Below are 57,671 nucleotides of genomic sequence, written 5' to 3'. Positions count from 1 at the left end.
CCTTGATCGACAGCGCCAGCTCTTCCAGCGCCTGCGGATCCATGTCCCGGCGCGGCTGATACTTGCCACGCTGCAGCAGATCAAGCGGCAGGTGTTGCAACTCACGGGTGTCAGCTTGCGCGGCTTGTTCTTCCAGCGCGCTGACGGTCGGACCACTCAGCAGTGCATCCAGTCCACGTCCGAGACCTCGTTTCTTGACGGCCATGGGGATTCCTTAAGTTGCCTGAGCGGCGGCGATGCGTGAATTTTTGCGCTGACGGCGAACCATCTCGCCAGCCAGGGCCAGATAAGCCAGGGCGCCACGCGATTGCTTGTCGTACGCCAGCGCCGGCATGCCGTAGCTCGGCGCTTCGGCCAGGCGGATGTTGCGCGGGATCACCGTGTCGTACAGCTGCTCGCCGAAGTGTTCCTTGAGCTGCGCCGAAACGTCGTTCATCAGGCTCAGGCGCGGGTCATACATGGTCCGCAGCAGGCCTTCGACTTTCAGATTCGGATTGAGCAATTCAGCGATGCGCTTGATGTTATCCACAAGGTCGCTCAAGCCTTCGAGCGCGAAGTACTCGCACTGCATGGGGATAATCACCCCGTCAGCGGCGACCAGCGCGTTCAGCGTGAGCATCGACAGCGACGGCGGGCAGTCGATCAGAATGTAATCGTAGTTTTCACGGATCGGCGCCAGCGCGCTGCGCAGACGGCTTTCCTTCATCTGCATTTCCAGCAGCACCACTTCGGCCGCCGTCAAATCGCGGTTGGCCGGCAGCAGTTGGTAACCGCCGTGCTCGGAATAGTGCATGGCCTGGGCCAGATCGCATTCACCGATCAGCAGGTCGTAGACCGAGTTTTCCAGGCCGTGTTTATCCACACCGCTACCCATGGTGGCGTTGCCCTGTGGATCGAGATCGATCAACAACACCCGGCGCTTGGTCGCGACCAGGGATGCTGCGAGGTTGATGCAGGTGGTGGTCTTGCCCACACCACCCTTTTGGTTCGCTATCGCGAATACCTTAGCCATTCTTGCTTGTGTTCCCAATCATGCCGTGCGGCGCAGTATCAGCAGATGGCGTTGGCCTTGGCAACCGGGTACGGCCAGGGCGTGTTCGCTATCGAGTTTGAAGTCTGCCGGCAATGCTACCAGCTCATCGGCCGGATGAACGCCCTTCATTGCCAGCCAGCGTGTATCGGCATCGCCGAGGTGGCGAGTCCAGTTGGTGAAGTTTTCCATGCTGCTGAACGCCCGGGAAATGATCCCGTTGAACGGCTGTGCAGGCTGGAAGGCTTCGACACGACTGTGGATAACTTGCAGGTTATCCAGTTTGAGTTCGAGTTTGACCTGAGTCAGGAAGCGGGTTTTCTTGCCGTTGCTGTCCAGACAAGTCACTTGCGAATCCGGATACAGGATCGCCAACGGGATTCCCGGCATGCCGCCGCCGCTACCGACGTCGAGCCAGCGACCGTTTTCGATGAACGACATGACGCTGAGACTATCGAGCAAATGCCGCGAAACCATTTCGTCCGGATCGCGCACGGCAGTCAGGTTGTAGGCCTGGTTCCATTTGATCAACAGGGCCAGATAACCCAGCAGCAATTCGTGCTGGGTTTCAGTGAGATGGACACCGAGCTCGCGGGCTCCTGTGGATAACTCTTCGGCGTGTTGCGAAGTGACCTTAGAACTCAAGCGCTTTGCTCCAACTGACGGCCCGCGCCGCGTTTTTTCAAATGAATCATCAACAGCGAAATCGCTGCCGGGGTCACGCCCGGGATCCGCGAAGCCTGGCCCAGCGTCTCTGGTCGAGTCGCGCCGAGCTTGCTCTGGATCTCCTTGGAGAGACCGGAAATGTTGGTGTAATCGATATCCACAGGCAATTTCGTGTCTTCACTGGCGCGCAGACGGGCGATTTCGTCCTGTTGACGGTCGATATAACCGGCGTATTTGGTCTTGATTTCAACCTGCTCGGCGACCTGTGGATCTTCGGCGCCGTTGCCGGTTACTTCGACCAGACCAGCGTAGTCGATTTCCGGACGGCTCAAGAGGTTGAGCAAGTTGTATTCGTGGGTCAGCGGCGTGCCGAACTTTTCGGCAATCGCATCGCCCTGCTGAGTATTCGGGCGAACCCAGGTGCTTTTCAGGCGCTGTTCTTCGAGTTCGATGCTTTCGCGTTTCTTGCAGAAGGCCGCCCAACGCGCGTCATCGACCAAGCCGAGTTCGCGACCTTTTTCGGTCAGACGCAGGTCGGCGTTGTCCTCGCGCAGAATCAGGCGGTACTCGGCACGGGAAGTGAACATGCGGTACGGCTCTTGGGTGCCGAGGGTGATCAGGTCGTCGACCAACACACCGATATACGCTTCATCGCGACGCGGGCACCAGGCTTCTTTGCCCTTGGCGCGCAGTGCGGCGTTGGCACCAGCAAGCAAACCTTGCGCACCCGCTTCTTCGTAACCGGTGGTGCCGTTGATTTGCCCGGCGAAAAACAGACCGCCGATGACTTTGGTTTCCAGGCTGTACTTCAGGTCGCGCGGATCGAAGTAGTCGTACTCGATCGCATAACCCGGACGCACGATGTGCGCGTTTTCCATGCCGCGGATCGATTGCACGATCTGCAATTGCACGTCGAACGGCAAGCTTGTGGATATCCCGTTCGGGTACAGCTCATGGGTGGTCAAACCTTCCGGTTCGATGAACACCTGATGGCTTTCCTTGTCGGCAAAGCGGTGGATCTTGTCTTCAATCGACGGGCAATAACGCGGGCCGATGCCCTCGATTTCACCGGCAGCGGAATACATCGGCGAACGGTCGAGGTTCGCCGCGATGATTTCGTGGGTGCGGGCGTTCGTGTGAGTAATCCAGCAGCTGACCTGGCGTGGATGTTGTTCTTTGTTGCCCATGAACGACATCACCGGAATCGGCGTATCGCCCGGTTGCTCGGTCATCACCGAGAAATCCACAGACTTGCCATCGATACGCGGCGGTGTCCCGGTTTTCAAACGACCGACACGCAATGGCAGTTCACGCAAACGGTGAGCCAGGGCGATTGACGGCGGATCACCGGCACGACCGCCAGAAAAATTCTGCAAACCAATGTGGATAAGTCCGCCGAGGAACGTACCGGTGGTCAACACCACGGAATCAGCGAAGAAACGCAGACCCATTTGCGTGACAACACCACGGACTTGTTCCTGCTCGACGATCAGGTCGTCAGCGGCTTGTTGAAATATCCACAGGTTCGGCTGGTTTTCGAGGATTTCGCGGACAGCGGCTTTGTACAGAATCCGGTCGGCCTGAGCGCGGGTTGCACGCACCGCCGGGCCTTTGCGGCTGTTCAACACGCGAAACTGGATGCCACCCAAATCGGTAGCCGTGGCCATCGCGCCGCCGAGGGCATCGATTTCCTTGACCAGATGGCTTTTGCCAATGCCACCGATGGCCGGGTTGCAACTCATGGCACCGAGGGTTTCCACGTTATGCGTCAGCAACAGGGTTTTTGCCCCCATACGTGCTGAGGCCAGTGCTGCCTCGGTACCGGCATGACCGCCGCCGATGACGATCACTTCAAAACGGGAAGGGAAATCCACCACGCACCTCGTGCCTGCTTAAGTAGGTAATTCAGGAATAGTTTGAGATCAGGTTTCTGGACCTGGTCGACAAGTATAGGGACTTCGCCCTTCCTAAAGAACCCTTTGCACAAAATTTAACCAGCTGTGGAGAACTCGAGGTTAAAAGAATAAAAAAGAGAGAAATTTATAAAACCTTTGTTTTTATGTTTATTTCTACTGAGCATCATTTCTGTGGATAGATCGCTACAGGCCTTGATATTCAATATGTACAGAGTTTCAAAACCCTGTGATCATGTGCCAATGAGGGCCTTGGATAACCGGTTTAAGCCTGTGGATGAAAGGGATGGTTATCCACAGAGGGGGTTATATCCAGTTTTCAGGCCCTGTTATCAACTGCCCTTAGTGGCAGTTATTCACAGGGCTTAATCTACAGAAAGTCGATAAAACAGCGTATTCGGGACGCAAAAAAATCGCCAACGAGGGTTCGCTGGCGATGAAGAAGCCGATGGAGGGAAGTGCGAGGGCTATTGTGAGAGAACGTAACAGGGGCTAATAATAGGCATTATCATTAACTCATCAGTTCTTCCCCATGTCCTTACCCGCCCATAACGCTGCGATCGAGCAAATCTACGAGCAACACCATTCGTGGCTATATGGCTGGCTCAAGGGCAAATTGCATGACGCCTGCGATGCCGCCGATGTCGCGCATGACACGTTTGTGCGGATTCTGGCGGCGCGTAATGCCGCGCAGATCCGCGAGCCACGAGATTATCTGGCGACCATCGCGCGCGGTCTGGTCATTGATCGTTATAGAAGGCAGGCTATCGAAGTCGCTTATTTGCAGACCCTCGCGGCTCGACCGCAAGCCACTGCCATCAGCGAGGAAGACAAGGCGCTGATCATCGAAACCCTGGTCGCTGTGGATAAAGCCTTGGCCGGGCTCGGCGCCAGAAGCCAGCAGATCTTCATGCTCTCGCAGATTGATGGTCTGACTTATCAACAGATCGCTCTGCAGTTAAAGGTTTCACTGACCACCGTAAAGAAGCACATGATCCGCGCTCTGACGGAATGTGCCCTGATCATGGCGCAACGTTGATGGCCATCGCCCCCAATCGCCAGATCTTCGAAGCGGCTGCCAGCTGGTATGTGCAGTTTCAGGCGGATCCGCCAACGCTCGCCGAACAGAAGGCGTGGCAGCTGTGGATAGATAGCGACCCTGCGCATCTGGCGGCGTGGAACCAGATGGAACAATTGCAGCGCCACCTCGGCACCCTGCCGCAGGATCTGAAACGTCGCGCACTGAATAACGGTCAGCAACGCCGCCAGGTGCTGAAATTGTTGCTGCTCGCAGCGGGGACGGGGTTCGTTGGCTGGAATGTTCAGCAACACCCATCTCTGAGGAATGTCTGGGCCGACTATAAGACCGGGGTTGGTCAGCGCCGCAACATCGCGTTGGCCGACGGCAGCCAGATTCAACTCAACACCGACACTGCCATTGATGTGTCTTTCGATGCGGCACATCGACTGATTCGTTTGCGCTCGGGTGAAATCCTCATTCAAACCGGCAAACTTGGCGATCAACGGCCCTTTTTCGTCGAAACCCGGGATGGCCGGATTCAAGCACTCGGCACCCGTTTCTCCGTTCACCAGCTGTCGGGCTCTACCCGAGTTGGAGTGCTGGAAGACCGGGTCAGTGTTCAGCCCGCGGATGCATCAACGGCCGCAAGAATTCTGCAGGCAGGCGAAGGCGCGGATTTCGATCGTCAGCACATCGGCTTCATTCATCCCTTCAAGTCCTCTGAAGTGGCATGGATCAACGGCCAGTTGATCGTGCTTGATGCACGTTTGGGCCATGTCATCGACGAATTGGGCCGCTATCGCAGCGGTGTTTTACATTGCGATGCGCGAGCCCGGGAGCTGCGTGTCTCCGGGACATTTCGCCTCAACTCCACCGATGCAGTCCTGGCCAACCTTCAGGCGTCACTACCGATTAACGTGCGCTATTTCACTCGTTACTGGATCTCGATCAGCCACAACACTTGATTGAAATTTCACCTGGGGAAAATAAATCGACAACAGGGTTATCTTTTTTTGCCCTGACCCGGCCCTTCAGGTAATCGCGATAAACGCGGCTCTTTGCCACCTTCAGGGCTTATCCACACATGCGTCTTCCCACGTTTCGTCAGCGTTTTTCCTACCATTGCATTGCCTACAGCTTACTGATGACCAGCGCCGCATCCTGTCTGGTGATTAGCCATAACGCCGTCGCTGCATCGACCACCCAGCGTTATGCGATTGCAGCGGGCCCGCTGGACAATGCACTGAGCCAGTTCGCCTCGGCCGCCAACGTGATTCTGTCGTTCTCGCCGCAACAGACCAGCCGCTTGCGCAGCGTCGGGTTGAACGGCAACTTCACCGTCGACCAGGGTTTCGCCCAACTGCTGCAAGGCTCGGGTTTGCAATCCGTACCGCAGGCGCCGGGCAGTTACATTCTGCAGGCGCTTCCGAACGGTGATTCATTGGAGCTGGCCCCGACCAACATCAACGGTCAGTTGGCCAATCCGATGAATCTGGATTACGCCGCCGACGTCGGTTACAAGGCGCAGAACAGCCGGATTGGTACGAAAACCAGTACGCCGTTGTCGGAAACGCCGCGCTCGGTATCCGTTGTAACCGCCCAGCGCATGAAGGATCAGAAATCTCAGACACTCACCGAGGTACTCGGCTACGTGCCGGGGATCTTTGCCCCACCGTTCGCCGCCGGCGATAGCCTTGCCGGGGATCTGTTCTACATTCGTGGTTTCAACGCCACCGATTACGGCTACGGTCTGTTGCGCGATGGACTACGCGTACAGGGCAATCGCTACGACACCAGCACCGAGCCTTACGGACTTGAGCGCGTCGAGATTTTCCGTGGCCCGTCTTCTCTACTGTATGGAGAAAACGCACCGGGCGGTCTGGTCAATCTGGTGAGCAAACGCCCAACTGCCGCACCGCAAGGCGAAGTGCAATTGGGTTATGGCTCGAATAATCGCCGGCAGATCGGCGTCGATGTCTCCGGCCCGCTCAATGACAGCGGCAACGTGCTCGGGCGCGTAGTGATGCTTGGGCGCAAGTCCGACACCCAGACCGATCATGTTCCGGACGACCGCATCTACATCGCACCCTCCCTGACTCTGAATTTCGACGATTACAACACGCTGACCCTGCTGGCCAACTACCAGAAGGATCACACCAATATGGAACTTGGCCTACCGGCCGCCGGGACTTTACTGACAAACCCCAACGGCAAGTTATCCAAAGGCACCATGCTCGGCGACCCGGACTGGAACACCTTCGAACGGGAAACCTGGAGCACCGGTTACGAGTTCAGCCACTCCTTCGATGATGATTGGCAGTTCCGGCAGAACTCGCGCTACATGCAGTCGCGTATTACCCGTCATGAAACCTGGCCGGGCAACCTCAACAATGCCGGTTTCGGCACACGCCTGAACATGACGGCCTACGATCGCTACAACAGATCGATGGTGTATTCGCTGGATAACCAACTGGAAGGCAAATTCCAGGTCGGCGGTCTGGAGAACACCGTGCTGTTCGGCGCCAGCTACGATCGCACCTCGTTCAATCAGGACTGGAACGCCGGCATCGTCGGGCCGATCGATGTGTATAACCCGGTGTACCTGCGCGCCCCGACCACACCGATTGCGGTGCAAAACACCTTGCTTGAACAACAGATGAAAGGGGTTTATGCACAGATCCAGAGCAAATATGACCACTGGCTGTTCCTGCTCGGTGGCCGTCAGGATTGGGTCGACAGTGATTTTCGCGACAAGGTGGCCCAGTCGAGCGACATCAGCTCCGAGGATAAGAAATTCACCTATCAGGGCGGCGTGATGTACCAGTTCGACAACGGCATGACGCCGTATGTCAGCTATTCCACCTCGTTCGTGCCGGTGCAGCAGATTTCCAATGCGGGCGCGCCACTCGACCCAATCACCAGCAGCCAATACGAAGTGGGCCTGAAGTACGAACCGATCGGCTGGGACACTGCCTTCACTGCGTCGGTGTATGACCTGCGCAAAAAAGACGACACCTACTTCGACGCCACCACGTCGAGCTACCGCCAAGTGGGCGAAAGCCGTTCCAAGGGTGTGGAACTGGAGCTCAACAGCAACCTGACGCAGAACCTCAACGTAACCGCGGCCTACACCTACACCGACGCCCGAATCACCAAGGATGCCGCGACGTCATTGGTCAAAGGCCATCAAATGACCGGCGTGCCGCGTAATCAGGCTTCGGTCTGGGCGAAATACCGTTTCCTCGATGGCGACTTGAAAGGTCTGTACGTGGGCGGTGGTGTGCGTTACTTCGACAGTGCCTTCGCCTACACCTCGCCTTCTCTCTACGGAAAGCTCGATGCCGGCGATGTCACGTTGGTAGACGCGGCGATCGGCTATCAGATCGACACGCACTGGAGCGTCGACCTGAACGCGAAGAACCTGTTCGACAAGGAATATGTGTCAGGTTGCAACGACGCTGGCCGTTGCTACTGGGGTGAAGATCGCACCCTGCTCGGTACTGTTTCCTACAACTGGTAATACGAAAAAGGGGCTGTGGATAAATTCTCCACAGCCCCTTTTTTCATTTGCCAATGCAGAAGCTGGAAAAGATTCTTCCGAGCAGATCATCAGAGCTGAAAGCCCCGGTGATTTCACCGAGAGAATGCTGGGCCTGGCGCAGATCTTCGGCCAGTAACTCGCCAGCGCCAGCCAGGGTCAACTGAGCGCGGCCGTGTTCCAGCGCAGCGCTGGCATGGCGCAAGGCTTCCAGATGCCGACGACGTGCACTGAAGCTGCTTTCCGACGTTTGTTCGTAACCCATGCACGCCTTGAGATGATCGCGTAGAAGATCCAATCCTTCACCAGCCGACTTGGCGCTGAGGCTGATCGTCACGTGCCCGTCTTCGCTGGTTTCCAGGACAATCGCTTCGCCGGTCAGGTCGGCTTTGTTACGGATCAGGGTAACTTTCGCCGGATCAGGTCGGGTTTCGAGAAACTCCGGCCACAACGCAAACGGGTCCAGCGCTTCCGGGGCGGTCGCGTCGACCACCAACAACACTCGATCGGCCTCACCGATAGCCTTCAATGCCCGCTCAACCCCGATCTTTTCCACATGATCATCGGTGTCACGCAGTCCTGCGGTATCGACAACATGCAGCGGCATGCCATCGATGTGGATATGTTCGCGCAGAATATCGCGGGTGGTGCCGGCTATCTCGGTGACGATCGCCGCTTCGCGACCGGCTAACGCATTCAACAGGCTGGACTTGCCAGCATTCGGACGACCGGCAATCACCACGGTCATGCCATCGCGCAACAACGCACCCTGCCCGGCTTCACGCAGTACTGTGGATAACTCATCACGGACTTTGTCGAGCATGCTCAACACGTGGCCATCGGCGAGAAAGTCGATTTCTTCTTCCGGGAAGTCGATGGCGGCTTCGACGTAGATGCGCAGGCCGATCAGTTGTTCGGTCAGGTTATGCACACGCTGGGAAAACGCACCTTGCAAGGAACGCAGAGCATTACGCGCAGCCTGTGCGGAACTGGCTTCGATCAAATCGGCGATGGCCTCGGCCTGGGCCAGATCGAGCTTGTCGTTGAGGAAGGCACGTTCACTGAACTCACCCGGACGGGCCAAGCGGCAACCCAATTCCAGGCAACGCTTGAGCAACATATCCAGAACGATCGGGCCACCGTGGCCCTGCAATTCCAGAACGTCTTCGCCGGTGAACGAGTTCGGTCCCGGGAAATACAGCGCCAGGCCTTCGTCCAGCACCTGCTGGTCGTCGCTGAAAAACGGGCCGTAATGGGCGTAACGTGGTTTCAGTTCACGGCCGCTGATGGCTTTTGCCGCCACGCTGGCCAACGGCCCGGAAATACGGACGATGCCCACACCACCACGACCTTGAGCGGTGGCGACGGCGGCGATGGTTTCACGAGGTACGCTCATTAACCGGAATCCAGACAAAAATGACAGATAGCAAAACGCCCCACTAGGGGGCGTTTTGAGTGGTTATCCACAGTGTAAATCAAGCGGCTGCTTTGGTAGCCCGTTCGATCTTACGCGTGATGTACCACTGTTGGGTGATGGACAGGCAGTTGTTCACAACCCAGTACAGCACCAGACCTGCAGGGAACCACAGGAAGAAGAAGGTGAAGATGATTGGCATCATTTTCATGACCTTCGCCTGCATCGGATCCGGCGGAGTCGGGTTCAGCTGCTGCTGGATGAACATGGTTGCGCCCATGATGATCGGCAGAATGAAGAACGGATCCTTGATCGACAGGTCAGTGATCCACAGCATGAACGGCGCCTGGCGCATTTCCACGCTTTCCAGCAGAACCCAGTACAGCGAAAGGAAAACCGGCATCTGCACGAGGATCGGCAAGCAGCCGCCCAGCGGATTGATCTTCTCTTTCTTGTACAGCTCCATCATGGCTTGCGACATTTTCTGCCGGTCATCGCCATGTTGTTCTTTCAGTGCAGCCAGTTTCGGTGCAACGGCACGCATGCGCGCCATCGATTTGTAGCTGGCAGCCGACAGAGGGAAGAAAAGCCCCTTGATCAGCATGGTCAGGAAAATGATCGACCAGCCCCAGTTACCGACAATGGCGTGGATGTGTTGCAGCAGCCAGAAGATTGGCTGGGCAATGAACCACAGAATGCCGTAGTCGACGGTCAGTTCCAGACCTGGGGACAACTCTTTCAGCACAGCCTGGCTTTTCGGACCGGCATACAGCACAGCGCTGGTTTCAACTTTGCCACCCGGTGCAGCGGTCAATGTAGGACCGGTGTAACCGATGATGTAGTTGCCTTTGCTGTCTTTACGGGTCTGGACGACGTTGTTTTCGCCCTTGGCCGGAATCCACGCAGTCACAAAGTAGTGTTGCAGCCAGGCTACCCAACCACCGGTGACGGTTTCTTTCAGCTGTGCCTTGTCCATGTCCTTCATGGACACTTTCTTGTACGGCTCGGAACTTGTCCACAGGGCGGCGCCCAGGTAGGTCGCGGTGCCAGTAGCAGTGGTGGACGAAGGATCAGCGCTGTTATCACGCTTCAACTGAGCAAACATTGCGCCGTTCCAGGGCTGAGCGCTCTGGTTATCCACAATGTAGGAAACGGCTACGTCATACAGGCCGCGTTTCAGGGTGAAACGCTTGATGTAATTGACGCCGTCCTTGCTGAACTTCAGGTCTACGACCAGTTGGTCCTGACCGTCAGCCAGTTGATAAGTCTTCTTCTCCGAGGAGTAGACCGGACGACCGGCCGGATTTGCGTCCGGGCCGTTGGTGCCGATCAGACCGCTTTGGGCCAGATAAACACGTTCGCCGCCGTTATCGAACAGCTGGAACGGAACATCAGGACGATCCTGACGACGTGGATACAGAGGCAAGGTCAGTTGAGCGACATCGCCACCTTGTGGATCGATTGCAAGATCGAGCACGTCGGTTTTGATCTGGATCAGATCCTTGCTGGCAGCTACCGGTGTTTCGGCAGGTGCGCTGGTATCGCTTGCGGCGCGCGGAATATCGTCACTGGCGGCAGCATTATTGCCTGTGGCGGTGTCCGGCAAACCGGATGTAGTCGTACTGGAAGCAACATTCTGAGTCGGCAGGGCAGCCTGACCATAGTCCTGGTTCCATTTAAGGACCATAACGTAGGCCACGATTGCCAGGGCGACGATCAGGATCGTGCGTTTGATATCCATGATTACTCGGCCATCGAAGAAGAACGGGAGGTAGGGATAGGTGGAACCGGGTCATAACCACCGGGATTCCACGGATGACAGCGACCTAAACGACGAAAGGCCAGCCAGCCACCGCGCAGAAGGCCATGATTTTCGATGGCTTCTAACGCGTAGCAGGAACAACTGGGGTAGAAACGACAGTGGTTGGCCATTAAAGGACTAATGGCATAGCGATAAAACTGGATCGGAACGAGGGCCAGTTTACGCATCTGGACTGTCTACCCCTACAGTTTCGGTTTTGACTTCTGGAACTGGCTTGCTGCGTGCCAGACGCTTCCAGAGCTTGCCGAAATGCTGAATCAATTCGGGGTTTTCTACATCGCCCAGACCTTTGCGCGCGACGATAACGATGTCCCAGCCGACCAGTGAATCCTGGTGCAGACGGAACGATTCGCGCATCAAACGTTTGAGGCGATTGCGCTCAACGGAGAGCTTTACGCTCTTTTTCCCGATAACCAGCCCGAGACGGGGGTGATCAAGATCGTTGTTGCGTGCAAGGAGCAGGAGATTTTTCCCCGGAACCTTGCCGGTAGGGGAGTCAAAGACTGCCTTGAAATGCCGGGGGGTAAGCAGACGCTTTTCCCGACTGAAGTCCTGACTCACCTCCAGTACCGGATTATCAAACTGCCAGACGCGCACGACCTTTGGCGCGACGACGCGACAGGACTGCGCGGCCGTTCTTGGTAGCCATGCGAGCACGGAAACCGTGGGTACGGGCGCGTTTGATAGTGCTTGGTTGGAAAGTACGTTTCATGTCGTGTTACCTGGTTCGTCCACAACGGGCCGGAATGGCCCCCGTTTTAAGAGACCGGGGATTCTAGAGAAAGCAAGCCTTCAGGTCAATTTCCAACCAGCGTTTCCTTATAAATAGATCTTCAGGTGTTCTTTGCCTGATCACCTGCTTGCCATACATAAAAATAAAGAAGGGAACTATTTAAAGCTTTTCTGTAAAGCTTATAAAAGCTAGGTACGCCTTCTTCTGTGGATAAGTGACAACAGGCCTTGGTTTACCTGATGTACAGAGAATGACAACTACAGTGGAAAACCGTGTTCAGCCTGTGCTGCGCTGTCGGATAACCTGTGTGTGGAATGGCCTGTTATCCACAGGCAGGTTATCCACCGAGTTCGACCCCTAGTTGTCCAGTGCCCTTAGAGGGGGTTATCCACAGAGCTTATTCACACACCGTTGGTCGCCTTTTTTCGATTTAACGCATTGATAAATCATGGTCACCGGGCAACCTGCATGTGGATAAGTGGACGGCTCGCCGCTACAATGGCCGCTTGTTTTTGCCTCACCGGCTTTCAACTTAGGGGATATCCGTGTCAGTGGAACTTTGGCAGCAGTGCGTGGAGCTTTTGCGCGAGGAGCTGCCTGCCCAACAATTCAACACCTGGATCCGTCCACTACAGGTCGAAGCCGAAGGCGACGAGTTGCGCGTCTACGCACCGAACCGTTTTGTGCTGGACTGGGTCAACGAAAAGTACCTGGGTCGTGTCCTTGAACTGCTGGATGAGCATGGCAACGGCATGGCGCCGGCGCTTTCCTTATTAATAGGCAGCAAACGCAGTTCCGCTCCGCGTGCCGCACCGAATGCGCCGCTTGCAGCCGCGCAGGTTTCCCAGCAGGCTCAGGTAAATGCCACGCCTGTGAGTACGCCGGCCCCCATCCAGACGGCAGCGCCGGCAGCCAAGCGTTCGACGCAGAAAAGCCCCGAAGTCAGCGATGAACCGTCTCGCGACAGTTTCGATCCAATGTCCGGTGCCGCGTCGCAACAAGCTCCGGTCCGCGCTGAACAGCGCACCGTGCAGGTCGAAGGTGCGCTAAAGCACACCAGTTACCTGAACCGCACCTTCACCTTCGAAAACTTCGTCGAAGGTAAATCCAACCAGCTCGCCCGCGCGGCGGCCTGGCAGGTGGCGGATAACCCAAAGCACGGCTACAACCCTCTGTTCCTTTATGGCGGCGTTGGTCTGGGTAAAACCCACTTGATGCACGCGGTGGGTAACCATCTATTAAAGAAGAACCCGAATGCCAAGGTCGTTTACCTGCATTCCGAGCGTTTCGTCGCTGACATGGTCAAGGCGCTGCAACTGAACGCGATCAACGAGTTCAAGCGTTTCTACCGTTCGGTGGACGCCTTGCTGATCGACGACATTCAGTTCTTCGCCCGCAAAGAGCGTTCGCAGGAAGAGTTTTTCCACACCTTCAACGCCCTGCTTGAAGGTGGCCAGCAGGTTATTCTCACCAGTGACCGCTACCCGAAAGAAATCGAAGGTCTTGAAGAGCGCCTCAAATCCCGCTTCGGCTGGGGCCTGACGGTGGCTGTCGAGCCGCCGGAACTGGAAACCCGGGTGGCGATCTTGATGAAAAAGGCCGACCAGGCCAAAGTCGACTTGCCGCACGATGCCGCGTTCTTCATTGCCCAGCGTATTCGCTCCAACGTCCGTGAGCTGGAAGGCGCGCTGAAACGCGTGATCGCCCACTCGCACTTCATGGGCCGCGACATCACCATCGAGCTGATTCGCGAATCCCTGAAAGACCTGTTGGCGTTGCAGGACAAACTGGTCTCTGTGGATAACATTCAGCGCACCGTCGCCGAGTATTACAAGATCAAGATCTCGGACCTGCTGTCCAAGCGCCGTTCGCGCTCGGTAGCGCGTCCGCGTCAGGTGGCCATGGCGTTGTCCAAGGAACTGACCAACCACAGCCTGCCGGAAATCGGCGATGTGTTTGGCGGTCGCGACCACACCACCGTGCTGCACGCCTGCCGCAAGATCAACGAACTTAAGGAATCCGACGCGGACATCCGCGAGGACTACAAGAACCTGCTGCGTACACTGACCACTTGATGAACACCAGCGCAGCTTATTAAGGCAAGGGACTAGACCATGCATTTCACCATTCAACGCGAAGCCCTGTTGAAACCCCTGCAACTGGTCGCAGGCGTCGTCGAGCGTCGACAGACCTTGCCGGTACTGTCCAACGTGCTGTTGGTAGTCGAAGGCCAGCAACTGTCGCTGACCGGTACCGACCTGGAAGTCGAACTGGTCGGTCGTGTGCAACTCGAGGAGCCGGCTGAAACAGGCTCCATCACCGTGCCTGCGCGCAAGCTGATGGACATCTGCAAAAGCCTGCCCAACGATGCGCTGATCGACATCAAGGTCGACGAGCAGAAGCTGGTGGTGAAGGCTGGTCGCAGCCGTTTCACCCTGTCGACTCTGCCGGCCAACGATTTCCCGACCGTTGAAGAAGGTCCGGGCTCGCTGACCTGCAGCCTGGAGCAAAGCAAACTGCGTCGTTTGATCGAACGCACCAGCTTCGCCATGGCTCAGCAGGACGTGCGTTATTACCTCAACGGTATGCTGCTGGAAGTGTCCGAAGGCATCATCCGCGCCGTGGCCACCGACGGTCACCGTCTGGCCATGTGCTCGATGAAAGCCGATATCGGCCAGCCGGACCGCCACCAGGTAATTGTGCCGCGCAAAGGTATTCTGGAACTGGCGCGTCTGCTCACCGAGCCGGACGGCAATGTCAGCATCGTCTTGGGTCAGCATCACATCCGCGCCACCACTGGTGAATTCACCTTCACCTCGAAACTGGTCGACGGCAAGTTCCCGGACTACGAGCGCGTGCTGCCGAAGGGCGGCGACAAGCTGGTACTCGGCGATCGCCAGGCGTTGCGTGAAGCGTTCAGCCGTACCGCGATTCTGTCCAACGAGAAGTACCGCGGTATCCGTCTGCAACTAGCCAGCGGTCAGCTGAAAATCCAGGCCAACAACCCGGAGCAGGAAGAAGCGGAAGAAGAAGTGGGCGTTGAATACAACGGCGGCTCGCTGGAAATCGGCTTCAACGTGAGCTATTTGCTCGACGTGCTGGGCGTGATGACCACCGAGCAGGTTCGTCTGATCCTGTCCGACTCCAACAGCAGTGCGCTGGTGCAGGAGTCCGACAACGACGATTCGGCTTACGTTGTCATGCCGATGCGTCTGTAATCAGCTGATCCTGGATGTCCTTAAGTCGTGTTTCGGTCACCGCGGTGCGCAATCTGCACCCGGTGACCTTCTCCCCCTCCCCCCGCATCAACATTCTTTACGGCGCCAACGGCAGCGGCAAAACCAGTGTTCTGGAAGCCATTCATCTGCTGGGGCTTGCCCGTTCGTTTCGCAGCACGCGTCTGTTGCCGGTCATCCAGTATGAGCAACTCGCCTGTACCGTATTCGGTCAGGTTGAATTAGCCGAGGGTGGCCACAGCGCATTGGGCATCTCGCGCGATCGTCAGGGCGAGTTCCAGATTCGCATCGACGGCCAGAACGCTCGCAGCGCTGCGCAACTGGCGGAGATCCTGCCGCTGCAGTTGATCAACCCCGACAGCTTCCGTCTGCTCGAAGGCGCGCCGAAGATTCGCCGGCAGTTTCTCGACTGGGGCGTGTTCCACGTCGAACCACGGTTCATGGCCACTTGGCAGCGTTTGCAGAAGGCCCTGCGCCAGAGAAACTCTTGGCTGCGGCATGGTACACTTGACGCCGTTTCACAAGCGGTTTGGGACAGAGAACTGTGTCAGGCCAGCGCTGAAATCGATGAATACCGCCGCGCTTACATCAAAGCCTTGAAACCAGTCTTTGAACAAACCTTGAGCGAACTGGTTGAGCTCGAAGGTTTGACGCTCAGCTATTACCGAGGCTGGGACAAAGACCGGGAATTGAGCGCCGTACTGGCCGGTTCCGTGCAACGGGATCAGCAAATGGGTCATACCCAGGCGGGACCGCAACGGGCTGATTTGCGTCTTAGATTGGGCGCACACAATGCCGCGGACATCTTGTCCCGGGGTCAGCAGAAGTTGGTGGTCTGTGCACTGCGGATTGCCCAAGGGCACCTGGTTAGCCAGGCCCGCCGCGGGCAGTGTATTTATCTGGTGGATGACCTGCCGTCCGAACTGGACGAGAACCACCGCCGCGCGCTGTGCCGCTTGCTGGAAGACTTACGCTGCCAGGTGTTCATCACCTGTGTAGATCACGAATTATTGAGGGAAGGCTGGCAGACGGAAACGCCAGTCGCTCTGTTCCACGTGGAACAGGGCCGTATCACCCAGACCCACGACCATCGGGAGTGAAGGCATTGAGCGAAGAAAATACGTACGACTCAACGAGCATTAAAGTGCTGAAAGGCCTGGATGCCGTACGCAAACGTCCCGGTATGTACATTGGTGACACCGACGATGGCAGCGGTCTGCACCACATGGTGTTCGAGGTGGTCGACAACTCGATCGACGAAGCCCTCGCCGGCCACTGCGACGACATCAGCATCATCATCCACCCGGATGAGTCCATCACCGTTAAAGACAACGGCCGTGGCATCCCGGTAGACGTGCACAAAGAGGAAGGCGTTTCCGCCGCCGAGGTCATCATGACCGTCCTCCACGCTGGCGGTAAGTTCGACGACAACTCCTACAAAGTATCCGGCGGTCTGCACGGTGTAGGTGTGTCGGTAGTGAACGCACTGTCCGAAGAGCTGGTACTGACCGTACGCCGCAGCGGCAAGATCTGGGAACAGACCTATGTCCACGGCGTGCCTCAGGCACCGATGGCGATCGTTGGCGACAGCGAAACCACCGGCACCCAGATCCACTTCAAGCCTTCGGCTGACACCTTCAAGAATATTCACTTCAGCTGGGACATCCTCGCAAAACGTATTCGTGAACTGTCCTTCCTCAACTCCGGTGTCGGCATCGTCCTCAAGGATGAGCGCAGCGGCAAGGAAGAGCTGTTCAAGTACGAAGGCGGCCTGCGTGCGTTCGTTGAATACCTAAACACCAACAAGACTGCGGTCAACCAGGTGTTCCACTTCAACATCCAGCGTGAAGACGGCATCGGCGTGGAAATCGCCCTGCAGTGGAACGACAGCTTCAACGAGAACCTGTTGTGCTTCACCAACAACATTCCGCAGCGCGATGGCGGCACTCACTTGGTGGGCTTCCGTTCGGCACTGACGCGTAACCTGAACAACTACATCGAGCAGGAAGGTCTGGCGAAGAAGCACAAAGTCGCAACCACCGGTGACGATGCCCGTGAAGGCCTGACCGCGATCATTTCGGTGAAAGTGCCGGATCCGAAGTTCAGCTCGCAGACCAAAGACAAACTGGTGTCTTCCGAAGTGAAGACCGCGGTCGAGCAGGAGATGGGCAAGTACTTCTCCGACTTCCTCCTGGAAAACCCGAACGAAGCCAAGCTGGTCGTCGGCAAGATGATCGACGCTGCCCGTGCCCGTGAAGCGGCGCGCAAGGCCCGTGAGATGACCCGCCGCAAAGGCGCGCTGGACATCGCCGGCCTGCCAGGCAAGCTCGCTGACTGCCAGGAAAAGGACCCGGCACTGTCCGAACTGTATCTGGTGGAAGGTGACTCCGCGGGCGGCTCTGCCAAGCAGGGACGTAACCGCAAGACCCAGGCGATCCTGCCGTTGAAGGGCAAGATCCTCAACGTCGAGAAAGCGCGTTTCGACAAGATGATCTCTTCCCAGGAAGTGGGCACCTTGATCACCGCGCTGGGCTGCGGTATCGGTCGCGACGAGTACAACATCGACAAGCTGCGTTATCACAACATCATCATCATGACCGATGCTGACGTCGACGGTTCGCACATCCGTACGCTGTTGCTGACCTTCTTCTTCCGTCAGTTGCCGGAGCTGATCGAGCGTGGCTACATCTACATCGCCCAGCCGCCGCTGTACAAGGTCAAGAAAGGCAAGCAAGAGCAATACATCAAAGACGACGACGCCATGGAAGAGTACATGACGCAGTCGGCCCTGGAAGATGCGAGCCTGCACCTGAACGAAGAGGCCCCGGGCATTTCCGGTGAAGCGCTTGAGCGTCTGGTGAACGACTTCCGCATGGTGATGAAGACCCTCAAGCGTCTGTCGCGCCTGTACCCGCAGGAACTGACCGAGCACTTCATCTACCTGCCGGCCGTGAGCCTGGAAAAGCTCGGCGACCACGCAGCGATGCAAGAGTGGCTGGCCCAGTACGAAGCACGTCTGCGTACCGTCGAGAAATCCGGTCTGGTCTACAAGGCCAGCCTGCGCGAAGACCGTGAACGTGGCGTGTGGCTGCCAGAGGTCGAACTGATCTCCCACGGCCTGTCGAACTACGTCACCTTCAACCGCGACTTCTTCGGCAGCAACGACTACAAGACCGTCGTTACCCTCGGCGCTCAGCTGAGCACCCTGCTCGACGAAGGCGCGTACATCCAGCGTGGCGAGCGCAAGAAAGCGGTCACCGAGTTCAAGGAAGCACTGGACTGGCTGATGGCTGAAAGCACCAAGCGCCACACCATTCAGCGATACAAAGGTCTGGGCGAAATGAACCCGGATCAGCTGTGGGAAACCACCATGGACCCAAGCGTGCGCCGCATGCTGAAAGTCACCATCGAGGACGCCATTGGCGCAGACCAGATCTTCAACACCCTGATGGGTGATGCGGTCGAACCTCGCCGTGACTTCATCGAGAGCAATGCGTTGGCGGTTTCCAACCTGGATTTCTAACGAATTCTGTTCGGGCTTGAAGTAAAAAATAAACCCCGGTGAGTTTTGGCTCATCGGGGTTTTTACGTTTTCATGCATCCCTACATACATACAAGTCTGCGTCATGATTTGTATGTACATGTTTTCCGGATTGATAACTCCTCGCGTCAGTGCAACGCTCTGTCTGGCTACTTTCGACTTATTCATCCAGTAGAGGATTTACCGTTGAGCGAACAGCATCAGACGTTTGAAGGCCTCAAGTACCGAACCGACGATGGAGTGGAGTACTGGTCTGCCCGAGACCTTGCTCCGCTGCTGGAATACAGAACGTGGCGTAACTTCGAGAACGTTATCGCCAAGGCTATACAAGCTTGTGAACACGGTGATCATTCGGTATCCGACCATTTTGTTGAAACCAGCAAAATGGTCTCCTTGGGGTCTGGTTCTCTGCGAGAACTGAAGGATTTTCACCTCTCCCGCTATGCCTGCTATTTAGTTGTCCAGAACGGAGATCCATCCAAACCCGTCATCGCCGCAGGGCAAACCTACTTTGCGATTCAGACCCGACGTCAGGAGCTGACAGACGATGCCGGATTTCAAAGTCTAAGGGACGATCAGAAGCGTTTGCTGCTGCGCAATGAGTTGCGCGAGCACAACAAGCTTCTGGTTGAAACGGCACAGCAGGCAGGCGTTGAGACAGAATTGGATTTCGCCGTTTTCCAGAATCATGGATATCAAGGGCTCTACGGAGGACTTGATCAGAAAGCGATCCACCAGCGCAAAGGCCTCAAAAAAAGCCAAAAAATTCTTGATCACATGGGCTCGACTGAACTGGCCGCTAATTTATTTCGAGCGACTCAGGCTGAAGATAAATTGCGTCGCGACAATGTTCAGGGCAAGCAACAAGCTAACGAAGTTCACTTGCAGGTTGGTCGAAAAGTCAGAGAAACCATTTCCGAACTTGGCGGCACCATGCCAGAGGATCTTCCAATGCCGGCTACCAGCATCAAGCAGTTGGAATCTGCGATCAAAAAATTGAAGGGTCGCGCCGAAGAAGAGTGAAACGGCCAGAACCATTACTGCGAGTTCGACGCCACACTCTCCAACCGGTACCCATACCCGTAAATCGTCAGCAACTGCCAACCCCGATCCGCCGTCAGCCCGAGCTTGTTGCGCAGACGATAGATATGCGTATCCAACGGTCGCGATGACGCCATCTCCTCATGCGGCCAGAATCGCTCATACAGATAATCCCGCGACAACGGCCGGCCCAGATTGCTGAACAGGCACCGAGCCAGTCGATATTCACGCTCGGTCATGACGATCGGCTTTCCCTCCCGAGTAACGGTCAGTTCAGCGTCATCAAAAGTAAGATCATTAAAGCTCAGCACTTCCGTTGCCGCCGCACGTTGCTGGCTATGCCGACGCAGCACCGCAGCCACCCGCGCCTTCAACTCATTTGGCCGAAACGGCTTGCTCACGTAATCATCAGCCCCGGCATTCAACGCTTGGACGATATCGCTTTCGCCATCGCGACTGGTCAGCATGATCGCGGCCGGAGGCGCTTCCATGTGTTCGCGGGTCCAGCGCAACAACGCCAGGCCGGTGAGGTCGGGAAGTTGCCAGTCGAGGATCAGCAGGTCGAAGGTCTCCCGGCGTAGCTGTCGCAACAGGTCTTCACCACGCTCGAAGCTGTGCAGCGACCACGGCTGTTCGCCGGCATCAGCCATTTGCTGCAGGGTTTGCTCGACCCGGCGCAGTTCGGCGGGTTCGTCGTCCAGAATCGCAACGCGCATTCGCGGTTATTCCTTGTTGCTGGGGCAGTTGGCGGACAACCATAGTCGCTCCGCCATTGCAGGGAAAGTAAGCGGCCCGCCGTTGGTCGACGTCCGCTATGATTCTTCGGGTCTACGTCTCAGACCTGTGGCCCATGAAACCATTCACCCTGCCCTGCCCTTTTTCCCCATGAACAATCAGCGTCGGCGTGAAAGCCGTGAACCGAGCCAGGTGCAGCGATTGTTTCGACAGTTGGTGCGCGAATGGTTGTGGATAAGTCTAGTGCTGTTGCCGCTGACTGCGTTGTTGTCTTATCGCGCGCAGGTCAATTTGCACGATGCATCTCCCGCCATGGGCGCCTTGTTGTCGGTCGCCTTGGTGGCCGGCAGTCTTGGCCTGCTGTTGTGGCGTCCGCGCTGGGCGCTCTGGGTCACATTGATCGGCATGGCGTGCGCGCTGCTGGCCAGTGCAGGCTTAGCGGAAATGCGCCGTTGGTGGTCGCCGACGCCAGCAGTGCTGGGGATGTTGTTCGGTTATCTGATCTGGAACTGGCGGCGCCTGAGTGTGGTGCTGACCTATTTCGGTTGGGAGTTGGCACGGCTGGACAGTGAACCGAAAGTTTTCCCCGAGCGCCGTCGCTCGCAATTCACCGGGGCTGACCGCCTGCAGGGTCAGATCATGGCGCTCGAACAAGCCATGAGCCGTACCCGCGATACACGGCGTTTTATCGCCGACGGTCTGGAGTACCTACCGGTTGCCACACTGATCAGTGACCCCAAGGGGCAGATTCTGTTGGGCAATCGCAAGGCTCGCCAGCTCTTCGATAACAACCTGGTGGGGGACGACGTCCTCAATCAGCTGGCGCGCCTTGGTTACCCGGAGTTGTCCACAGAACAACGTCCGTTACTGTCCGCCCTGCCGTTGCTGGAATTCCGTGATCATAAGGAACGCAGCCTGCGTCTAGAGCGTGCCGCCCTGCTGCCCGTGGACGGTGACACGCCGATCGGTTGGCTGCTGAGCCTCACCGACCTCAGTGCCGAACGCGCCGCCGAAGAACAGCGCAGTGTGTTGCTGCGCTTTCTTTCCCACGACTTGCGCGCGCCGCATTCGGCCATCCTCGCCTTGCTCGATGTGCACCGTCATCAAGTCGGGGCCGATGCGCCGTTGTTCGAACAAATCGAACGCCAGGTGCGTCGCGCGCTGGATCTGACTGACGGGTTTGTGCTGCTGGCGCGGGCCGAATCCGAGGCTTACCAGTTTCAGCCGACGCTGTTCGCGATGCTGGTATTGGATGTGCTGGATCAAGCGTTGCCCATCGCCCAGCAGAAACGTATCGAGCTGCTGCATGACATGGATGAAGAGTCGCAGGAACGTCTGATCAATGCTGATCAGGGCTTGCTGACCCGCGCGCTGTTCAACCTTTTGGAGAACGCGATCAAGTACAGCCCGGCAGATACCACTATCACCCTGCGCGTCAGTTGCCGCGAGGAATGGTTGCACTGTGAATTGATCGATCAAGGCAAGGGCATCGCCGCCGATGAATTGCCCGACCTTTTCAGCCAATACCGACGTTTTTCTTCCGCGCAGGGCATCGACGGCGTGGGCCTCGGCTTGTCGATGGTCAAAGCGGTAGTCGATCACCACGGCGGCAAAATCGAATGTCGCAGCGTGGTTGATCAAGGCACCACCTTCCTGCTTGAGTTACCGCTTGTCCCCGACTGATCAGGCACAAAAAAACCGGCTATATCAGCCGGTTTTTTTACATCCGAAAAAAACTTATGCACCTTTTACGGTCTTTTATGAGCTTGAGAAATATATAAGTAAATCAATAAGTTAATTTCAATATTCAAGCCTTTTCAACAAAACCGTACACAGGTTATCCACAAAATCTCAGACAGCGATCTGATCATTTGCCGCCGGTGCCTGCGGGGCTGGTGGCAGCGAGCCCATCTCGCGTTGAGTCTTCTCGTTCCAGGCTTGTACCCGGTCGTTCAACTCGGCGATGGCGCGCGGGCCTGTGCCTTCGGCATACATCGGTTCGCCGATGACCACAGTGATCACGCCAGACTTTTTGCCCCAACCGATTTTCGGCCAGAACTTGCCGGCATTGTGTGCAATCGGCAGCACCGGAAGCGCCGCATTCACCGCCAAAGCGCTACCACTGCGGGAGAACTTGCCGACAGTGCCAAAGGGAACACGCGTACCTTCCGGGAAGATCAGCACCCAAACGTTATCCTTCAGCAGCTCATCACCTTTTGCCGCGACCTGTTTCAAAGCAGCTTTCGGGTTGTCGCGATCAATCGCGATCGGCCGCAACATGGCCATGGCCCAGCCGAAGAACGGTACATAAAGCAGTTCGCGTTTGAGCACCTGGCTCAACGGCGAGAAATAGGCGGAGAGAAAGAACGTCTCCCAAGTGCTCTGGTGGTTCGATTGAATCACGCAGGGCCGGTCAGGCACGTTTTCCGCGCCTTTGATTTCGTAACGGATACCGAGGAACACCTTGGTCAACCACAAGGCGCAGCGGCACCAGTACACGTTGATAAAACGATAGCGCGCCTTGAACGGCAAAAACGGCGCGATAAAAAAACTCAAGCTGCACCACAGCAGGGAGGTGGTGCCCAGCAACAGGTAAAAGAGAAAAATCCTGATGGCCCGCAGTATCGACATAGTGACGTTTACCGTGACGGGGCAATGCCCGAATGTTCAAGCGCACTCCCGATCAATCCCTGGTCAGGAACTTCAGAAGTACTCTAGTTGTGGATAAGTTCTGCGGCAATCGCCGCCAGATCGTCAAAAATCAGAGTGCCAACCGGCAGGGTTTTGCCCTGAGTCTTTGCGCCTTTTCCGGTCTTTACCAAAACTGGCTGTGAATCGACGGCTTTGGCGGCCTCCAGGTCACCAAGGCTGTCACCGACGAACCAGACATTGGCAAGCGTGACGTTGTAATGCGCCGCGATGGTTTTCAACATCCCCGGTTTCGGCTTGCGGCAATCGCAACCTTCATCCGGCCCATGCGGGCAATACACGATCAGCCCGACTTCACCGCCCTGCTCCGCCACCAGTTCGCGCAAGCGCGCATGCATGGCATCAAGGGTAGCGAGGTCGTAGTAACCGCGAGCAATGCCCGACTGGTTGGTGGCCACCGCCACCGTCCAGCCGGCCTTGCTCAACTGCGCAATCGCTTCGATCGAGCCGGGCAACGGAATCCACTCCGCCACTGACTTGATGTAAGCGTCGGAGTCGTAATTGATCACTCCGTCCCGATCGAGAATCAGCAGTTTCAACAGCAATCCCTCAACCCAGCAGCGAAATGTCGGCAACGCCGAGGAACAGGCCACGCAGACGCGCCAGCAGCGCGTAACGGTTGGCCCGCACATTGGCGTCGTCGGCATTGACCATCACCGCGTCGAAGAACGCATCCACAGGCTCACGCAATGCCGCCAGGCGTGCCAGCGATTCGTTGTACTGACGCGCCGCAGCCATTGGCTGTACCGCCTGATCCGCTTGCTGGATCGCCGAGTACAGCGAGAACTCGTTGGCGTTGTCGAAGTACTTGGCTTGCACCTCGGTCGGCACCGCGCCTTCGAGTTTGCTCAACAAGTTCGATACACGCTTGTTCACCGCCGCCAGCGCTGCCGCTTCCGGCAGTTTGCGGAAGGCTTGCACCGCTTGCACTCGCTGATCGAAGTCCAGCGCCGAACCCGGCTTCAGGGCACGCACCGACAGGTAAGTGGCGACTTCAACGCCTTCATCTTCGTAACGCGCACGCAGACGGTCGAAGATGAATTCCAGCACGGACTCGTTGAGGCCGGCAGCCTTGACCTTGGCACCGAACGCGGCCACGGCGAACGCCACGGCGTCGTTCAGGTCGAGATCAAGTTTCTTCTCGATCAGGATACGCAGCACGCCGAGTGCCGCACGGCGCAGGGCATACGGGTCTTTGCTGCCGGTTGGCAGCATGCCGATACCGAAAATACCGACCAGGGTGTCGAGCTTGTCAGCGATCGCAACGGCGGCACCGGTCAGGGTGGCTGGCAGTTCAGCACCGGCACCGCGCGGCATGTATTGCTCGTTGAGTGCCAGCGCGACGTCTTCCGGCTCGCCGTCATTGAGGGCGTAGTAGTAACCGGCGACACCTTGCATCTCCGGGAACTCGCCGACCATTTCGGTGGCCAGGTCGCACTTCGACAGCAGGCCAGCGCGAGCAGCCCACGAAGCGTTGCCGCCGATGCGTGCGGCGATGTACGCAGCGAGCTTGGAAACACGCTCGGCCTTGTCATAGACGCTGCCGAGTTTTTCCTGGAACACCACGTTTTTCAGGCGATCGTTAAAGGCTTCGAGCTTCTGCTTCTTGTCTTGCTTGAAGAAGAACTCGGCGTCGGTCAGGCGTGGGCGAACCACTTTCTCGTTACCGGCGATGATCTGCTGCGGGTCTTTGCTTTCGATGTTGGCCACAGTGATGAAACGTGGCAGCAACTTGCCGTCGGCATCCAGCAGGCAGAAGTACTTCTGGTTGTCCTGCATGGTGGTGATCAGCGCTTCTTGCGGCACGTCGAGGAAACGTTCCTCGAACGAGCACACCAGCGGCACCGGCCATTCAACCAGCGCGGTCACTTCGTCGAGCAGTGCCGGCGGAACGATTGCCGTGCCTTCCTGACGGGTGGCCAGCTCTTCGGTGCGCTTGCTGATGATCTCGCGACGCTCGTTGGCGTCGGCCAGTACGTAAGCGGCACGCAGGTCGGCGAGGTAACTCGATGGCGAACCGATGTGCACGCTTTCCGGGTGATGGAAGCGGTGACCACGGGAGTCACGGCCAGCCTTCTGCGCGAGGATGGTGCAGTCGATGACCTGGTCACCGAGCAGCATCACCAGCCATTGGGTCGGACGCACGAACTCTTCCTTGCGCGCACCCCAACGCATGCGTTTCGGGATCGGCAGGTCGTTCAGCGAATCTTCGACGATGGTCGGTAGCAGGCTCGCGGTCGGCTTGCCGGCGATGCTCTGGCTGTAACGCAGTTTCGGGCCGCTCTGGTCGATTTCGCTCAGATCAACGCCGCATTTCTTGGCGAAACCCAAGGCTGCCTGAGTCGGATTGCCTTCAGCGTCGAACGCCGCCTGACGTGGCGGGCCGTCGAGGTTGATGCTGCGATCCGGTTGCTGGGTGGCCAGCGCGGTGATCAGCACAGCCAGACGACGCGGCGCGGCATAGACGGTTTTAGTCTCGTAGCTCAGGCCAGCGGCTTGCAGGCCTTTGTCGATACCGGCGAGGAACGCCTCAGCCAAGGTGTTCAGGGCTTTCGGTGGCAGTTCTTCGGTGCCCAGTTCAACCAGAAAATCTTGCGCACTCATTGTGCAGCCTCCAGCTTGGCCAGTACTTCGTCACGCAGGTCCGGGGTCGCCATCGGGAAGCCCAGCTTGGCGCGTGCCAGCAGGTAGGCTTGCGCAACGGAACGCGCCAGGGTGCGTACGCGCAGAATGTATTGCTGACGCGCGGTCACCGAGATCGCCCGGCGCGCATCCAGCAGGTTGAAGGTGTGCGAGGCCTTCAGAACCATTTCATAGCTCGGCAACGGCAGCGGCTGGTCGAGTTCGATCAGGCGCTTGGCTTCGCTTTCATAGAAGTCGAACAGTTCGAACAGCTTGTCGACGTTGGCGTGTTCGAAGTTGTAAGTGGACTGCTCGACTTCGTTCTGGTGGAACACGTCGCCGTAGGTGACTTTGCCCATCGGGCCGTCAGCCCAGACCAGGTCGTAGACCGAATCCACGCCCTGCAGGTACATGGCCAGACGCTCGAGACCGTAAGTGATCTCGCCGGTCACCGGGTAGCACTCGATGCCGCCCGCCTGCTGGAAGTACGTGAACTGAGTCACTTCCATGCCGTTCAGCCAGACTTCCCAGCCCAGACCCCAGGCGCCGAGGGTCGGCGATTCCCAGTTGTCTTCGACGAAACGAATGTCGTGGACCAGCGGGTCCAGGCCGACATGCTTGAGCGAGCCCAGGTACAGCTCCTGGAAGTTGTCCGGGTTCGGTTTCAGGACCACCTGGAACTGGTAGTAGTGCTGCAGACGGTTCGGGTTTTCGCCGTAACGGCCGTCAGTCGGACGGCGGCTTGGCTGCACGTAAGCGGCGTTCCAGGTTTCCGGGCCGATGGCGCGCAGGAAGGTCGCGGTGTGGAAAGTGCCGGCGCCTACTTCCATATCGTAGGGCTGAAGTACCACACAACCTTGCTCGGCCCAGTATTGCTGGAGCGCGAGGATCAAGTCTTGGAAGGTACGCACGGCTGGCGTAGGCTGGCTCACGAAATTCACCTGTTTCTTGGGCTGCGATTTAAAGAGCGGGAGTATACCCGATTCATTGCTGCGCACGCCCCCTGGAGCCTTATGCCACGCTGCTTTTGGTGTACCGAAGATCCGCTGTACATGGCTTATCACGACCAGGAGTGGGGCACGCCGCTACGCGATGCGCAGGGTTTGTTCGAGTTGCTTTTGCTCGAAGGGTTCCAGGCCGGGCTTTCCTGGATCACCGTGCTGCGCAAGCGCGAGCGTTATCGCGAGGTGTTGTTCGGCTTCGATGTGCAGCGCGTGGCGCAGATGAGCGACGCCGAAATCGACGAATTGATGCTCGATCCGGGGATCATCCGCAACCGCCTCAAACTCAACGCCGCCCGCCGGAATGCCCAGGCCTGGCTGGCACTGGAGGACCCGGTGGCGTTCCTCTGGGCGTTCGTCGGTGGCCAACCGATCATCAATCATTTCAAGGATCGCAGCGAAGTCCCGGCGATCACCCCCGAAGCCGTTGCCATGAGCAAAAGCCTGAAAAAGGCCAGGTTCACGTTCGTCGGACCGACCATTTGCTACGCGTTGATGCAGGCCTCGGGCATGGTCATGGATCACACCCAGGATTGCGACCGCTACGCGCAGCTCGTCAACGGCGGTTAGAATGGCCGCCTCGCGCACCGCACAAGATCAGGAGTGACCTGTGGAAAAGTTTAAAGGCGCCTTGCTGGTAGGCGCTCTGCGGCTGTTTGCCCTGCTGCCATGGCGGGCTGTGCAGGCCGTCGGTTCGGCGATCGGCTGGATCATGTGGAAAACCCCCAACCGCTCCCGCGACGTGGTGCGGATCAACCTCGCCAAATGTTTTCCACAGATGGACCCGGCCGAGCGCGAGCGCTTGGTTGGCCAGAGTTTGAAAGATATCGGCAAGTCGCTGACCGAAAGCGCCTGCGCGTGGATTTGGCCAGCGCAGCGTTCAATCGATCTGGTGCGCGAAGTCGAAGGCCTCGACGTGCTGAAAGACGCATTGGCCTCGGGCAAAGGCGTGGTCGGCATCACCAGCCACTTGGGCAACTGGGAAGTGCTCAACCACTTCTATTGCAGCCAGTGCAAACCGATCATTTTCTACCGTCCGCCGAAGCTCAAGGCTGTGGATGAATTATTGCGTAAACAGCGCGTGCAACTGGGCAACAAAGTCGCCGCTTCGACCAAGGAAGGCATCCTCAGTGTCATCAAGGAAGTGCGCAAAGGTGGTGCAGTGGGCATTCCCGCTGACCCGGAACCGGCCGAATCCGCCGGGATCTTTGTGCCGTTCTTCGCCACGCAGGCGCTGACCAGCAAATTCGTGCCGAACATGCTCGCCGGTGGCAAAGCCGTTGGCGTGTTCCTGCATGCGCTGCGCCTGCCCGACGGTTCTGGCTACAAAGTGATCCTTGAGGCCGCGCCCGAAGCCATGTACAGCACCGATACTGCGGAATCCTGCGCAGCGATGAGCAAAGTGGTCGAGCGTTATGTGGCGGCGTATCCGAGCCAGTACATGTGGAGCATGAAGCGCTTCAAGAAGCGTCCGCCGGGCGAAGAGCGTTGGTACTGAGCTGATTGGCATGATCTGTGGATAACCTCACTGGCGAGGTTATCCACAACCCGTTCATTCAAGGGCGCATAAAGATGTCCGAACACCGCAAATCCTTCCGCATCAAAATCACCCACGACAGTTTTGGCGAATGCCTCGGGCAGACGCGCAACCTGTCGCCTACCGGGGTGTTTGTGCAGCATCCGGTTCTGGCTTCTTTGCCCAAAGGTGCAGTGGTTTACGGCCAGGTGCAGGATTTACCCACAGGCGCGCCGCGCGTGAAGATGGAAGTGGTGACGGTGGACGCCGACGGTATTGGCCTTCGCTACTTGTAAAGCGTCACTGCGCCTGACGATCGAGCTTCTTCAGAAACACCGTCATTTCCTTTTCGGCCTGCTTGTCGCCATGGGCACGGGCGGCTTCCAGACCCTGTCCCCACGCCTGACGCGCAGCGGCGTGATCGCCCAGCGCGAGATGCGCCTTGCCCAACAGTTTCCATGCCGCCGAATATTTCGGATCGAAGCCGACGCAGCGCTGGAAATGTTCGGCAGCCTTGGCGTTTTCGCCCAAGTCCAGATAGCCCTTGCCCAAGCCGAAGCGCAGCAAGGAGTTATCCACACCCTTGGCGAGCATTTTTTCCAGGGATTCGAGCATTTTTGCCCCCTCGTTAATGTGATCGTTCCCACGCGGAGCGTGGGAACGATCAACCTCAAAAGAAGCTCAACCCCACATGAAACAGCTTCTCCACATCGCGAATATGCTTTTTATCCACAAGGAACAGAATCACATGGTCGCCCGCCTCGATCACCGTGTCGTCGTGGGCGATGATCACCTGTTCGTTGCGGATCACCGCGCCAATCGTGGTGCCCGGCGGCAGGCCGATTTTCTCGATGGGCTTGCCGATGACCTTGCTCGACTTCGCATCACCGTGGGCAATTGCCTCGATCGCCTCCGCTGCACCGCGACGCAATGAGTGCACGCTGACGATATCACCACGACGCACGTGGGCCAGCAGCGTGCCGATGGTCGCCAGTTGCGGGCTGATGGCGATGTCGATGTCGCCGCCCTGAATCAGGTCGACGTAGGCCGGGTTGTTGATGATCGTCATGACCTTCTTCGCCCCCAGCCGTTTGGCCAGCAGCGACGACATGATGTTGGCTTCGTCATCGTTGGTCAGCGCGAGGAAAATGTCGGCGTCGGCAATGTTCTCCTCCAGCAGCAAATCACGGTCGGAAGCGCTGCCCTGCAAGACCACGGTGCTGTCGAGGGTGTCGGAGAGATAACGGCAACGCGCCGGATTCATCTCGATGATCTTCACCTGATAACGGCTTTCGATGGCCTCGGCCAGACGTTCACCGATCTGCCCGCCGCCAGCGATGACGATGCGTTTGTAGGTTTCGTCGAGGCGGCGCATTTCGCTCATCACTGCGCGAATATTCTCACGGGCAGCGATGAAGAAGACTTCGTCATCGGCCTCGATCACCGTGTCGCCCTGCGGCAGGATTGGTCGGTCGCGACGGAAAATCGCGGCCACGCGGGTTTCGACATTCGGCATGTGCTCGCGCAACTGCCGCAATTGCTGACCCACCAGCGGCCCGCCGTAATAAGCGCGCACCGCCACCAGTTGCGCCGCGCCTTCGGCGAAGTCGATCACCTGCAAGGCACCCGGATGCTGGATCAGGCGCTTGATGTAGTTGGTCACCACTTGCTCGGGGCTGATCAGCACGTCAACCGGAATCGCTTCGTTCTGGAACAGCTGTTCCTCGCGATGGAGGTAGGACGCTTCGCGGACCCGGGCGATCTTGGTCGGGGTGTGGAACAACGTGTGGGCAACCTGGCAGGCGACCATATTGGTCTCGTCGCTGTTGGTCACCGCCACCAGCATGTCGGCGTCGTCGGCACCGGCCTGACGCAGCACCGACGGCAGCGAGCCACGGCCCTGCACGGTACGGATGTCGAGGCGGTCGCCGAGGTCGCGCAGGCGCTCGCCGTCGGTGTCGACCACCGTGATGTCGTTGGCCTCGCTGGCCAAATGCTCGGCCAGCGAACCGCCGACCTGTCCCGCACCGAGGATGATGATTTTCATCCAGTCACTCCATTGAATCCGTTTAGCCGCGCGCGGCAGCGATCTTGATCAGCTTGGCGTAGTAGAACCCGTCATGCCCACCTTGCTGGGCCAGCAATTGGCGACCATGGGGCTGTTTGATCCCGGCCGTGGTGGCCAGATCCAGTTCGCGGGCACCCGGGGTGCGCTCAAGGAACGCGGCGATGACTTCGGTGTTCTCGGTCGGCAGCGTCGAGCAGGTGGCGTACAGCAGGATGCCGCCGACTTCGAGGGTTTTCCACATGGCGTCGAGCAGCTCGCCTTGCAGTTGCGCGAGGGCGACGATGTCGTCCGGCTGACGGGTCAGCTTGATGTCCGGATGGCGACGGATCACGCCGGTAGCCGAGCATGGCGCGTCGAGCAGGATGCGCTGGAACGGTTTGCCGTCCCACCACTTCTCGATATCGCGACCGTCGGCCGCGATCAGTTCGGCGTTTAGACCGAGACGCTCAAGGTTCTCTTTGACGCGCACCAGACGCTTGGCTTCCAGATCCACCGCTACCACACCGGCCAGCGTCGATTCGGCTTCGAGGATGTGGCAGGTTTTGCCGCCGGGGGCGCAACAGGCGTCGAGCACGCGTTGGCCCGGCGCCAGATCGAGCAGGTCGGCGGCCAGTTGCGCGGCTTCGTCCTGCACGCTGATCCAGCCTTCGGCGAAACCCGGCAGGCTGCGCACGTCGGCGGCGGCTTCGAGAACGATGCCGTCACGGCTGTAAACGCACGGCGTCGCAGCGATCCCGGCTTCAGTCAGCAAGCCAAGGTAGGCATCGCGGCTGTGATGGCGGCGGTTGACCCGCAGGATCATCGGCGGATGCGCGTTGTTCGCTTCGCAGATGGCTTCCCACTGCTCCGGCCAGAAAGCCTTCAGGGATTTTTGCAGCCAGCGCGGATGGGCGGTGCGCACCACCGGATCGCGTTCCAGTTCGGCGAAAATCGCTTCGCTCTCGCGCTGCGCATTACGCAGCACGGCGTTGAGCAGGCCCTTGGCCCACGGCTTTTTCAGCTTGTCGGCGCAACCGACGGTTTCGCCGATGGCGGCGTGAGCCGGGACGCGGGTGTAGAGCAATTGGTAGAGACCGACCAGCAGCAGCGCTTCGACATCAGCGTCAGCAGCCTTGAATGGTTTCTGCAGAAGTTTTTCCGCCAGCGCCGACAGGCGTGGCTGCCAGCGCGCGGTGCCGAACGCCAGATCCTGAGTGAAACCGCGATCGCGATCCTCGACCTTGTCCAGTTGTGTCGGTAAGGAGCTGTTCAGCGAGGCCTTGCCGCTGAGTACGGCGGCGAGTGCCTTGGCGGCGGCCAGACGCGGGTTCATTGCGCGTCCACCGCTGCACCCAACACAGTGCCGACAGCGAATTTCTCACGGCGACTGTTGAACAGGTCGCTGAAGTTCAGTGCTTTGCCGCCGGGCAGTTGCAGACGGGTCAGGCACAGGGCTTGTTCGCCGCAGGCGACGACCAGGCCGTCCTTGCTGGCGCTGAGGATTTCACCCGGCGCGCCTTTACCGTCGGCGAGTGTTGTCGCCAGCACTTTCAGCGCTTCACCGTTGAGGGTGCTGTGGGTGACCGGCCATGGGTTGAAGGCGCGCACCAGACGTTCCAGCTCAACCGCCGGGCGGCTCCAGTCAATGCGTGCTTCGTCTTTGTTCAGCTTATGCGCGTAAGTGGCGAGTTCGTCGTTCTGCACTTCGCCTTCCAGAGTGCCGGCAGCCAGACCGGCGATCGCTTGCACTACGGCCGGTGGGCCCATTTCGGCGAGGCGATCATGCAGGCTGCCACCGGTGTCTTCGCCGGTGATCGGGGTGACGACCTTGAGCAGCATCGGCCCGGTGTCGAGGCCGGCTTCCATGCGCATCACCGTGACGCCGCTCTCGGCATCACCGTGTTCGACGGCGCGCTGAATCGGCGCCGCACCGCGCCAGCGTGGCAGCAAGGAGGCGTGGCTGTTGATGCAGCCCAGACGCGGAATATCCAGCACGACCTGCGGCAGAATCAAACCGTAGGCGACCACCACCAGCAAGTCTGGTTTCAGCGCAGCCAGTTCAGCCTGCGCGTCGGCGTTGCGCAAAGTCGGTGGCTGCAACACCTGGATATCATTTTCCAGGGCCAGCTGTTTGACCGGGCTCGGCATCAGTTTTTGCCCGCGACCGGCCGGACGATCCGGTTGGGTGTAGACCGCAACGATCTCGTAAGGGCTGTTCAGCAGGGCCTTGAGGTGTTCGGCGGCGAATTCCGGGGTGCCGGCAAAAACGATGCGCAGTGGCTCAGTCATGAAGGGCGTCTCTTGAAAAGAAAAAGGCTTGCCGCAGCAAGCCTTTGAAGGAGGGGCATCAAGCGTTCTGGCGGTGCTGCTTTTCCAGTTTCTTCTTGATCCGGTCGCGTTTGAGCGTGGACAGGTAATCGACGAACAATTTGCCGTTGAGGTGGTCGCATTCGTGCTGGATGCACACGGCGAGCAGGCCTTCGGCGATCAGCTCATAGGGCTTGCCGTCGCGGTCCAGCGCCTTGATCTTGACCTTTTGCGGGCGATCGACGTTTTCGTAGAAACCCGGTACCGACAGGCAGCCTTCCTGGTATTGCTCCATTTCTTCGGTCAGCGACTCGAACTCGGGGTTGATGAACACCCGCGGCTCGGTGCGGTCTTCGGAAAGGTCCATCACGACGATACGTTTGTGCACGTTGACCTGGGTCGCGGCAAGGCCGATGCCCGGCGCTTCATACATTGTTTCAAACATGTCATCGACCAACTGACGCACTTCGTCGTCCACTACAGCCACAGGCTTGGCGATAGTGCGCAGACGCGGGTCCGGGAATTCGAGGATGTTTAAAATGGCCATAGGCTTTGATTGCTGCACACGTTGAGTAAAGTCGGGCGATGGCCTGGCAGGTCCGAAGATGCAGGCTACCGTTGTGAAGCGTAGCTTGTGCATTTTGCACAAGCGAGCCACGGGGGCTCTGACGGTTCACGCGAATGCACATGATAAAGGGATTCACTGCATGAGGAAAACACTACTCGCCCTGCTGCTGTTGGCTTCGGCCGGCGTGGCGCAAGGGCAAGTGCAACTCAGGGATGGTTTTCCACAGCAATACACGGTGGTTTCGGGGGACACGCTCTGGGACATTTCCGGCAAATACCTGCGCGAGCCCTGGCAGTGGCCACAACTGTGGCGGGCCAATCCGCAAATCGAAAACCCCAACCTGATCTATCCCGGCGACACGCTGACGCTCAGCTATGTCGACGGCCAGCCGCGTCTGACGCTCAATCGTGGCGAGTCGCGCGGCACCATCAAGCTCTCGCCGCGTATCCGCACCAGCCCGGTAGCCGAGGCGATTCCGAGCATTCCACTGAAATCGATCAACAGCTTTCTGTTGAGCAACCGTATCGTCGACAAGGCTGAGGATTTCGACAAGGCACCGTACATCGTCGCCGGCGATGCCGAACGCGTGCTCAGCGGCACCGGTGACCGTATCTTCGCGCGCGGCCATTTCGATCCGGATCAGCCGGTCTACGGCATATTCCGCCAGGGCAAGGTCTACACCGATCCGCAGACCAAGGAGTTCCTCGGGATCAACGCCGACGACATCGGTGGCGGTGAGATCGTCGCCACCGAAGGCGACGTCGCCACCCTCGCCCTGCAACGCACCACCCAGGAAGTGCGTCTCGGCGACCGCTTGTTCAGCGGCGAAGAGCGCTCGATCAACTCGACCTTCATGCCTAGCGCACCAACCACCAGTATCAATGGCGTGATCATCGATGTCCCGCGCGGCGTCACCCAGATCGGCGTGATGGACGTGGTCACCCTGAACAAGGGCAAGCGCGACGGTCTGGCCGAAGGCAACGTGCTGGTGGTGATGAAAACCGGGGAAACCGTGCGCGACCGGGTCACCGGTCAACCGCTGAAGATCCCCGACGAACGCGCCGGGTTGCTGATGGTGTTCCGCACCTACGACAAACTCAGCTACGGCCTCGTTCTCAACGCTTCACGCTCGCTGGCGGTGCTCGACAAGGTGCGAAATCCGTAAGCTTGCTTAACAAGTTACCAACAGAGTTATCCACAGCTTGTTCCGAATGGTTCGGGGCTTATAACGATCAAGGATGATCCATGATATCGCCTGTCTGTACGCCGCTTTCCCCGGCGGAACTGGAAGCGCGTCTGCGCTTGCACCGCTTGCCGGAAATCGGCCCGAAGCGTTTTACAAAATTGCTCGAAGCCTTTGGCTCGGCCTCGAAAGCCATCGGCGCCCCCGCGAGTGCCTGGCGTTCGCTGGGAATGCCGGCGGCGAGTGCCGAGGCGCGCCGATGTCCTGAAGTGCGCGATGGCGCCAGCCACGCAATGCGCTGGCTAGAGCGGCCGGAGCATCATCTGCTGATGTGGGATCAGCCGGATTACCCGGCGCTGCTGGCGCAGATTCCTGATCCGCCGCCGTTGCTGTTTGTCGCGGGTGATCCACTGATTCTGGAAAAACCGCAGTTGGCGATGGTCGGCAGCCGCCGCGCTTCGCGTCCGGGAATGGACACGGCGGCGGCGTTTTCCCGCAGTCTGGCCGGGGCAGGTTTTGTCATCACCAGCGGTCTGGCGCTGGGCATTGATGCCGCCGCGCACCAAGCCGCGCTGGATGTCGGCGGGCTGACAGTCGGGGTGCTAGGCACCGGGCTGGAAAACTTTTATCCACAGCGCAATCGACGCCTCTGCGACGCGATGATTGCGTCCGGCTGCGCGGTGCTTTCGGAGTTTCCACTGGATGCCGGGCCAACCGCGAGCAACTTCCCGCGACGCAACCGCATCATCAGTGGTTTGTCCCTTGGCGTTCTGGTAGTCGAGGCGAGTGTTGCCAGCGGCTCTCTGATCACCGCAAGGCTGGCAGCGGAACAGGGGCGCGAGGTTTACGCGATTCCCGGTTCGATCCATCACCCCGGTGCGCGCGGTTGTCACCAGTTGATTCGAGACGGTGCAGTGCTGGTGGAAACCATCGAACACATCCTCGAAGCGTTGCGTGGCTGGCAGCATTTGCCGTTGTCCACGGACTCTCCGAAAGTCGATCATCCGTTGCTCGCCCTGCTCCACGCCGCGCCGCACACCAGCGAAGGCTTGGCCGATAGCAGCGGCTGGGCATTACCGAAAGTGCTGGCGGCCCTCACCGAACTGGAAATGGATGGCCGTGCGGTGTGCGAAAACGGTCGCTGGTTGGCCAGGACGCGCTAGGTTTTACAAGGAAGATCGGTAAACTGCGCGAAACCTGTTTGCGGAGAGTTTTTTCATGGTCAACAGTTGGCGTGTGCAGCAAGCCGCACGAGAGATTCGCGCCGGGGCGGTGATTGCCTATCCAACCGAAGCCGTCTGGGGGCTGGGTTGCGACCCGTGGAACGAAGAGGCAGTGGATCGATTGCTGGCGATCAAGAATCGTTCGGTGGTCAAAGGGTTGATCCTGGTTGCCGACAACATTCGCCAGTTCGACTTCCTGTTCGAAGACTTCCCGCAAGAATGGATCGACCGCATGGCCAGCACCTGGCCAGGGCCGAACACCTGGCTGGTGCCGCATCAGGGTTTGCTGCCGGAATGGGTGACTGGCATGCACGATACCGTGGCGCTGCGGGTCAGTGATCATCCGCAGGTTCGCGATCTGTGCTCGATGGTCGGGCCATTGATTTCGACCTCTGCCAACCCGCAGGGTCGTCCTGCGGCGCGCACGCGTTTACGGGTTGAGCAATATTTCCGTGGCCAGGTCGATCTGGTGCTGGGCGGCAGTCTTGGCGGGCGGAAAAACCCTAGCGTCATTCGCGATTTGGCGACGGGTAAGGTTATTCGTCCCGACTGACCCGATTTCCGCCTCACCTGTTTTTAACTCCTCGACTGATTTGGCGAGGAGTTTTTTTCTGTCTGCGATTTATCCTTGGTCAGTCTCCATAACTTAAACAATCTGTTGTTTATGTTGTACTACTGTGTGTCAGATAAATCGATAAGTTAGAAGTATCAGTGATTTTTCCCACGTCATTATCAGAAGTCGCGCAGTGGCGATATTTCTAAAAGCATCCATTATTTCAATGCGCTCAGAAACTTCGATAAGTTAACGTCTGCGGAGAAGGAATGGATACTACGAACTTGCAACTCAAGGATTATCTGCAGGGGCTTCAAGAGACATTAACCAGGCAGCATGCCGATTATCGTATTGTTATTCTTGATGCGGGGTCAGATGCCAGCGAATTTGAACGATTTATCAGTCGCCAGTTTCGTCTGCGATTAAAGCATTACATGCTGACGTCCAGAGCCCGGGCACTTGAAACAAGGCTGGCGATTTCATCGCGCAGTACACATTTTCTGCTGTATCAACGCGATCAACTGACGGCGGTTTTGCGGGTGACCCCTGCGCCTTTCGAATGGGCTTCGCTGGCGCACCAGTATGTTTCTCCGACCGTGGCGCTGGCGCGTCATGTCGAGTTCAGTCGCCTGATCACGCATTCGCAACAGCACCGGCCGGTGCTGACCAATTTGTTGCTTGCAGCCGCCACCGAATGGGCGATCGATCGCGGCTATCAAGGTGTGACGGCGTTGTGCCGATCGCCACAACGGCGACTGTTCCAGCGCTTTGGCCTGACCCCGATCACTTCCAACTCACTGCATATCGAACACCGTGCGCGCGGCGATTACTGGCTGCTGTCTGCGCAATGGCGGGAAGTCCTCACGGCGCTGCAACAACCTTTCCCCATCAACGGCACCTACCCGGAGAATCGCGATGAATGCGTCCGTCAGTTTTGAACAACAGCTGATTCTGCTCGATCAGCGCATTGAAAAAGCGTGGGCCGATATTCTGGATAACTCCCGGCTGGTCAAGGCTATACGCGAGGGTAGTGTTTCCAGAGCGTTATATGCGATCTACATGATCGAAACCTATCATTACACCGCACACAATGCCCAAAATCAGGGTTTGGTCGGTGTGCGGCATGCCGATAATCCTGTTTATGCGAAATTCTGTTTCGAACATGCTGCGCAAGAAGTCGGTCATGAAAAAATGGCCTTGCATGATGTCATGAGCCTGGGATCGAAGAATGAAGTCTTTGATATGCCACCGGCACTTCCGGCGACGGAAGTATTGATTGCTTATTTGTACTGGATTTCTTTTACCGGTAATCCGTTACAGCGGCTGGGATACAGTTACTGGGCGGAAAACGCTTATCACTTTATTACTCCGCTGATCGACAAGCTGAGTGAAACCCTGGCGCTGAAGCCCGCTCAACTGACGTTCTTCATTGCTCATTCGGATATCGATGTCGAGCACTTCAATGAGATCAAACTCATCCTGCAGCGGACCTGCAAGCGTCAGGCTGACTGGGATGCCATTGCCACCGTGATGGAAACCAGTCTGCGCCTGACCGGCAACATGCTCGAAGCCGTTTATGAGCAGTATGAAGCCTGGCAAAACGGCGTCGCGCCACGCTACGAATTCCTCCATGTGCTGGATAAATCATGACGCCTTCACGTTCATTTTCACGTCGGGCAGGCGGAGGTCGAGATGGCTGATTACTTCGAGCGGTTGAACTACGCGTTGGGGGATGAAGACACAGCACTCGAGTACACGATTTTGCCCGAGCAGGCCAGGCACGTGTTGGGTGTTGCCGGCTGCGGCGGGCGGCTTCTGCCGTTGCTGGCCCGTCACCCCGCCCGCATGACTTGCGCTGATATCAGTGCGCCGCAACTGGCCTTTACCCGCTTGCGTTTAGCTTTGCTTGAGCAGACCGATCGCCAGTCGTTCATGGATTTCATGGGCTACCGGCCGGAAACGTCGGTGGCACGGCGCAAATCCATCTTTCGCCTTCTGGATCTGCCTCCGCTTGATCGCCGCTGGCTGGCGGACCTGTTTCATTCCCGTCATTGGCAGGCACCGATTTACCAAGGGGCCTTCGAGCAGACTCTGCAGCGGTTGGCGAAGATCAATGGTTTGTTCACCGGCAAGGCGGGGCGAGCGATTTTCCGGTTCCGTGATCTGGGAGAGCAATCGGCTTATTACCAAAGCCGGTTTCCCCTCAAGCGCTGGAAGGCTGTGATCGCCTTGTTGGGCAACGCAGCGGTGCTCAATTCGCTGTTGTACAAAGGCGCGTTTCCCCGCAACAACCTGGGTATCAGTTCTCGAGAGGTGTACCTGGATATTTTCCATACCTTGTTTACTACCCAGGTCGTGCGCGAAAGCTTTTTCCTGCAAATGCTGTTTTTCGGTGAACTGCGATATCCGCAGGGCTTTCCGCTGGAGTGCGATCCACAGGTTTTTCAACAGGCACACAAGGCGCAGCAGCAATGCCGGTTGACTGTGGTGCAGGGCGATATCTTCGACTGTGCTTCGAGCTGCACGGATGTCGATTTTGTCTCGTTTTCCGACGTGCCTTCATTCCTGCCGGCGGAGGTTGGCATGGATGTCCTGCAGCGACTCCGGCCCGCCTTGGGCGAGGATGCGCTGACGGTTATTCGTGGCCATTTGCATGTGGTCAGGCCCGATAGCGCAGGCTTCTGCGACGTTACTGCGCAGTTTCAGGACGCGATCGCACGAGAAAAAACTCAACTCTGGCGAGTACAGGTCTATCGTCAGACATCATCTGTGCAGGTATCCCGATGAACACACCTCATCCGACCGTCAATTGGGTCAAGAACCGTGTCCGTCAGGCGCGTGACGATCAGCAGCAATTGTTCGACGCCGGGCTCAATGGCCTGAACCTGGTGCAGCGCGATGGCAAGGTCATAGAGTTGAGCAGTGGCGAGCAGTTGACCGAATATCTCTCGTGCTCCTATCTGGGACTCGAGAGCGATCCCCGTCTGGTTCAGGGCGCAGTGCAAGCCGTCGAGTCTTTCGGTGTGCAGTTTGCTGCCGCCCGCACCCGAGCGCTGTTACCGCCGATGCGCGAACTCGATGGGCAGTTGAACCGCATTTTCCAGGGGCATACGGTGACATTCAACTCGGTGGGCAGCGCCCATCTGGGTTGTCTGCCGCTGCTGGGCTCCGGTGAGTTGCCGTCGTATCCCCTGCGCCGTGGCCCGGGCTGGATCGTTGACCGCGCGGCCCATGCTTCGATGCAGGTACTGCAAGGCATTCTGTGGCAGTTCGGCCCTGTCCAGCGCTGCGATTGCAGTGATCTTCAGCAAGTCGAGGACGCCTGCTCCACCGCTGTCGCTGCCGGCAATACCCCCATTATTCTGACTGACAGCATCGGCTCGATGCGCGGGCTTTATCCCGTTAACAGGCTGCTGCAACTGGCTGAGCGCTTTGAGGGGTATCTGTATGCGGATGACGCTCACGGCACTTCGATCCATGGCCGGACCGGGGGCGGTTATGCGCTTGATGTCGCCGCTGAGCCGTTGCGCGATCGTTTGATCCTGCTGTCGTCATTGTCCAAAGCCTTCGGCGCAACCGGCGGTGCAATTACGGTGCTGACGTCGGCCGATGCCGAGCTGATTCGGCGTCATGCGTCGACTTATACGTTCGGGGGGCCACTGTCCATGGGCGGAGTCGGTGCGGCAGTCGCCTCGGCAAAGATTCATCTATCTGCAGGTTTGCGGGAGTTGCAGGCTTCATTATGGAAAAATGTTGAAGCTATCGATGGTCTGCTCGGGCCGGTTCTGGGCAACCATCAGATTGCTTCACCAATACGTTTCGTCCGGGTCGGAGCCGAGAGAGACGCCATCAACCTGGCGTTGCACCTGCGTCGGCACGCCATCGCGGTCACCACGGCCTTGTTTCCGGTGGTGGCCAAAGGTGAGGCAATCCTGCGACTGGCCATCAGCGCCAATCACAGCGAGGGTCAGTTGAAGCATCTGGCCAGTGCCGTCAACGAAGGATTCGCTGAGTTGGGTATTCGTCAGGGAGAGCCGCTTCATGTGCAGTGACCTGATGCAACGGAGCTGTGCAAAGACCGTTCAGGCTGCAGCCGCAGAGGCCTTCGCGCGTAAATTGGACTATGCGCGGTCGCTGCCCTGGTTCTGCACGCTGTGTCCGCCGATTCAACACGTACAGACCGCAGAGGATCTGCATCGGCTACCGATCCTCGCCGTGGAGGACGATCAGGGCGGGTTGCTTTTTGCCCACCTCAGCGAAGCGTCACATCGCGCACCGGGCGGTGGGCTGACCCTGACTTCAGGTGGCAGCACCGGCAATCGCAAGCACATCACCCATTCCTGGGCATTCAACGACAGCATCGTGCCCTTGGGTGCGCGAATGTTTGCTGCGAGCAATGACCCGCCCCGTGTCGTCATCAATTGTCTGACGCCTGGTGAAATGCAGGGAGCCTTTCAATACGCGGCGGCCATCGTCCAGCACATTGGCGCGCGTCTGCTGCCAGCAGGCGCTCTGATGGGCATGCAGCGCATTGCCGAGTTGATTCATTCACAAGCGGCCGATGCTTTGATCTGCACGCCCTCGTTCGCCGAGGCGCTGTTCAATCATGCTGATGTCGATGGGGTGCAGCTGCGCAGTTTGAGATGGCTCTACTACATCGGTGAACCTTGCCGTCAGCCGTTACGCGAGCAATTGGCACGAGACTGGCCGGCCCTGAACATACGATCGTTGGGTTATAGCTCGACGGAGACCGGCCCGATCGGTTTCCAGTGCGCGCACCTTGAGCATGGTTTCTACCATCTGCATGCAGACGCCATGCTGCTTGAAGTGGTCGATCCTTTAAGCCTGCAAACGGTGGTGGACGGTGAACCCGGAGAGTTTCTGCTGACCCCTTTGCTGCCCGATCAGGTGCCTTTGTTGCGGTACCGCATTGGTGATCGTGGGCGAGTTTTGCCCAGCCAATCCGGCTGTGCCTGTGGCAGCGCTTTGCCAATACTGGAATTGCAGCGCCGAATCGAAACTTCGATCAAGCTGGGCGGAGCGATCATCACTCAGCGCCAGGTTCTGAATGTGCTCGCAGAAGCGTTGCCCGAACTGCACGCTTCGGATGTGCAGGTGCAGATCGATCGACAGGCCGACGGTGCGCACCTGCGGCTGCTTATTGCTCAGGACCGATTGCCGGCCGCTGCTGAACGTGTCATCGAACAGGCTTTGCACAACGAGGCGCAATCGAACGCATTGCTCAGATTGCCCGGTGTGCTGGGCCTGCAGGTACAGCGTCTGCCCCGTGGTGATTTCGCAACCACCCTGGCAGGCAAGACGCCGTTTTTTGTCGAGAGGTGAGACGTCCCGGGCCAGCCTCTTGAGGCTCGCCCGGGTACTTTGTCAAATAACAGGGTTTCAGGGTTGCAGAACGGTGGAGCCAGTGGTGCGCCGCGCCGACAGTTCGGTTTGCGCCTTCGCCGCGTCAGCCAGTGGATATCGCTGGCTGACGTCCACCTTCAATTTGCCGCTGATGATCATCTCGAACAACTCATCGGCCATCCGCTGCAGACTCTCGGCATTGTTGGCATAAGTCGCCAATGTCGGTCGGGTCACGTAAAGCGAGCCTTTGGCGGCCAGAATGCCCAGATTGACCCCGTCCACCGCACCGGAAGCATTGCCGAAGCTCACGACCAGGCCGCGTGGGGACACGCTGTCGAGGGAGGTCAGCCAAGTGTCCTTGCCGACGCCGTCATAGACCACCGGGACTTTTTTACCGTCGGTCAACTCCAGCACGCGCTGGGCAACGTTTTCGTGGCTGTAGTCAATGGTCGCCCAAGCGCCATTGGCCTTGGCCAGTTCGGCTTTTTCTTTGGAGCTGACGGTACCGATCAGCTTCACGCCCAACGCCTTGGCCCACTGGCAGGCCAGTGACCCGACGCCACCGGCCGCGGCGTGGAACAGAATGCTTTCGCCACCCTTGAGTTCGTAGGTCTGGCGCAGCAGATATTGCACGGTCAGGCCCTTGAGCATGACCCCGGCAGCCGTTTCGAAACTGATTTCGTCGGGCAGGTGCACCAGGTTGTCCTGGGGCAGCACATGCAATTCGCTGTAAGCCCCCAATGGGCCGCTGCCATAAGCGACGCGATCGCCGACCTTGAAGCGGGTGACGTCGCTGCCCACGGCATCGACGATGCCTGCACCTTCAGCCCCCAGGCCGGATGGCAAGGCGGGCGGTGCGTACAGACCGCTGCGGTAATAGGTGTCTATGAAGTTCAGGCCGATCGCCTTGTTGGCCACGCGCACCTGATTCGGGCCAGGTGCAGCGGGTTGGTAGTCAACATATTCGAGCACTTCGGGGCCGCCGTGGGCGCGGAACTGGATACGCTTTGCCATCTGCCTGCTCTCCTTGGGTCGTTCGTAAGCCCCCTATCCAACTCCCATGCTTGATCTTCGTCAACTGCGGCGCGCCGTTGTGCGGTGGTATGCTACGCGCCCATTTGCGTCGCCCGCCTGCGGGGCGCCGCCCGATTCAAGGTGAAGCCATGACGACCCGCACCGACGCCGTAAAGGCCTATCTGCTCGACCTGCAAGACCGCATCTGCGCGGCTCTCGAAACCGAGGACGGCGGCACGCGCTTCGTCGAAGACGCCTGGACCCGGCCTGCCGGCGGTGGCGGTCGCACCCGCGTGATCGAGAACGGCACGCTGATCGAAAAGGGCGGCGTCAACTTTTCCCACGTCTTCGGCAGCGGTCTGCCACCGTCAGCCAGCGCCCACCGCCCGGAACTGGCCGGCCGTGGTTTTGAAGCCCTCGGCGTGTCGTTGGTGATTCATCCGCACAACCCGCACGTGCCGACGTCCCACGCCAATGTGCGTTTCTTCATCGCCGAGAAAGAAGGTGAAGAACCGGTCTGGTGGTTTGGTGGCGGCTTCGACCTGACCCCGTATTACGGCAACGAAGCAGACTGCATTCATTGGCACCGCGTTGCCGAACAGGCCTGCGCGCCGTTCGGCCCGGACGTCTATCCGCGCTACAAAGCCTGGTGCGATACCTACTTCCATATCAAGCATCGCCACGAGCCGCGCGGCATTGGTGGCCTGTTTTTCGATGATTTGAACGAGTGGGATTTCGACACCAGCTTCGCCTTCATGCGGGCCATCGGCGACGCTTACATTGATGCGTATCTGCCGATCGTGCAGCGCCGCAAAAATGATGCGTTCACCGCTCAACAGCGTGAGTTTCAGGAATTCCGCCGTGGCCGCTACGTCGAGTTCAACCTGGTTTATGACCGTGGCACGCTGTTCGGCCTGCAATCGGGTGGGCGTACCGAGTCGATTCTGATGTCGCTGCCGCCGCAAGTGCGCTGGGGCTACGACTGGAAGGCCGAGCCTGGCAGCGAAGAAGCGCGCCTGACCGAATACTTTCTGCAGGACCGCGACTGGCTGGCCGAGGCCTGAGGATTTCTGATGGATCGTTATGTCGTTTTCGGTAATCCGATTGGTCACAGCAAATCGCCGATGATTCACAAGCTGTTTGCCGAGCAGACCGGGCAGAGCCTCGACTACAGCACCCTGCTGGCGCCGCTCGACGATTTTTCCGGTTGCGCCACGGCGTTTTTCCAGGACGGTCGCGGTGCCAACGTGACCGTGCCGTTCAAGGAAGACGCCTATCGTCTGGCCAACAGTCTGACCGCCCGCGCACAAAGGGCCGGCGCGGTGAACACCTTGAGCAAACTGGCTGATGGCTCGTTGCTCGGTGACAACACCGACGGCGCCGGGCTGGTGCGAGATTTGACGGTGAATGCCGGGTTCAGCCTGACTGGCAAACGTATCCTGTTGCTCGGCGCCGGTGGCGCTGTGCGCGGGGCGCTGGAGCCTTTGCTGGCGGAGAAACCAGCGTCGGTGATCATTGCCAATCGCACGGTGGACAAGGCTGAGTTGCTGGCGGAGTTGTTCTGCGACCTGGGGCCGGTGTCGGCCAGTGGTTTCGACTGGTTGCGCGAGCCGGTGGACGTGATCATCAATGCGACGTCGGCCAGTCTTACTGGTGATGTGCCGCCGATTGCGCCGAGCCTGATCGAGCCGGGCAAGACCCTGTGCTACGACATGATGTACGGCAAAGAGCCGACGGCGTTTTGCCGCTGGGCCAGTGAACATGGCGCGGCGGTGTCGATGGATGGCTTGGGCATGCTCGCTGAACAGGCGGCTGAGGCATTTTACCTGTGGCGCGGCGTACGCCCGGACACAGCGCCAGTATTAGCCGAACTGCGCCGCCAGTTGGCCCAATAAATACCCATGTGGGAGCGAGCCTGCTCGCGAAAGCGGTCTGTCTGACACATCAATGTTGGATGTGCCTCCGTCTTCGCGAGCAGGCTCGCTCCCACAAGGTATGTGCGATCCCGAGATCAATCTTCAAACCGGATCGGACATTTCTCCGGCCCTTCCAGCTTCCTCAACTCCTCCACCACCTGCGGCCGCGCCCGGCGCAAGGTCAGGCTGCGATTCTGGCGCAACAACCGCCGCGCCTCCTGATGCAGCATCTCCACGCCCGAATAGTCGATGAAGTTGATCTGCTGCGCCTCAATCACCACCCGCGCGCCATGCATCCGTTGTAAGCGCACCTGCAGGTAATGGCTGGCGCCGAAAAAGATCGAGCCACCGACGCGCAACACATCGTCCTCGCCGTCGCGCCAATGCTGCACGCGCGGTTGCGAGGTGCGCTTGAGGTAGAAGAACAGTGATGCCAGCACACCGGCATAAATCGCCGTCTGCAACTCCAGCAGCAACGTCGCCAGGCAAGTCAGGGCCATCACCACGAACTCGGCACGGCTGACCCGCAGCAAGGCACGAATGCCGCGATGATCGACCAGACCCCAGGCAATCAGCAGGATGCTGCCCGCCATCGCCGGAATCGGAATATGCGAAATCAGCCCCGCGCCGAAAATCGCAAACAACGCCACCCAGATCGCCGAAAAAATCCCGGCCAGCGGCGAGCAGGCGCCCGCCTCGTAACTCAAACCGGAACGGGTAAACGATCCGGCTGACAGTGACCCGGAAAAGAACGCGCCGACAATATTCGATAAACCTTGCGCGCGGACTTCCTGATTGGCATCGAGCAATTGCTGCGAACGCGCCGAAATCGAGCGGGCAATCGACAGGCTGGTGACCAGCCCGAGCATGCCCACCGCGACTGCACTCGGCAGCAGGCGCAAGATCAAATCCAGATCCAGCGGCAACGCACTGAACGGCGGTAACCGCCCGACGAATGCGCTGACCAGATGCACATGACCGAACATCGCCGGCCACAGCCACACCAGCAAACTGGCCAATGCGAGAGTTATCAACAGCGTCGGCCAGCGCGGCAACAATTGTTTCAACACGACACCGACGACCACCGTCGCCACACCGAGCACCAGCGAAGGTTTATCCACACCCCGGAGGTGTTGCAGCAGATCCATCAGACTCGCCAGCGCTGTGGCCTTGGCCGGCAGATCCAGCCCCAGCAGATTCGGCAATTGCCCGATGGCAATCACTACCGCCGCGCCGAGGGTGAACCCCAGCACCACCGAGTGCGAGACGAAATTCACCAAAGCGCCGAAGCGCAGCAAACCGAGCAGCCATTGGAAAATCCCGGCGAGGAAGGTCAGCAGCAGGATCAGCGTGATGTAGTCCTGCGATGCGGGTACGGCCAAAGGACTGACGCTGGCGTACAGCACGATCGAAATGGCCGCTGTCGGGCCGCAGATCAGATGCCACGATGAACCCCACAGGCAAGCGATCAATACCGGAATGATTGCGGCGTAGAGGCCATATTCGGGTGGCAGGCCGGCGATCAGAGCGTAGGCAATCGACTGGGGTAACGCGAGAATTGCGCCGCTGAGGCCGACGATCAGATCCCGTCCTACGCTGGCACGGGTTTGCCGTGGTAGCCAGGTGAGGAAGGGGAAGAGAGAGTGGCGGCTGGGGAAGGCCATGGGTCCTCGCGGTTGGGGTTTTTTTCAAGGTTATCAGGGTGTCAGGGGAAAGGCCCTCACCCTAGCCCTCTCCCGGAGGGAGAGGGGACTGACCGAGGTGAATGAGAGAGGTACACCGACCTGAGATATCCAGTAGAACTCAAGTTTTGAACAGCGCGAAGATCGGCTCCCTTTCCCCCTCGCCCCCTTGGGGGAGAGGGCTGGGGTGAGGGGGCAAAAATCTCAAGCCGAGCAAAATTCAGAACAACCCCAAATCAAAGCTTCGCCTTCACCGCCGCCAACGCATCCTTCCCGTCAGCCGTCTTAACCCCATCCAGCCACTTATCCAACACCGCCGGATTCGCCTTGATCCACGCCTTCGCTGCCTCGGCATTGCTGACCTTCTTGTTCACCACCTCAGCCATGATGCTGTTTTCCATCTCCTGAGTGAACGACAGGTTGGTCAGCAATTTACCCACATTCGGACACGCCTCGGCGTAGCCCTTGCGCGTCAACGTAAACACGCTGCCAGTGTCGCCAAAGTATTTCTCGCCGCCCTTCAGGTAATGCATCTTCAACTGCACGTTCATCGGGTGCGGGGTCCAGCCGAGGAAGGTGACGAATTTCTGCTTCTTCACCGCTCGCGAGACTTCAGCCAGCATCGCCTGCTCGCTGGACTCGATCAGCTTCCACTGGCCCATGTCGAAGTCGTTCTTCTTGATGATTTCCTGCAGCGAGATATTCGCTGGGGCGCCCGAGCCGATGCCGTAGATCTTCTTGTCGAACTTGTCGGCGTATTTGTTCAGGTCGGCAAAGTTATGCACACCCGCGTCCCACACATAGTCAGGCACGGCGAGGGTGAACTCGGTGCCGTCGAGGTTCTTCGCCAGTTGCGTGACATCGCCGGTGGCGACGAACTTGTCGTAGAAGCCCTGCTGCGCCGGCATCCAGTTGCCGAGGAACACATCTACCTGGCCATCCTTCAAACCGCCAAAGGTAATCGGCACCGCAAGGGTGTCGACCTTGGCCTTGTAGCCCATGCCATCCAGCAGAAACCCGGTGATGGCGTTGGTCGCGGCGATGTCGCTCCAGCCCGGATCAGCCATTTTCACCGTGTCGCAGCTCTGCTCGGCGAAGGCCGAAGTACTGCTCAACGCGATCAGGCCAATCGTCACTACTGTGGATAACTTGCCCATGGACTTCCCCTTAACATTATTGGTTTTGGCAGGGTTGTGGATAACGTGCTTTGCGTTCCAGATCATCGAGGTCGATGTGGTTGCGCATGTACTGCTGACTGGCGTCGACCAGCGGCTGGTGATCCCAGCTCTTCAGCTTGCCGATGGTTAACGCGTCGGCGACAAAACGGCGGCGGCGTTGACTGGCCAGTACTTCCTGGTGGATCGCCGGAATGTCCCACTTGGCCCGCGCTTCGGCAAGAAAGTCGTCGAACAGCTGGCGATGTTGCGGCGATTGGCTGAGTTCTTCGAGTTCGCGCGGATCGTTGTCTACGTCGAAGAGTAGGCAAGGGTCGCTTTCACTGTAGATAAATTTGTAGGCGCCGCGACGGATCATCATCAATGGGCTGACGGTGCCTTCGGCCATGTATTCGCCGAACACTTCGTCATGGCCGCCCTGCCCTTGCAGGTGTGAAACCAGTGAGCGGCCGTCCAGCGGCAAACCCGGTTCCAGCGTGCCGCCGGCCAGTTCGACGAATGTCGGCAGCAGGTCGGCGGTAGACACGGCAGCGCTGACCCGGCCTGAAGCGAACTGTCCAGGCGCACTTATCAACAGCGGCACGCGGGCAGCCATCTCATACCAGTGCATTTTGTACCAAAGGCCCTTTTCGCCAAGCATGTCGCCGTGATCACCCGAGAAGACGATGATGGTGTCATCGATCAGGCCGGTTTCTTCAAGGGTTTGCAGGAGTTTGCCGACGTTGGCGTCGATATAGCTGCACGCCCCGAAGTACGCCCGGCGCGCGTCGCGAATCTTATCCACAGGCAATGGTTTATCCCACAGGTCATAAACCTTGAGCAGACGCTGCGAGTGCGGGTCGAGTTCGTGCTGCTCCGGCGTTGTCGGAAGCGGGATATCGCCATCGTCGTACAAGTCCCAGAACGCCTTGGGAATTGTGTACGGATCGTGTGGGTGAGTCATCGATACGGTCAGGCAGAACGGCTGGTCGCCATCCTCGCGGATGTGATCGAACAGGTATTGCTGCGCCTTGAACACCACCTCTTCGTCGAAATCGAGCTGGTTGGTGCGCACACATGGCCCTGCCTGCAGCACCGAAGACATATTGTGATACCAGCTCGGCCGCACATCCGGCTCATCCCAATTCACTGCCCAACCGTAATCGGCCGGGTAGATATCGCTGGTCAGGCGTTCTTCATAACCGTGCAATTGGTCCGGGCCACAGAAGTGCATTTTCCCGGACAACGCGGTGCGATAACCGAGGCGTCGCAGGTAGTGGGCGTAAGTCGGAACGTCGGCAGGGAAATCGGCAGCGTTGTCATAGGCGCCAATCTTGCTCGGCAATTGGCCGCTGACCAAGGTGAAACGCGACGGCGCGCACAACGGGCTGTTGCAGTAAGCAGCATCGAAGACCACGCCTTGTTCGGCGAGGCGCGAGAGATTCGGCAGTTTGATCGGCGAAGGGCCGTAGAACGGCAACATTGGCGCGGCCATCTGATCGGCCATGATGAAAAGAATATTCTTGCGCTTCATGTGATCGCGTCATTCCATAGTGAATATTTATGCGACATTGCTGCGATCGAGCATGGAGTCCATGCTGTATCCGGTAAAGCCCGCGCCGGACAATGACTAGGATAAGCACTGCTTATGTATGAAGCCTTGGGTGATCTGTCGCTCGACCTGTTGCGCGCCTTCGAGGCGGCGGCGCGACAGCGCAGTTTTACCGCCGCGGCGGTTGAGCTTGGCACCACGCAACCGGCGATCAGTCAGCAGATCAAACGGCTGGAAGAGCAACTCGGTACGCGGCTTTTTGATCGGATCTACCGAGGCATCGAATTGACGGAAGTCGGCGCGATCCTGTTCGAGCAAGTTACCCTCGGTTTGCAGAATATCGATGCAGGATTAAGCGCAATCAGCACGCAACAGCAACATGAAGTCCTGCAGGTTGCCACCGATTTTGCCTTCGCTGCGTATTGGTTGATGCCCCGCTTGCACCGCTTTCACGAAGCCAATCCTCACGTTGATGTCAGCCTCGTCACCAGCGAGCGCAATCACAACATGCTGCGTACGGATATCGATGTAGCGATTCTGTTCGGCGATGGGCGTTTCAAGCAGGGCGAGAGTCACTGGTTGTTCAGCGAAGAAGTGTTCCCGGTGTGCAGTCCGCAGTTGCTCAAGGACCGTAACCTGCCCTTGCCCGCTCAGGCGTTGCTGGAGTTTCCATTGCTGCACCTGCGTGGCGAAAACAGCAGCAACTGGTTCGACTGGAGTGGTCTGTTTCGCCAACTCGGCATCACCACTGCGCCAGCGCCGGGGCAATTGCGCTTCGACAATTACACCCTGTTGATTCAAGCGGCGATTGGCGGGCAAGGCGTGGCAATTGGCTGGCGGCACCTTGTGGATAACTTGCTGACGCAAGGTTTGTTGTGCCGGCCGCTTGCTGAAACGACGTTGTCGCGGCTGGGGTATTACGTGGTGTTGCCGCAGCGCAAACGTCGCGGGGCGTTGATTCAACAGTTTGTCGATTGGTTGATGGCGGAGCAGGCGAGCAGTGCGCAATCCCTGAATGGACTCGCACTGCCTTCAATTGCGGTTTGAAGATCTTTTACGAATCTGAAGCCGCCACAAAATTCACATGCTGCCCCACATGCAAATTCAGCCTTAGCTCATCGGTTATGCCTACCGCTACACGATTCAGACGCTCCAGCGGTTCCGCCAGACCCGGTTCCAGATTCCCGCCGACCTGACTGAAATGCTCAATCGTCAGCCCGGCCACGCCGTGCGGAGCATTGACCAGCGTCCAGTGCAACGGACTGCTTTGCACGGCTTCACGGATTTCTTCGGCGGCATGACGTTGCAGGCGATCATCGACATCCGGCTCATCGAGCACGGCAAAGTCGCCCACCAGAAACAGCCGCGACACATTGGCCGCTTGCAGACCATCGACCAACGCATCGACGGCCAGTACCTGCTCGACCGGCCCGAGCACGACGGCCCGTTCAACCTGATCGCTACTGAACGGCAACCCCGGCGCATCCAGTAAACAGATGACCGCCGAACTACCGGCCACGCTCTGATTGACCCGCTCCGAGTCGAACAAATCACCGGTTTTGGTACGCAATCCTGGACGCGGTGCGAGTGCGGTCAAATCGTCGAGAATGGCGATGACTTCGTGCTGACGCCGCAGCAATTCAGCCATCAACGCGCTGCCCAGGCTACTCATGGCACCATAGAGCACCACTTTTACCGCCGGGGTTTCGGCATTTTTCATGGCTGATCCCTTTTCTTGTCCCTTGTATGGCGTGTGACATACGGGCAACGCCGAGGGTTCGAATCGATTCAGAGGCTTTCAAATGCAAGCGATCAAGGGTTACCACGCCCACGTCTATTTCGACGCCGACACCATCGAGCAGGCGCGGGCCCTGTGTGAGCAGACCGCGCAGTTGTTTCCATTGAAGATGGGCCGCGTCCATGAACGTCCGGTCGGCCCGCATCCGGACTGGAGTTGCCAATTGGCCTTCGGCCCTGAGCTGATCGCCGATGTGCTGCCGTGGCTGGCGCTCAATCGCAAAGGCTTGGTGGTATTCCTGCACCCGGACACTGGCGATGATTTGCTAGATCACACGGAGCATGCGATCTGGATGGGCGCGATCAGACCGCTGAATTTGTCTGTTTTTTGATCACAGCGTTTCTTCGGCTTCGCCCGGTAGCTGTTCGTCGAGATGCAGCCAAGGCAGTTGGCTGTCCGTCCAGATATGGCGCTCGGCGGGCGCCAGTTCCGGGTGATCGAGGGTGGCAATGGTCACGTCGATGCCCTCGGGACTGAGCAACGTCACCAACGCCAGTTGCGCGCCGCACTGCGGGCAGAAGTACCGTGCGCAGCTATTTGAGGAGTCATAGCGCGACGGCGTCCCCGCCAGCCATTGGAAATTCGCCGCCGGCACGGTGATCCACGTCGTGACAATCCCGCCGCTGACCTTACGGCAGATCGAACAATGGCAGTGGGCGATATCCTGCAGCGCCCCACTGAACTGATAACGAATGTGTCCGCAATGGCAGCCGCCACTGTGCAATTGGCTCATGGTCAAAGTCCTCCTTCCCGTGTTCATTGACTCTGGTTCGCATCCGACCGCCGGTTGACCGTTCATTCAAAGCTTTCTTGCGCGAAAGGTAGCTGAAAGCTTCCCCGATTAGGATCGCCCCACTTCCGGCAACAGACCGGTCGGCCAATGCGTGTGATACCCCGCGCGAACGGCCCAATTAACAACAACAATGGTGATTCTGATGTCCTCTGTAGCCCGCCTTTGCGCTGTCAATCCTCCCGTACGTCTCGTGCTTCCCGTTCTGCGCTGATCCCGTCCGATCTGCTCATTTAACTAGCCGCGCTACGCCTGGAGTATTCCCATGCTGACTTTCCTTGGCTTCGCCATGGTCATCACGTTCATGTTTTTGATCATGACCAAGCGCCTGTCCGCGCTGATCGCTCTGATCATCATCCCGATCGTCTTCGCCCTGTTTGGTGGTTTTGCACCGAAGATCGGCCCGATGATGCTCGAAGGCATTACCAAGCTGGCGCCGACTGGCGTGATGCTGATGTTCGCCATTCTCTATTTCGCCCTGATGATCGACTCCGGCCTGTTCGACCCGGCCGTGCGCAAGATCCTCAAACTGGTCAAGGGCGATCCGCTGAAAGTTTCGGTCGGCACCGCCGTACTGGCGCTCGTCGTCTCCCTCGATGGTGACGGCGCGACCACTTACATGATCTGCGTGGCCGCCATGCTGCCGCTGTACAGCCGCATCGGCATGAGCCCGCGAATCATGGCCGGCCTGATCATTCTCGCCGGTGGCGTGATGAACATGACCCCGTGGGGCGGCCCGACTGCCCGTGCGGCGAGTGCGTTGCATGTCGACCCGTCGGATATCTTCGTGCCGATGATTCCGGCCATGGCCGCCGGTGTGGTGGCGATCCTTCTTATCGCCTATTTCTACGGCAAACGTGAGCGTGCGCGTCTGGGTGAGTTGCATCTGGTTGGCGATGATATCGACCACAGCGAAATCAGCGTCTCGCAGTTCCCGGATGCCCGCCGTCCAAAACTGATCTGGTTCAACGGCGCCCTGACCTTCGGCCTGATGTGCACCTTGATTGCTGGTCTGCTGCCATTGCCGGTGCTGTTCATGGTCGCGTTCAGTATTGCCATGATCGTCAACTACCCTTGCCTGCAGATGCAGAAGGATCGCGTTGCGGCTCACGCCGGCAGCGTTCTGGCAGTGGTCGGGCTGATCTTTGCGGCGGGTATCTTCACCGGTATCCTGAGCGGCACCGGCATGGTCGATGCGATGTCGAAGAGCCTGTTGGCAGTGATTCCGGATTTCCTCGGCCCGTACCTGGCCGTGATCACGGCGCTGGTGAGCATGCCGTTCACCTTCTTCATGTCCAACGATGCGTTCTACTATGGCGTGTTGCCGGTGTTGGCCGAAGCCGCCAGCCACTATGGGATTACCGCAGTGGAAATGGCCCGTGCCTCGATCGTCGGTCAGCCCGTCCATTTGCTGAGCCCGTTGGTGCCATCGACCTATCTGTTGGTGGCCCTGGCCGGCATCGATTTCGGTGACCACCAGCGTTTCACCCTGAAATGGGCGATCCTGGTGTGTATCTGCATCCTGATTGCTGCGCTGCTGTTGGGGACTTTCCCGGTGTTCAGCACTCTATAAGCCCAAGACTCACCGTTTCGGGTCCTGGCTTCGCGGTTTGAAGCCCGGACCTTTTTCGGTTTAACAATTGCTCAAAGGAATACACATGGAATGGCTGACCAACCCCGAAATCTGGGTTGCCTTCTTCACCCTGACCGCCCTGGAAATCGTCCTCGGCATCGATAACATCATCATGATTTCGATCCTGGTCAGCCGCATGCCCAAACACATGCAGCAGCGCACCCGGATCTTCGGTCTTGGCCTGGCCATGATCACGCGCATCCTGTTGTTGCTGTCGATCACCTGGGTCATGCGTCTCACCGCCGACCTGTTCGAAGTGTTCGGCCAGGGCATTTCCGGTCGCGATCTGATCCTGTTCTTCGGTGGTCTGTTCCTGCTGTGGAAGAGCTCGCAAGAGATGTACCACGCGCTGGAAGGCGAAGACGAAAGCGACGACACGCCTGGCGGCAAGGGCGGCAACTTCCTCTACACCATCATCCAGATCGCGATCATCGACATCGTCTTCTCGCTGGACTCGGTGATCACCGCAGTGGGCATGGTTTCCCACGTGCCGGTGATGGTCGCGGCCATTGTCGTGGCGGTGCTGGTGATGATGCTGGCGTCGGGCAAGATCAGCGAATTCATCGACAAGCATCCGTCGCTGAAAATGCTGGCGCTGTCGTTCCTGCTGGTGGTCGGTACCGTGCTTATCGCCGAGTCGTTCGACGTGCATGTGCCGAAAGGCTACGTCTACTTCGCCATGGGCTTCTCGCTGGCGGTTGAGGCGATCAACATCAAGTTGCGCGGCGCGATTGCCCGGAAGAAGAAACAGCAGGATCCGGTGAAACTGCGCAAGGACATCCCGGGCCAGTAACCCGGTAGTCTGGCAATACGCAGTATCCTTGTGGGAGCGAGCCTGCTCGCGAAGACGGAGTGTCAGTCGACAGAAATGTTGGCTGATCCACCGCTTTCGCGAGCAGGCTCGCTCCCACATTTGTTTTGGGCAACACACGGGATTCGCGTTGGATTCGGGTGGGTGGATGAACCCATTTTCATGACACTTTTGTTTCAATCCACACTTTAGCTGTGCAATGCTGGCGCCCAGACCGTTAGCCAACTACAGCTTAAGTATCAGAACGTAGAAACCGCGCGGTACCGTCAATTTGCCCCTCTGGGGCACTGCTATTACAGGGGGTCTGCATGCTCACCCTGCTCAATCTGCTTTCCGCCGTCGCCCTGCTGATCTGGGGCACGCATATCGTCCGAACCGGCATCCTGCGGGTGTACGGCACCAACTTGCGTCATGTGATTGGCCAGAACATGTCCAAGCGCTGGCTGGCCTTTGTCGCTGGCATCGTCGTCACCGCGATGGTGCAGAGCAGCAACGCCACCGCGATGCTCGTCACTTCATTTGTCGGCCAAGGCTTGATGGCGCTGACCCCGGCGCTGGCGACCATGCTCGGCGCCGACGTCGGTACCGCGCTGATGGCGCGGGTGCTGACGTTCGACCTGTCGTGGCTGTCGCCGCTACTGATTTTCCTCGGGGTGATTTTCTTTCTGTCGCGCAAACAGACGCGGCTCGGGCAGATGGGCCGGGTGGCCATCGGGCTGGGGCTGATCATTCTCGCGCTGCAACTGATCGTCGAAGCCGCCGCGCCGATCACCCACGCCCAAGGGGTGAAGGTGATTTTCGCCTCGTTGACTGGCGACATCCTCCTCGATGCCTTGGTCGGCGCGCTGTTCGCGATGATTTCCTACTCCAGCCTCGCTGCCGTACTGCTCACTGCAACCCTGGCCGGCGCCAGTGTGATCAGTCTTCCAGTGGCAATCGGTCTGGTGATCGGCGCCAACATCGGCAGCGGCGTGCTGGCGTTCATGAGCACCAGCATGCAGAACGCCGCCGGCCGGCAAGTGGCGTTGGGCAGTCTGTTGTACAAACTGATCGGCCTGCTGCTGATCATCCCGGTACTTGATCCGCTGGTGCACTGGATCGACAGCCTCGATTTCAGCCCGCAGGAAATGGTCATCGGTTTTCACCTGCTCTACAACACCGCGCGCTGCCTTATTCTGCTGCCAAGCGTCGGGCCAATGGCACGCCTCTGCGCCTGGCTGCTGCCGGAACGCCCCGAGGTCAACGGCACCGCCAAACCGCGTCACCTCGACGCTACCGCGCTGGTCACGCCGAGCCTGGCCTTGGCCAATGCCGCGCGGGAAACCCTGCGCATGGGCGATCTGCTGGAGAACATGCTCGACGCCACCCTCGATGTGCTGCGCGGCAAGCAGACCGCTGTCACCCAGGAAATACGCCGGCTGACCGATGACGTCGAAGCGCTGTACAGCGCGATCAAGTTGTACCTGGCGCAAATGCCCCGCGAGGACCTTGGCGAACAGGACAGTCGGCGCTGGGCCGAAATCATCGAGCTGGCGATCAACCTGAAACTGGCCGCCGACCTGATCGAGCGCATGCTGCGCAAGATCCAGCAGCAGAAGACTTCACAGCGCCGCTCGTTTTCCGAAGAAGGCCTTGAGGATCTGGCCGGACTGCAGCAGCAATTGATCGCTAATCTGCGCTTGGGGCTGTCGGTGTTTCTCAGTGGCGACCGCGAAAGCGCCCGCCAGCTACTGCGCGAGAAACGCCGTTTTCGCGCACAGGAACGCCGTTTGGCCCATGCGCATGTCAGCCGTTTGCAACGCAAGATCGTCCAGAGTCTGGAAACCAGTTCGTTGCACCTGGAGTTGATTGCCGACATGAAACGCTTGAATTCACTGTTTTGCGGCAGTGCGTATGTGGTGCTGGAAACGGCGGACACCGGAGCGCTGGCGGCGGATGATATTGCCGACATTACGCATTCGCCTTGAACGTCTGGGGCTAGGGTCAGTCAGTAACACAGGGTTCGGCCTCAGGGACGCCTTCGCGAGCAAGCTCGCTCCCACAGGGTTTTGTGTTCGGCGAAACCACTGTGGGAGCGAGCTTGCTCGCGAAGGCGATCTGACTGACGAAACGGATCTCCAAATCAGCCGTATGGAAGCCTGTTATGCGTTGCCTGTTGTTCGCCTGTCTGTTGCTCGGTTCCCTGCCCGCCTTCGCCCTGGATCGTTTTCAGGTCGAAGGCTATGCGCTGCCCAACGGTTTGCAGTTGCTGCTCAAACCCGGTACCGAACGCGGGCATGTGGCGATCCGCTTGGTGGTTGGCGTTGGCCTCGATGATTTCGATTGTGATGAAAAAGAGCTGCCGCACCTGCTCGAACACCTGCTGTTCAGCGGCATCGACGCCACTGGCGAAGGCGGTCTGGAGGAGCGCATGCAAGCCCTGGGCGGTGACTGGAATGCCTTTACCAGCAACGCCGACACCACGTTCGTCATCGAAGCGCCGGCGAAGAATCAGCGCAAGGTGCTCGATCTGCTGCTCGCTCTGCTCACGCAAACGCGCATTGACGACAACGCTATCAATGCCGCCAAACGCGTGGTCGAACGTGAAGACGGCGGCCATTACACGCGCCTGCAACGCTTCCTCGATCGTCAGGATTTGGGTCACACCGCGAGCAATCAACTCGCCGTCGAGCTGGGCCTGAAATGCCCGCAACGCGCCGAGGTAGGTCATCTGACTCAGGAACAACTGGAGAAGGTGCGCAAGGCCTGGTATGCGCCGAACAACATGACCCTGATCGTCGTCGGCGAACTCGACAAACTGCTGCCGGCCTACCTGGAACGGACTTGGGGCGCGCTCGAAGCGGTTGAGCCGAGCGAGCACCGTGCACTGCCCGACATCAGCACCAGCGCTGCCCATGAGCGCACCCTCATCCGTGGTTTTATCGGCGACAGCGCCAAGCTGCACTGGCTGGTGCCGGAACCGGTGATCGATGATCAATACGATCAGACCTTCGACATTCTCAAGGATTACCTCGACTGGGCGCTGTACCGACAGATTCGCCTCAATCACGGCTTGTCGTATGGACCTTGGGCCGAGCGTGAAGTGTTTGGCGGTGTCGGCTTCATGAGCCTGAATGCCGATCTGGATCGCGACGATGTCGACGAAGCCATACAAGTGCTGGAAGACCTCAAGGCTGACCTGCTGAAAAACGGCCTCGACGCGGATACCTTTGCGCGGATCAAACAGGCGTCCATCGCCCATCAGGCCTGGGCGGTGCAGGGTAATAGCGCGATGGCGGATTATTACTGGAGTGCGCTGGGCGATTACGAGGATGGCCGCTTCGCCAACCCGGCGCGGGAGCTGCAAGGCGTGACGCTGGAAGCGGCGAACAAAGCCATGCGCGAGTTGCTGTTGCAACCGGGCTATCTGCGGATCGAGAAGCCGTTGATCAGTGATGATCAGGTGTTGTGGCTGAGTGCGGGAGGCTTGGCTCTGGTGTTGCTGGTCCTGATCGGCTGGCGTTTGCACCACCGCCGAAAGCCCGCCGAACACTAACCC

The 57,671-nt window shown here is 58.6% G+C and carries 53 protein-coding genes (1 of these 53 running past the window's edge); 28 read left to right on the top strand and 25 right to left on the bottom strand.

Annotation, left to right across the window (positions count from 1 at the left end; translation table 11 throughout):
• The 4 genes in view from L8H52_RS16370 to mnmG are tightly spaced (at most 18 nt apart) and all read right to left on the bottom strand, a layout consistent with a single transcriptional unit that may run on beyond the window.
• Positions 1-205, bottom strand: the start of a protein-coding gene (locus tag L8H52_RS16370) for a ParB/RepB/Spo0J family partition protein (RefSeq protein WP_242207931.1). 668 nt of this gene lie to the left of the window's left edge; only the first 205 of its 873 coding nucleotides appear in the window; its start codon is at positions 203-205; the stop codon falls past the left edge of the window.
• Positions 206-214: 9 nt separating this feature from the next.
• Positions 215-1,012, bottom strand: coding sequence for a ParA family protein (locus L8H52_RS16365; protein ID WP_007911909.1), 798 nt, complete (start codon positions 1,010-1,012; stop codon positions 215-217).
• Positions 1,013-1,030: 18 nt separating this feature from the next.
• A complete protein-coding gene (gene rsmG / locus L8H52_RS16360; protein ID WP_064116544.1) occupies positions 1,031-1,675 on the bottom strand; it encodes a 16S rRNA (guanine(527)-N(7))-methyltransferase RsmG in 645 nt (214 codons plus the stop codon).
• Entirely contained in the window at positions 1,672-3,570 is a 1,899-nt protein-coding gene (mnmG, locus tag L8H52_RS16355; RefSeq protein ID WP_016984066.1) for a tRNA uridine-5-carboxymethylaminomethyl(34) synthesis enzyme MnmG, read from the bottom strand. Before mnmG ends, rsmG begins: the two co-directional genes overlap by 4 nt.
• 571 nt (positions 3,571-4,141) lie before the next feature.
• On the opposite strand from mnmG, the gene L8H52_RS16350 reads away from it, so the two are divergent.
• From L8H52_RS16350 to L8H52_RS16340, 3 genes are all read left to right on the top strand, one after another.
• Complete coding sequence (locus L8H52_RS16350; protein ID WP_242207932.1) at positions 4,142-4,648, top strand: sigma-70 family RNA polymerase sigma factor; 507 nt, start codon at positions 4,142-4,144, stop codon at positions 4,646-4,648.
• Positions 4,648-5,595 carry a FecR domain-containing protein gene (locus L8H52_RS16345; RefSeq protein WP_242207933.1) on the top strand — a complete coding sequence of 316 codons (948 nt, stop codon included), beginning with the start codon at positions 4,648-4,650 and terminating at the stop codon, positions 5,593-5,595. The genes L8H52_RS16350 and L8H52_RS16345 overlap by 1 nt, the downstream gene beginning before the upstream one ends.
• A gap of 119 nt (positions 5,596-5,714) precedes the next feature.
• A complete protein-coding gene (locus L8H52_RS16340; RefSeq protein ID WP_242207934.1) occupies positions 5,715-8,150 on the top strand; it encodes a TonB-dependent siderophore receptor in 2,436 nt (811 codons plus the stop codon).
• A 43-nt stretch (positions 8,151-8,193) separates the two neighbouring features.
• On the opposite strand, the gene mnmE is transcribed toward L8H52_RS16340, so the two are convergent.
• The 5 genes from mnmE to rpmH all read right to left on the bottom strand — a co-directional run bounded on the left by mnmE (position 8,194) and on the right by rpmH (position 12,116).
• Positions 8,194-9,564 (bottom strand): tRNA uridine-5-carboxymethylaminomethyl(34) synthesis GTPase MnmE, encoded by a 1,371-nt coding sequence (gene mnmE, locus L8H52_RS16335; protein ID WP_034152189.1) that lies wholly within the window; start codon positions 9,562-9,564, stop codon positions 8,194-8,196.
• Between the two features lie 79 nt (positions 9,565-9,643).
• Positions 9,644-11,323, bottom strand: coding sequence for a membrane protein insertase YidC (gene yidC / locus L8H52_RS16330; RefSeq protein ID WP_242207935.1), 1,680 nt, complete (start codon positions 11,321-11,323; stop codon positions 9,644-9,646).
• Between the two features lie 2 nt (positions 11,324-11,325).
• Positions 11,326-11,571 (bottom strand): membrane protein insertion efficiency factor YidD, encoded by a 246-nt coding sequence (gene yidD, locus L8H52_RS16325; RefSeq protein ID WP_077430980.1) that lies wholly within the window; start codon positions 11,569-11,571, stop codon positions 11,326-11,328.
• On the bottom strand, positions 11,564-11,965 hold the full coding sequence (gene rnpA, locus L8H52_RS16320) for a ribonuclease P protein component (protein WP_042704971.1): 402 nt from the start codon (positions 11,963-11,965) through the stop codon (positions 11,564-11,566). Before rnpA ends, yidD begins: the two co-directional genes overlap by 8 nt.
• A 16-nt stretch (positions 11,966-11,981) precedes the next feature.
• Positions 11,982-12,116, bottom strand: a complete 135-nt coding sequence (gene rpmH / locus L8H52_RS16315; protein WP_003213577.1) for a 50S ribosomal protein L34 — start codon at positions 12,114-12,116, stop codon at positions 11,982-11,984.
• 566 nt (positions 12,117-12,682) lie between these two features.
• On the opposite strand from rpmH, the gene dnaA reads away from it, so the two are divergent.
• The 5 genes from dnaA (at position 12,683) to dinD (ending at position 19,937) form a co-directional block, all read left to right on the top strand.
• Entirely contained in the window at positions 12,683-14,212 is a 1,530-nt protein-coding gene (gene dnaA, locus L8H52_RS16310; protein WP_242207936.1) for a chromosomal replication initiator protein DnaA, read from the top strand.
• Positions 14,213-14,251: 39 nt separating this feature from the next.
• The gene (gene dnaN / locus L8H52_RS16305; RefSeq protein ID WP_007911887.1) at positions 14,252-15,355 is read left to right on the top strand and encodes a DNA polymerase III subunit beta; all 1,104 of its coding nucleotides are present in this window, start codon (positions 14,252-14,254) and stop codon (positions 15,353-15,355) included.
• A gap of 14 nt (positions 15,356-15,369) precedes the next feature.
• Positions 15,370-16,473 carry a DNA replication/repair protein RecF gene (recF, locus tag L8H52_RS16300; RefSeq protein ID WP_102355512.1) on the top strand — a complete coding sequence of 368 codons (1,104 nt, stop codon included), beginning with the start codon at positions 15,370-15,372 and terminating at the stop codon, positions 16,471-16,473.
• A 5-nt stretch (positions 16,474-16,478) separates the two neighbouring features.
• Positions 16,479-18,896 (top strand): DNA topoisomerase (ATP-hydrolyzing) subunit B, encoded by a 2,418-nt coding sequence (gene gyrB / locus L8H52_RS16295; protein WP_175552755.1) that lies wholly within the window; start codon positions 16,479-16,481, stop codon positions 18,894-18,896.
• A 204-nt stretch (positions 18,897-19,100) separates the two neighbouring features.
• Positions 19,101-19,937, top strand: coding sequence for a DNA damage-inducible protein D (gene dinD, locus L8H52_RS16290; protein ID WP_242207937.1), 837 nt, complete (start codon positions 19,101-19,103; stop codon positions 19,935-19,937).
• Positions 19,938-19,951: 14 nt separating this feature from the next.
• Here the strand turns inward: dinD and L8H52_RS16285 are convergent, their stop codons facing one another.
• On the bottom strand, positions 19,952-20,671 hold the full coding sequence (locus tag L8H52_RS16285) for a response regulator transcription factor (protein ID WP_242207938.1): 720 nt from the start codon (positions 20,669-20,671) through the stop codon (positions 19,952-19,954).
• A 169-nt stretch (positions 20,672-20,840) separates the two neighbouring features.
• On the opposite strand from L8H52_RS16285, the gene L8H52_RS16280 reads away from it, so the two are divergent.
• A complete protein-coding gene (locus L8H52_RS16280; protein ID WP_242207939.1) occupies positions 20,841-22,373 on the top strand; it encodes a HAMP domain-containing sensor histidine kinase in 1,533 nt (510 codons plus the stop codon).
• A 168-nt stretch (positions 22,374-22,541) separates the two neighbouring features.
• Here the strand turns inward: L8H52_RS16280 and L8H52_RS16275 are convergent, their stop codons facing one another.
• From L8H52_RS16275 to glyQ, 4 genes are all read right to left on the bottom strand, one after another.
• Entirely contained in the window at positions 22,542-23,321 is a 780-nt protein-coding gene (locus tag L8H52_RS16275; protein ID WP_008084363.1) for a lysophospholipid acyltransferase family protein, read from the bottom strand.
• Between the two features lie 83 nt (positions 23,322-23,404).
• On the bottom strand, positions 23,405-23,944 hold the full coding sequence (gene gmhB / locus L8H52_RS16270) for a D-glycero-beta-D-manno-heptose 1,7-bisphosphate 7-phosphatase (RefSeq protein ID WP_194935684.1): 540 nt from the start codon (positions 23,942-23,944) through the stop codon (positions 23,405-23,407).
• A 4-nt stretch (positions 23,945-23,948) separates the two neighbouring features.
• Positions 23,949-26,003, bottom strand: coding sequence for a glycine--tRNA ligase subunit beta (gene glyS, locus L8H52_RS16265; RefSeq protein WP_242207940.1), 2,055 nt, complete (start codon positions 26,001-26,003; stop codon positions 23,949-23,951).
• Entirely contained in the window at positions 26,000-26,953 is a 954-nt protein-coding gene (glyQ, locus tag L8H52_RS16260) for a glycine--tRNA ligase subunit alpha (RefSeq protein WP_025112261.1), read from the bottom strand. The genes glyS and glyQ overlap by 4 nt, the downstream gene beginning before the upstream one ends.
• Before the next feature lie 81 nt (positions 26,954-27,034).
• Here glyQ and tag point away from each other — a divergent pair, with 81 nt between their 5' ends.
• The 3 genes from tag to L8H52_RS16245 all read left to right on the top strand — a co-directional run bounded on the left by tag (position 27,035) and on the right by L8H52_RS16245 (position 28,834).
• Positions 27,035-27,592 (top strand): DNA-3-methyladenine glycosylase I, encoded by a 558-nt coding sequence (tag, locus tag L8H52_RS16255; protein WP_242207941.1) that lies wholly within the window; start codon positions 27,035-27,037, stop codon positions 27,590-27,592.
• Positions 27,593-27,632: 40 nt separating this feature from the next.
• On the top strand, positions 27,633-28,520 hold the full coding sequence (locus tag L8H52_RS16250) for a lysophospholipid acyltransferase (protein WP_008084359.1): 888 nt from the start codon (positions 27,633-27,635) through the stop codon (positions 28,518-28,520).
• Between the two features lie 74 nt (positions 28,521-28,594).
• Complete coding sequence (locus L8H52_RS16245) at positions 28,595-28,834, top strand: PilZ domain-containing protein (RefSeq protein ID WP_242207942.1); 240 nt, start codon at positions 28,595-28,597, stop codon at positions 28,832-28,834.
• Positions 28,835-28,838: 4 nt separating this feature from the next.
• Here the strand turns inward: L8H52_RS16245 and L8H52_RS16240 are convergent, their stop codons facing one another.
• From L8H52_RS16240 to def, 5 genes are read right to left on the bottom strand one after another with little or no spacing between them, the layout of a single operon-like run.
• The gene (locus L8H52_RS16240) at positions 28,839-29,153 is read right to left on the bottom strand and encodes a tetratricopeptide repeat protein (RefSeq protein WP_242207943.1); all 315 of its coding nucleotides are present in this window, start codon (positions 29,151-29,153) and stop codon (positions 28,839-28,841) included.
• Between the two features lie 55 nt (positions 29,154-29,208).
• The gene (trkA, locus tag L8H52_RS16235; RefSeq protein WP_077575169.1) at positions 29,209-30,585 is read right to left on the bottom strand and encodes a Trk system potassium transporter TrkA; all 1,377 of its coding nucleotides are present in this window, start codon (positions 30,583-30,585) and stop codon (positions 29,209-29,211) included.
• Between the two features lie 22 nt (positions 30,586-30,607).
• A complete protein-coding gene (gene rsmB, locus L8H52_RS16230; protein ID WP_242207944.1) occupies positions 30,608-31,918 on the bottom strand; it encodes a 16S rRNA (cytosine(967)-C(5))-methyltransferase RsmB in 1,311 nt (436 codons plus the stop codon).
• Complete coding sequence (gene fmt, locus L8H52_RS16225; protein WP_242207945.1) at positions 31,915-32,874, bottom strand: methionyl-tRNA formyltransferase; 960 nt, start codon at positions 32,872-32,874, stop codon at positions 31,915-31,917. The genes rsmB and fmt overlap by 4 nt, the downstream gene beginning before the upstream one ends.
• A gap of 58 nt (positions 32,875-32,932) precedes the next feature.
• Positions 32,933-33,439 (bottom strand): peptide deformylase, encoded by a 507-nt coding sequence (gene def / locus L8H52_RS16220; protein ID WP_064116564.1) that lies wholly within the window; start codon positions 33,437-33,439, stop codon positions 32,933-32,935.
• A 160-nt stretch (positions 33,440-33,599) separates the two neighbouring features.
• Here def and L8H52_RS16215 point away from each other — a divergent pair, with 160 nt between their 5' ends.
• The 8 genes from L8H52_RS16215 to L8H52_RS16180 all read left to right on the top strand — a co-directional run bounded on the left by L8H52_RS16215 (position 33,600) and on the right by L8H52_RS16180 (position 41,762).
• On the top strand, positions 33,600-34,625 hold the full coding sequence (locus L8H52_RS16215) for a LysM domain-containing protein (RefSeq protein ID WP_242207946.1): 1,026 nt from the start codon (positions 33,600-33,602) through the stop codon (positions 34,623-34,625).
• 80 nt (positions 34,626-34,705) lie between these two features.
• On the top strand, positions 34,706-35,806 hold the full coding sequence (gene dprA, locus L8H52_RS16210; RefSeq protein WP_242207947.1) for a DNA-processing protein DprA: 1,101 nt from the start codon (positions 34,706-34,708) through the stop codon (positions 35,804-35,806).
• Between the two features lie 55 nt (positions 35,807-35,861).
• A complete protein-coding gene (locus tag L8H52_RS16205; RefSeq protein ID WP_064389694.1) occupies positions 35,862-36,419 on the top strand; it encodes an L-threonylcarbamoyladenylate synthase in 558 nt (185 codons plus the stop codon).
• A gap of 269 nt (positions 36,420-36,688) precedes the next feature.
• Entirely contained in the window at positions 36,689-37,357 is a 669-nt protein-coding gene (locus L8H52_RS16200; RefSeq protein WP_242207948.1) for a hypothetical protein, read from the top strand.
• A complete protein-coding gene (locus tag L8H52_RS16195) occupies positions 37,335-38,069 on the top strand; it encodes an iron-containing redox enzyme family protein (RefSeq protein ID WP_242207949.1) in 735 nt (244 codons plus the stop codon). The genes L8H52_RS16200 and L8H52_RS16195 overlap by 23 nt, the downstream gene beginning before the upstream one ends.
• Before the next feature lie 42 nt (positions 38,070-38,111).
• Entirely contained in the window at positions 38,112-39,206 is a 1,095-nt protein-coding gene (locus L8H52_RS16190) for a DUF3419 family protein (RefSeq protein ID WP_242207950.1), read from the top strand.
• Entirely contained in the window at positions 39,203-40,471 is a 1,269-nt protein-coding gene (locus tag L8H52_RS16185; RefSeq protein WP_242207951.1) for an aminotransferase class I/II-fold pyridoxal phosphate-dependent enzyme, read from the top strand. The genes L8H52_RS16190 and L8H52_RS16185 overlap by 4 nt, the downstream gene beginning before the upstream one ends.
• Complete coding sequence (locus tag L8H52_RS16180) at positions 40,461-41,762, top strand: AMP-binding protein (RefSeq protein WP_242207952.1); 1,302 nt, start codon at positions 40,461-40,463, stop codon at positions 41,760-41,762. Before L8H52_RS16185 ends, L8H52_RS16180 begins: the two co-directional genes overlap by 11 nt.
• 57 nt (positions 41,763-41,819) lie before the next feature.
• On the opposite strand, the gene L8H52_RS16175 is transcribed toward L8H52_RS16180, so the two are convergent.
• Complete coding sequence (locus L8H52_RS16175) at positions 41,820-42,797, bottom strand: NADPH:quinone reductase (protein WP_242207953.1); 978 nt, start codon at positions 42,795-42,797, stop codon at positions 41,820-41,822.
• Positions 42,798-42,946: 149 nt separating this feature from the next.
• Between L8H52_RS16175 and hemF the strand changes: the two genes are divergently transcribed.
• Positions 42,947-43,861, top strand: coding sequence for an oxygen-dependent coproporphyrinogen oxidase (hemF, locus tag L8H52_RS16170; protein ID WP_242207954.1), 915 nt, complete (start codon positions 42,947-42,949; stop codon positions 43,859-43,861).
• 9 nt (positions 43,862-43,870) lie between these two features.
• On the top strand, positions 43,871-44,692 hold the full coding sequence (gene aroE, locus L8H52_RS16165; protein ID WP_242207955.1) for a shikimate dehydrogenase: 822 nt from the start codon (positions 43,871-43,873) through the stop codon (positions 44,690-44,692).
• Between the two features lie 116 nt (positions 44,693-44,808).
• Here the strand turns inward: aroE and L8H52_RS16160 are convergent, their stop codons facing one another.
• The 3 genes from L8H52_RS16160 to betC form a co-directional block, all read right to left on the bottom strand.
• Positions 44,809-46,377, bottom strand: coding sequence for a SulP family inorganic anion transporter (locus L8H52_RS16160; protein WP_242207956.1), 1,569 nt, complete (start codon positions 46,375-46,377; stop codon positions 44,809-44,811).
• Positions 46,378-46,631: 254 nt separating this feature from the next.
• Positions 46,632-47,552 (bottom strand): choline ABC transporter substrate-binding protein, encoded by a 921-nt coding sequence (gene choX / locus L8H52_RS16155; RefSeq protein WP_242207957.1) that lies wholly within the window; start codon positions 47,550-47,552, stop codon positions 46,632-46,634.
• Positions 47,553-47,568: 16 nt separating this feature from the next.
• The gene (gene betC / locus L8H52_RS16150; protein ID WP_242207958.1) at positions 47,569-49,083 is read right to left on the bottom strand and encodes a choline-sulfatase; all 1,515 of its coding nucleotides are present in this window, start codon (positions 49,081-49,083) and stop codon (positions 47,569-47,571) included.
• Between the two features lie 114 nt (positions 49,084-49,197).
• On the opposite strand from betC, the gene L8H52_RS16145 reads away from it, so the two are divergent.
• Complete coding sequence (locus L8H52_RS16145) at positions 49,198-50,148, top strand: LysR family transcriptional regulator (protein WP_242207959.1); 951 nt, start codon at positions 49,198-49,200, stop codon at positions 50,146-50,148.
• Positions 50,149-50,155: 7 nt separating this feature from the next.
• On the opposite strand, the gene L8H52_RS16140 is transcribed toward L8H52_RS16145, so the two are convergent.
• On the bottom strand, positions 50,156-50,821 hold the full coding sequence (locus L8H52_RS16140) for an NAD(P)H-binding protein (protein WP_242207960.1): 666 nt from the start codon (positions 50,819-50,821) through the stop codon (positions 50,156-50,158).
• Between the two features lie 82 nt (positions 50,822-50,903).
• On the opposite strand from L8H52_RS16140, the gene L8H52_RS16135 reads away from it, so the two are divergent.
• Positions 50,904-51,230, top strand: a complete 327-nt coding sequence (locus L8H52_RS16135; protein ID WP_242207961.1) for a DOPA 4,5-dioxygenase family protein — start codon at positions 50,904-50,906, stop codon at positions 51,228-51,230.
• Here L8H52_RS16135 and L8H52_RS16130 read toward each other — a convergent pair whose 3' ends face one another.
• Positions 51,231-51,632, bottom strand: a complete 402-nt coding sequence (locus L8H52_RS16130) for a GFA family protein (protein WP_242207962.1) — start codon at positions 51,630-51,632, stop codon at positions 51,231-51,233.
• Between the two features lie 322 nt (positions 51,633-51,954).
• On the opposite strand from L8H52_RS16130, the gene L8H52_RS16125 reads away from it, so the two are divergent.
• The 4 genes from L8H52_RS16125 to L8H52_RS16110 all read left to right on the top strand — a co-directional run bounded on the left by L8H52_RS16125 (position 51,955) and on the right by L8H52_RS16110 (position 57,668).
• Positions 51,955-53,262 (top strand): CitMHS family transporter, encoded by a 1,308-nt coding sequence (locus L8H52_RS16125; protein WP_064389709.1) that lies wholly within the window; start codon positions 51,955-51,957, stop codon positions 53,260-53,262.
• A gap of 85 nt (positions 53,263-53,347) precedes the next feature.
• Positions 53,348-54,115 (top strand): TerC family protein, encoded by a 768-nt coding sequence (locus L8H52_RS16120; protein ID WP_159813404.1) that lies wholly within the window; start codon positions 53,348-53,350, stop codon positions 54,113-54,115.
• A gap of 326 nt (positions 54,116-54,441) precedes the next feature.
• On the top strand, positions 54,442-56,100 hold the full coding sequence (locus tag L8H52_RS16115; protein WP_242207963.1) for a Na/Pi cotransporter family protein: 1,659 nt from the start codon (positions 54,442-54,444) through the stop codon (positions 56,098-56,100).
• A gap of 176 nt (positions 56,101-56,276) precedes the next feature.
• Positions 56,277-57,668, top strand: a complete 1,392-nt coding sequence (locus tag L8H52_RS16110; RefSeq protein ID WP_242207964.1) for an insulinase family protein — start codon at positions 56,277-56,279, stop codon at positions 57,666-57,668.
• The last annotated feature ends 3 nt before the right edge of the window (positions 57,669-57,671 follow it).

Source organism: Pseudomonas sp. CROZ-RG-20F-R04-15 (genome assembly GCF_022662375.1).
Taxonomy (GTDB): Bacteria; Pseudomonadota; Gammaproteobacteria; order Pseudomonadales; family Pseudomonadaceae; genus Aquipseudomonas.
The sequence above is the reverse complement of the archived record's forward strand: the minus strand, read 5'-3'. Positions and strand labels throughout refer to the sequence as shown.

Excerpts from the sequence above, each read along its gene's own strand:
- yidC (WP_242207935.1), bottom strand. The coding sequence starts at position 11,323 with ATGGATATCAAACGCACGATCCTGATCGTCGCCCTGGCAATCGTGGCC.
- L8H52_RS16120 (WP_159813404.1), top strand. The coding sequence starts at position 53,348 with ATGGAATGGCTGACCAACCCCGAAATCTGGGTTGCCTTCTTCACCCTG.
- def (WP_064116564.1), bottom strand. The coding sequence starts at position 33,439 with ATGGCCATTTTAAACATCCTCGAATTCCCGGACCCGCGTCTGCGCACT.
- L8H52_RS16350 (WP_242207932.1), top strand. The coding sequence starts at position 4,142 with ATGTCCTTACCCGCCCATAACGCTGCGATCGAGCAAATCTACGAGCAA.
- L8H52_RS16200 (WP_242207948.1), top strand. The coding sequence starts at position 36,689 with ATGGATACTACGAACTTGCAACTCAAGGATTATCTGCAGGGGCTTCAA.
- trkA (WP_077575169.1), bottom strand. The coding sequence starts at position 30,585 with ATGAAAATCATCATCCTCGGTGCGGGACAGGTCGGCGGTTCGCTGGCC.
- L8H52_RS16110 (WP_242207964.1), top strand. The coding sequence starts at position 56,277 with ATGCGTTGCCTGTTGTTCGCCTGTCTGTTGCTCGGTTCCCTGCCCGCC.
- L8H52_RS16345 (WP_242207933.1), top strand. The coding sequence starts at position 4,648 with ATGGCCATCGCCCCCAATCGCCAGATCTTCGAAGCGGCTGCCAGCTGG.
- L8H52_RS16180 (WP_242207952.1), top strand. The coding sequence starts at position 40,461 with ATGTGCAGTGACCTGATGCAACGGAGCTGTGCAAAGACCGTTCAGGCT.
- yidD (WP_077430980.1), bottom strand. The coding sequence starts at position 11,571 with ATGCGTAAACTGGCCCTCGTTCCGATCCAGTTTTATCGCTATGCCATT.
- L8H52_RS16175 (WP_242207953.1), bottom strand. The coding sequence starts at position 42,797 with ATGGCAAAGCGTATCCAGTTCCGCGCCCACGGCGGCCCCGAAGTGCTC.
- aroE (WP_242207955.1), top strand. The coding sequence starts at position 43,871 with ATGGATCGTTATGTCGTTTTCGGTAATCCGATTGGTCACAGCAAATCG.
- L8H52_RS16340 (WP_242207934.1), top strand. The coding sequence starts at position 5,715 with ATGCGTCTTCCCACGTTTCGTCAGCGTTTTTCCTACCATTGCATTGCC.
- glyS (WP_242207940.1), bottom strand. The coding sequence starts at position 26,003 with ATGAGTGCGCAAGATTTTCTGGTTGAACTGGGCACCGAAGAACTGCCA.
- L8H52_RS16205 (WP_064389694.1), top strand. The coding sequence starts at position 35,862 with ATGGTCAACAGTTGGCGTGTGCAGCAAGCCGCACGAGAGATTCGCGCC.
- dnaN (WP_007911887.1), top strand. The coding sequence starts at position 14,252 with ATGCATTTCACCATTCAACGCGAAGCCCTGTTGAAACCCCTGCAACTG.
- L8H52_RS16240 (WP_242207943.1), bottom strand. The coding sequence starts at position 29,153 with ATGCTCGAATCCCTGGAAAAAATGCTCGCCAAGGGTGTGGATAACTCC.
- fmt (WP_242207945.1), bottom strand. The coding sequence starts at position 32,874 with ATGACTGAGCCACTGCGCATCGTTTTTGCCGGCACCCCGGAATTCGCC.
- L8H52_RS16145 (WP_242207959.1), top strand. The coding sequence starts at position 49,198 with ATGTATGAAGCCTTGGGTGATCTGTCGCTCGACCTGTTGCGCGCCTTC.
- L8H52_RS16280 (WP_242207939.1), top strand. The coding sequence starts at position 20,841 with ATGAACAATCAGCGTCGGCGTGAAAGCCGTGAACCGAGCCAGGTGCAG.
- L8H52_RS16245 (WP_242207942.1), top strand. The coding sequence starts at position 28,595 with ATGTCCGAACACCGCAAATCCTTCCGCATCAAAATCACCCACGACAGT.
- L8H52_RS16215 (WP_242207946.1), top strand. The coding sequence starts at position 33,600 with ATGAGGAAAACACTACTCGCCCTGCTGCTGTTGGCTTCGGCCGGCGTG.
- rsmB (WP_242207944.1), bottom strand. The coding sequence starts at position 31,918 with ATGAACCCGCGTCTGGCCGCCGCCAAGGCACTCGCCGCCGTACTCAGC.
- L8H52_RS16365 (WP_007911909.1), bottom strand. The coding sequence starts at position 1,012 with ATGGCTAAGGTATTCGCGATAGCGAACCAAAAGGGTGGTGTGGGCAAG.
- hemF (WP_242207954.1), top strand. The coding sequence starts at position 42,947 with ATGACGACCCGCACCGACGCCGTAAAGGCCTATCTGCTCGACCTGCAA.
- betC (WP_242207958.1), bottom strand. The coding sequence starts at position 49,083 with ATGAAGCGCAAGAATATTCTTTTCATCATGGCCGATCAGATGGCCGCG.
- L8H52_RS16115 (WP_242207963.1), top strand. The coding sequence starts at position 54,442 with ATGCTCACCCTGCTCAATCTGCTTTCCGCCGTCGCCCTGCTGATCTGG.
- rpmH (WP_003213577.1), bottom strand. The coding sequence starts at position 12,116 with ATGAAACGTACTTTCCAACCAAGCACTATCAAACGCGCCCGTACCCAC.
- mnmE (WP_034152189.1), bottom strand. The coding sequence starts at position 9,564 with ATGAGCGTACCTCGTGAAACCATCGCCGCCGTCGCCACCGCTCAAGGT.
- tag (WP_242207941.1), top strand. The coding sequence starts at position 27,035 with ATGCCACGCTGCTTTTGGTGTACCGAAGATCCGCTGTACATGGCTTAT.
- L8H52_RS16185 (WP_242207951.1), top strand. The coding sequence starts at position 39,203 with ATGAACACACCTCATCCGACCGTCAATTGGGTCAAGAACCGTGTCCGT.
- recF (WP_102355512.1), top strand. The coding sequence starts at position 15,370 with ATGTCCTTAAGTCGTGTTTCGGTCACCGCGGTGCGCAATCTGCACCCG.
- choX (WP_242207957.1), bottom strand. The coding sequence starts at position 47,552 with ATGGGCAAGTTATCCACAGTAGTGACGATTGGCCTGATCGCGTTGAGC.
- L8H52_RS16125 (WP_064389709.1), top strand. The coding sequence starts at position 51,955 with ATGCTGACTTTCCTTGGCTTCGCCATGGTCATCACGTTCATGTTTTTG.
- dprA (WP_242207947.1), top strand. The coding sequence starts at position 34,706 with ATGATATCGCCTGTCTGTACGCCGCTTTCCCCGGCGGAACTGGAAGCG.
- L8H52_RS16190 (WP_242207950.1), top strand. The coding sequence starts at position 38,112 with ATGGCTGATTACTTCGAGCGGTTGAACTACGCGTTGGGGGATGAAGAC.
- L8H52_RS16195 (WP_242207949.1), top strand. The coding sequence starts at position 37,335 with ATGAATGCGTCCGTCAGTTTTGAACAACAGCTGATTCTGCTCGATCAG.
- L8H52_RS16160 (WP_242207956.1), bottom strand. The coding sequence starts at position 46,377 with ATGGCCTTCCCCAGCCGCCACTCTCTCTTCCCCTTCCTCACCTGGCTA.
- L8H52_RS16135 (WP_242207961.1), top strand. The coding sequence starts at position 50,904 with ATGCAAGCGATCAAGGGTTACCACGCCCACGTCTATTTCGACGCCGAC.
- L8H52_RS16285 (WP_242207938.1), bottom strand. The coding sequence starts at position 20,671 with ATGCGCGTTGCGATTCTGGACGACGAACCCGCCGAACTGCGCCGGGTC.
- L8H52_RS16140 (WP_242207960.1), bottom strand. The coding sequence starts at position 50,821 with ATGAAAAATGCCGAAACCCCGGCGGTAAAAGTGGTGCTCTATGGTGCC.
- L8H52_RS16130 (WP_242207962.1), bottom strand. The coding sequence starts at position 51,632 with ATGAGCCAATTGCACAGTGGCGGCTGCCATTGCGGACACATTCGTTAT.
- L8H52_RS16275 (WP_008084363.1), bottom strand. The coding sequence starts at position 23,321 with ATGTCGATACTGCGGGCCATCAGGATTTTTCTCTTTTACCTGTTGCTG.